Source organism: Fusobacteriaceae bacterium, from assembly GCA_031272775.1.
In the GTDB taxonomy this organism is placed as follows: Bacteria; Fusobacteriota; Fusobacteriia; order Fusobacteriales; family Fusobacteriaceae; genus JAISST01.
Map to the genome: position 1 here is coordinate 1 of JAISTB010000038.1, position 57,671 is coordinate 57,671.

Annotated in this window: 44 protein-coding genes and 5 tRNA genes (1 of these 49 running past the window's edge); 11 read left to right on the forward strand and 38 right to left on the reverse strand. The window is 56.2% G+C overall.

From position 1 onward, the window contains the following. Nucleotides 1-416 precede the first annotated feature (416 nt). The 3 genes from LBQ97_09065 to LBQ97_09075 all read right to left on the reverse strand — a co-directional run bounded on the left by LBQ97_09065 (nucleotide 417) and on the right by LBQ97_09075 (nucleotide 3,889). A complete protein-coding gene (locus LBQ97_09065; protein MDR1832858.1) occupies nucleotides 417-1,778 on the reverse strand; it encodes a sodium:solute symporter family protein in 1,362 nt (453 codons plus the stop codon). Nucleotides 1,779-1,866: 88 nt separating this feature from the next. Beyond that, nucleotides 1,867-2,823, reverse strand: a complete 957-nt coding sequence (gene bioB, locus LBQ97_09070) for a biotin synthase BioB (GenBank protein ID MDR1832859.1) — start codon at nucleotides 2,821-2,823, stop codon at nucleotides 1,867-1,869. A gap of 97 nt (nucleotides 2,824-2,920) precedes the next feature. Next, nucleotides 2,921-3,889: a biotin--[acetyl-CoA-carboxylase] ligase gene (locus LBQ97_09075; GenBank protein ID MDR1832860.1), complete on the reverse strand. Its 969-nt coding sequence runs from the start codon at nucleotides 3,887-3,889 to the stop codon at nucleotides 2,921-2,923. A 139-nt stretch (nucleotides 3,890-4,028) separates the two neighbouring features. On the opposite strand from LBQ97_09075, the gene LBQ97_09080 reads away from it, so the two are divergent. The 8 genes from LBQ97_09080 (at nucleotide 4,029) to LBQ97_09115 (ending at nucleotide 8,174) form a co-directional block, all read left to right on the forward strand. Then, nucleotides 4,029-4,838 carry a DUF368 domain-containing protein gene (locus LBQ97_09080; protein MDR1832861.1) on the forward strand — a complete coding sequence of 270 codons (810 nt, stop codon included), beginning with the start codon at nucleotides 4,029-4,031 and terminating at the stop codon, nucleotides 4,836-4,838. A 57-nt stretch (nucleotides 4,839-4,895) separates the two neighbouring features. Next, the gene (locus tag LBQ97_09085) at nucleotides 4,896-5,705 is read left to right on the forward strand and encodes a histidinol-phosphatase HisJ family protein (GenBank protein ID MDR1832862.1); all 810 of its coding nucleotides are present in this window, start codon (nucleotides 4,896-4,898) and stop codon (nucleotides 5,703-5,705) included. 116 nt (nucleotides 5,706-5,821) lie between these two features. Continuing rightward, nucleotides 5,822-5,911 (forward strand) — tRNA-Ser (locus LBQ97_09090). A gap of 5 nt (nucleotides 5,912-5,916) precedes the next feature. Beyond that, nucleotides 5,917-5,993: transfer RNA gene (locus tag LBQ97_09095), tRNA-Arg, on the forward strand. Between the two features lie 6 nt (nucleotides 5,994-5,999). Then, a tRNA-Arg gene (locus LBQ97_09100) sits at nucleotides 6,000-6,076 on the forward strand. Between the two features lie 45 nt (nucleotides 6,077-6,121). Continuing rightward, a complete protein-coding gene (locus tag LBQ97_09105; GenBank protein ID MDR1832863.1) occupies nucleotides 6,122-6,544 on the forward strand; it encodes a pyridoxamine 5'-phosphate oxidase family protein in 423 nt (140 codons plus the stop codon). Nucleotides 6,545-6,555: 11 nt separating this feature from the next. Further along, nucleotides 6,556-7,314, forward strand: coding sequence for an EFR1 family ferrodoxin (locus LBQ97_09110; protein ID MDR1832864.1), 759 nt, complete (start codon nucleotides 6,556-6,558; stop codon nucleotides 7,312-7,314). Nucleotides 7,315-7,394: 80 nt separating this feature from the next. Then, complete coding sequence (locus tag LBQ97_09115) at nucleotides 7,395-8,174, forward strand: ferredoxin (GenBank protein ID MDR1832865.1); 780 nt, start codon at nucleotides 7,395-7,397, stop codon at nucleotides 8,172-8,174. Nucleotides 8,175-8,219: 45 nt separating this feature from the next. Here LBQ97_09115 and LBQ97_09120 read toward each other — a convergent pair whose 3' ends face one another. From LBQ97_09120 to LBQ97_09145, 6 genes are all read right to left on the reverse strand, one after another. Then, on the reverse strand, nucleotides 8,220-9,644 hold the full coding sequence (locus LBQ97_09120) for an AAA family ATPase (protein ID MDR1832866.1): 1,425 nt from the start codon (nucleotides 9,642-9,644) through the stop codon (nucleotides 8,220-8,222). A gap of 260 nt (nucleotides 9,645-9,904) precedes the next feature. After that, complete coding sequence (locus LBQ97_09125; GenBank protein MDR1832867.1) at nucleotides 9,905-11,128, reverse strand: ATP-binding protein; 1,224 nt, start codon at nucleotides 11,126-11,128, stop codon at nucleotides 9,905-9,907. Between the two features lie 114 nt (nucleotides 11,129-11,242). Further along, on the reverse strand, nucleotides 11,243-11,794 hold the full coding sequence (thpR, locus tag LBQ97_09130) for an RNA 2',3'-cyclic phosphodiesterase (GenBank protein MDR1832868.1): 552 nt from the start codon (nucleotides 11,792-11,794) through the stop codon (nucleotides 11,243-11,245). 1 nt (nucleotide 11,795) lies between these two features. Then, complete coding sequence (gene lgt, locus LBQ97_09135; protein ID MDR1832869.1) at nucleotides 11,796-12,656, reverse strand: prolipoprotein diacylglyceryl transferase; 861 nt, start codon at nucleotides 12,654-12,656, stop codon at nucleotides 11,796-11,798. Between the two features lie 125 nt (nucleotides 12,657-12,781). Beyond that, nucleotides 12,782-12,858: transfer RNA gene (locus tag LBQ97_09140), tRNA-Arg, on the reverse strand. Nucleotides 12,859-12,941: 83 nt separating this feature from the next. Then, a complete protein-coding gene (locus tag LBQ97_09145; GenBank protein ID MDR1832870.1) occupies nucleotides 12,942-14,168 on the reverse strand; it encodes an FprA family A-type flavoprotein in 1,227 nt (408 codons plus the stop codon). 528 nt (nucleotides 14,169-14,696) lie between these two features. Here LBQ97_09145 and LBQ97_09150 point away from each other — a divergent pair. Both LBQ97_09150 and LBQ97_09155 read left to right on the forward strand, forming a co-directional pair. Beyond that, the gene (locus LBQ97_09150; GenBank protein MDR1832871.1) at nucleotides 14,697-15,365 is read left to right on the forward strand and encodes a DUF1275 domain-containing protein; all 669 of its coding nucleotides are present in this window, start codon (nucleotides 14,697-14,699) and stop codon (nucleotides 15,363-15,365) included. An 89-nt stretch (nucleotides 15,366-15,454) separates the two neighbouring features. Next, nucleotides 15,455-15,541, forward strand: a tRNA-Leu gene (locus LBQ97_09155). Between the two features lie 63 nt (nucleotides 15,542-15,604). On the opposite strand, the gene LBQ97_09160 is transcribed toward LBQ97_09155, so the two are convergent. The 3 genes from LBQ97_09160 to msrA all read right to left on the reverse strand — a co-directional run bounded on the left by LBQ97_09160 (nucleotide 15,605) and on the right by msrA (nucleotide 17,130). Further along, nucleotides 15,605-15,862 carry a hypothetical protein gene (locus LBQ97_09160; protein ID MDR1832872.1) on the reverse strand — a complete coding sequence of 86 codons (258 nt, stop codon included), beginning with the start codon at nucleotides 15,860-15,862 and terminating at the stop codon, nucleotides 15,605-15,607. Nucleotides 15,863-15,934: 72 nt separating this feature from the next. Next, complete coding sequence (locus LBQ97_09165) at nucleotides 15,935-16,603, reverse strand: hypothetical protein (GenBank protein ID MDR1832873.1); 669 nt, start codon at nucleotides 16,601-16,603, stop codon at nucleotides 15,935-15,937. A 35-nt stretch (nucleotides 16,604-16,638) separates the two neighbouring features. Continuing rightward, nucleotides 16,639-17,130, reverse strand: a complete 492-nt coding sequence (gene msrA / locus LBQ97_09170) for a peptide-methionine (S)-S-oxide reductase MsrA (GenBank protein MDR1832874.1) — start codon at nucleotides 17,128-17,130, stop codon at nucleotides 16,639-16,641. A 147-nt stretch (nucleotides 17,131-17,277) separates the two neighbouring features. Between msrA and ade the strand changes: the two genes are divergently transcribed. Then, on the forward strand, nucleotides 17,278-19,077 hold the full coding sequence (gene ade, locus LBQ97_09175; protein ID MDR1832875.1) for an adenine deaminase: 1,800 nt from the start codon (nucleotides 17,278-17,280) through the stop codon (nucleotides 19,075-19,077). On the opposite strand, the gene LBQ97_09180 is transcribed toward ade, so the two are convergent. From LBQ97_09180 to LBQ97_09305, 26 genes are all read right to left on the reverse strand, one after another. Beyond that, a complete protein-coding gene (locus tag LBQ97_09180) occupies nucleotides 19,055-19,582 on the reverse strand; it encodes a hypothetical protein (GenBank protein ID MDR1832876.1) in 528 nt (175 codons plus the stop codon). The two genes, ade and LBQ97_09180, sit on opposite strands and share 23 nt — an antisense overlap. 462 nt (nucleotides 19,583-20,044) lie before the next feature. Beyond that, nucleotides 20,045-20,674 (reverse strand): cytidylate kinase-like family protein, encoded by a 630-nt coding sequence (locus LBQ97_09185; GenBank protein MDR1832877.1) that lies wholly within the window; start codon nucleotides 20,672-20,674, stop codon nucleotides 20,045-20,047. 97 nt (nucleotides 20,675-20,771) lie between these two features. Then, the gene (locus tag LBQ97_09190; GenBank protein MDR1832878.1) at nucleotides 20,772-21,476 is read right to left on the reverse strand and encodes an ABC transporter ATP-binding protein; all 705 of its coding nucleotides are present in this window, start codon (nucleotides 21,474-21,476) and stop codon (nucleotides 20,772-20,774) included. 12 nt (nucleotides 21,477-21,488) lie between these two features. Continuing rightward, on the reverse strand, nucleotides 21,489-22,283 hold the full coding sequence (locus tag LBQ97_09195) for an ABC transporter ATP-binding protein (GenBank protein ID MDR1832879.1): 795 nt from the start codon (nucleotides 22,281-22,283) through the stop codon (nucleotides 21,489-21,491). Beyond that, nucleotides 22,283-23,326, reverse strand: coding sequence for a branched-chain amino acid ABC transporter permease (locus tag LBQ97_09200; protein MDR1832880.1), 1,044 nt, complete (start codon nucleotides 23,324-23,326; stop codon nucleotides 22,283-22,285). The genes LBQ97_09195 and LBQ97_09200 overlap by 1 nt, the downstream gene beginning before the upstream one ends. A gap of 2 nt (nucleotides 23,327-23,328) precedes the next feature. Next, nucleotides 23,329-24,231 (reverse strand): branched-chain amino acid ABC transporter permease, encoded by a 903-nt coding sequence (locus LBQ97_09205; GenBank protein ID MDR1832881.1) that lies wholly within the window; start codon nucleotides 24,229-24,231, stop codon nucleotides 23,329-23,331. Nucleotides 24,232-24,377: 146 nt separating this feature from the next. Beyond that, on the reverse strand, nucleotides 24,378-25,487 hold the full coding sequence (locus LBQ97_09210) for an ABC transporter substrate-binding protein (protein MDR1832882.1): 1,110 nt from the start codon (nucleotides 25,485-25,487) through the stop codon (nucleotides 24,378-24,380). 140 nt (nucleotides 25,488-25,627) lie between these two features. Continuing rightward, a complete protein-coding gene (locus LBQ97_09215; protein ID MDR1832883.1) occupies nucleotides 25,628-26,752 on the reverse strand; it encodes an ABC transporter substrate-binding protein in 1,125 nt (374 codons plus the stop codon). A 392-nt stretch (nucleotides 26,753-27,144) separates the two neighbouring features. Then, nucleotides 27,145-37,476, reverse strand: a complete 10,332-nt coding sequence (locus LBQ97_09220; protein MDR1832884.1) for a hypothetical protein — start codon at nucleotides 37,474-37,476, stop codon at nucleotides 27,145-27,147. A gap of 360 nt (nucleotides 37,477-37,836) precedes the next feature. Next, nucleotides 37,837-39,423, reverse strand: a complete 1,587-nt coding sequence (gene asnB / locus LBQ97_09225; protein ID MDR1832885.1) for an asparagine synthase B — start codon at nucleotides 39,421-39,423, stop codon at nucleotides 37,837-37,839. Nucleotides 39,424-39,603: 180 nt separating this feature from the next. After that, a complete protein-coding gene (locus LBQ97_09230; protein MDR1832886.1) occupies nucleotides 39,604-40,554 on the reverse strand; it encodes an AEC family transporter in 951 nt (316 codons plus the stop codon). Between the two features lie 23 nt (nucleotides 40,555-40,577). After that, entirely contained in the window at nucleotides 40,578-41,975 is a 1,398-nt protein-coding gene (locus tag LBQ97_09235; protein ID MDR1832887.1) for an amidohydrolase, read from the reverse strand. A gap of 101 nt (nucleotides 41,976-42,076) precedes the next feature. Then, nucleotides 42,077-43,048, reverse strand: a complete 972-nt coding sequence (locus LBQ97_09240) for an ATP-binding cassette domain-containing protein (GenBank protein ID MDR1832888.1) — start codon at nucleotides 43,046-43,048, stop codon at nucleotides 42,077-42,079. A gap of 1 nt (nucleotide 43,049) precedes the next feature. Beyond that, nucleotides 43,050-44,048: an ABC transporter ATP-binding protein gene (locus LBQ97_09245; protein MDR1832889.1), complete on the reverse strand. Its 999-nt coding sequence runs from the start codon at nucleotides 44,046-44,048 to the stop codon at nucleotides 43,050-43,052. Between the two features lie 17 nt (nucleotides 44,049-44,065). Further along, the gene (locus LBQ97_09250; GenBank protein MDR1832890.1) at nucleotides 44,066-44,962 is read right to left on the reverse strand and encodes an ABC transporter permease; all 897 of its coding nucleotides are present in this window, start codon (nucleotides 44,960-44,962) and stop codon (nucleotides 44,066-44,068) included. A gap of 15 nt (nucleotides 44,963-44,977) precedes the next feature. Next, complete coding sequence (locus tag LBQ97_09255) at nucleotides 44,978-45,904, reverse strand: ABC transporter permease (GenBank protein ID MDR1832891.1); 927 nt, start codon at nucleotides 45,902-45,904, stop codon at nucleotides 44,978-44,980. Between the two features lie 159 nt (nucleotides 45,905-46,063). After that, nucleotides 46,064-47,578, reverse strand: coding sequence for a glutathione ABC transporter substrate-binding protein (locus LBQ97_09260; protein MDR1832892.1), 1,515 nt, complete (start codon nucleotides 47,576-47,578; stop codon nucleotides 46,064-46,066). Between the two features lie 38 nt (nucleotides 47,579-47,616). Further along, nucleotides 47,617-48,705: a YibE/F family protein gene (locus tag LBQ97_09265; GenBank protein ID MDR1832893.1), complete on the reverse strand. Its 1,089-nt coding sequence runs from the start codon at nucleotides 48,703-48,705 to the stop codon at nucleotides 47,617-47,619. Nucleotides 48,706-48,792: 87 nt separating this feature from the next. Next, nucleotides 48,793-49,050 carry a 30S ribosomal protein S15 gene (gene rpsO / locus LBQ97_09270; GenBank protein MDR1832894.1) on the reverse strand — a complete coding sequence of 86 codons (258 nt, stop codon included), beginning with the start codon at nucleotides 49,048-49,050 and terminating at the stop codon, nucleotides 48,793-48,795. 174 nt (nucleotides 49,051-49,224) lie between these two features. After that, the gene (gene ftsH, locus LBQ97_09275) at nucleotides 49,225-51,267 is read right to left on the reverse strand and encodes an ATP-dependent zinc metalloprotease FtsH (protein MDR1832895.1); all 2,043 of its coding nucleotides are present in this window, start codon (nucleotides 51,265-51,267) and stop codon (nucleotides 49,225-49,227) included. Between the two features lie 15 nt (nucleotides 51,268-51,282). Beyond that, nucleotides 51,283-52,293, reverse strand: coding sequence for a tRNA lysidine(34) synthetase TilS (gene tilS / locus LBQ97_09280; GenBank protein ID MDR1832896.1), 1,011 nt, complete (start codon nucleotides 52,291-52,293; stop codon nucleotides 51,283-51,285). A gap of 76 nt (nucleotides 52,294-52,369) precedes the next feature. Beyond that, on the reverse strand, nucleotides 52,370-53,347 hold the full coding sequence (gene mltG, locus LBQ97_09285) for an endolytic transglycosylase MltG (protein ID MDR1832897.1): 978 nt from the start codon (nucleotides 53,345-53,347) through the stop codon (nucleotides 52,370-52,372). Between the two features lie 4 nt (nucleotides 53,348-53,351). Beyond that, nucleotides 53,352-54,953, reverse strand: coding sequence for a DEAD/DEAH box helicase (locus LBQ97_09290; GenBank protein ID MDR1832898.1), 1,602 nt, complete (start codon nucleotides 54,951-54,953; stop codon nucleotides 53,352-53,354). Nucleotides 54,954-54,991: 38 nt separating this feature from the next. Continuing rightward, nucleotides 54,992-56,431 carry a DUF3999 domain-containing protein gene (locus LBQ97_09295; GenBank protein ID MDR1832899.1) on the reverse strand — a complete coding sequence of 480 codons (1,440 nt, stop codon included), beginning with the start codon at nucleotides 56,429-56,431 and terminating at the stop codon, nucleotides 54,992-54,994. A 58-nt stretch (nucleotides 56,432-56,489) separates the two neighbouring features. Continuing rightward, a complete protein-coding gene (locus tag LBQ97_09300) occupies nucleotides 56,490-57,596 on the reverse strand; it encodes a tetratricopeptide repeat protein (protein ID MDR1832900.1) in 1,107 nt (368 codons plus the stop codon). Nucleotides 57,597-57,614: 18 nt separating this feature from the next. Then, nucleotides 57,615-57,671, reverse strand: the 3' portion of a protein-coding gene (locus LBQ97_09305) for a tetratricopeptide repeat protein (GenBank protein MDR1832901.1). It continues 1,962 nt past the right edge of the window; the window shows 57 of its 2,019 coding nt (coding positions 1,963-2,019); its start codon lies beyond the right edge, outside the window — the gene reads right to left on this strand; the stop codon is at nucleotides 57,615-57,617.

Consider the following 57,671-nt stretch of genomic DNA (forward strand, 5'->3'; position numbering starts at 1 on the left):
GGCGGTCAAATCTGACTCGGTGCGGCAGGGCTCAACAAAAAGCAAAAAGAGCCGTATGAAATCTGGCCGTGTTACCGGCCGGTTTTCTATATGGCTCCCATTATCCGCATGATAGCATAAAAAATGTGAATTGTAAATAGACGCAAAAAGAAATTTTTGACACGATGAGGCGGACAAGAGGTGCAAAAAATGAAACAGCGCGGGTTGCAATAAATTTTAAATTATTTTTGTATATGATTGGGCCGACGCCTGTATATGGGGGCGTGTCCGTTGCAAGAGACGCAAGGCATTGCGTCTCTACGGGGGGTATTCTGCATGTCGCCAATAAAAAAGGCGGAACCGAAATTCCGCCTGTAAAATCGCGTTCTATGCCTAACAAATCATGACTCTTTTCTTTCTGCCTTCAATATAGCATATTATTCATTGAAAAACAAGGTTGATTTTTTCCCCGCCAGCAAGATCCCCCCGTTCAGCAAAAAGGCCAGAATCATCACATAATTCCCACGGGTCCCGCCGTAGAGCTTCCCGCAAAGGGCGACGACGCCCCCGGTGAGAATGGCTGCCATCACGACTTTTTTCGACGGCCGGAGTCCCAGCATACCCGCCAGCGTCGGAATGATGAGCGCTCCCGAATAGACCGTGAAGGCCAAAAGCAGCGTCGGCAGGATGTCCTGTCTGTGGATGGCGATGACCATGGACGCGGCCCCGATTACGGCCATAAAGGCTCTCGTGGCGCTGATGCCCCGCCGGCTGTCGAGATCGTCGGTAAAGACCTGCGCAATCAGCGACGCCGCTGTGATCAGCGTCGTATCGGCCGAGGAGATCACCGCCGAAAGCAATCCCACGTAGAGTCCGAAGGCCACGAAACCCGGGAGTTTTTGCGAAGCGATCATGAAGAGCACGGATTCCTTTCCGATCGCTCCCTGACTGAAGGCCTGGGTCGCGTAGATCCCGATTTTTCCGAACATGAGCCCCAGGGGAACGAGAACCGCGATGCAGATCACGATGGCCCTCTTCATGGTCTTTTCGTCCTTGGCGCAAAAAAGCCGCGAATAGACGTCGGGACCCACAAAATATGTGCTCGAGTACGTGAGGAACAGGATCAGAAGATCAAGCCCCGTGAATTTCGCGTTGAAAAAGCCGGGCGCGGGCGTCGTAACAGGCGTCGTCCGGATAAAGGCCCAAGTCAGGACGAGGCCCGCGAGGATAAAGAGCAGTTGCCAGAAGTCGGTCTTGAGGACCGAAAGCTGGCCGCCGCAGAGCGTGTAGAGCGTGAAGACGGTTCCGGTAATGACGACCCCCGTCGCGAAGGAGATCCCCAGAAGGACGGTCAGAATCTTGGCCGCGCCCATGATCTGCGCCGCAACAACGCCGATCCAGGCGATGGAAATAATCAGAGACGAGAGTTTTTTGACCCCATCGCCGTAAAATCCGCCGAGAAGGCCCGGCAGATTGTAGCCTTGATAGTCCTTGAGGCAGCGGACGAGAAAAAACAGGACCACGAGACCCAGTGCCGCCGAAAGCATAAACCACGAACCCGCCCAGCCGATCCGATACGCGGAATCGACGGAGCCGATGATGGCGCTGCTCCCCAGCATGGTGGCCAAGAGACTTCCGCTCACCTGAGCGACGCCGGCTTTTTTCCCGGCCACGTAAAAGTCCCTGCCGTCTTTGACCTTGCGCCAGGACCGATAACCGACAAAGAGGGTGAAGACAAAATAGACCGTGATGAAAACAGATTTTAAATGGATTGCGCTGATTGTATTGCCGATTGACATGATTTTGTTGCTCCTTTACTGATAAGCAGTGATTCCATTGATGGGAATGAATACGTGATTTATTTATTGCATATTCATTTACCGGGTATTACACTAAGGTATATCCCAATTCCGCGAACAATTTGAGGTCATTGTCAATATTTGACCCCGTTGTTGTCAAGAAATCTCCGGTAATTGTCGCGTTGGATCCGGAGCGGAACACGGCCCGGTCGTCGCCCAGCATGGCCCGGCCCGCCGCCATTTTGATGAAGGCCCGGGGGTTAATGAAGCGAAAGATCGCGATGACCCTGAGGGCTTCGTCCAGTTCGATTTTTTCATTATTTTCACATGGCGTTCCGGGGATCGGATTCAGGAAATTGACCGGTATCGAGCGGATATCCAATTCCCGCAGGGCCAAGGCCAGATCAATCCGGTCTTCCATGGTCTCGCCGAGTCCGATGATGCCGCCGCTGCAAATCTCCATGCCCGCCGCTTTGGCCGCCTTGATGGCCGCGACTTTGTCCCGGAAGCTGTGCGTCGTGCAGATTTCCGGAAAATAGCGCTCCGAGGTCTCCAGATTGTTGTGGATACGGGTCACGCCGGCGTCTTTCAGCATCCGGTACTCCTCTTCGTTGAGGAGACCCAGGGACGAGCAGATCTGCTGCGGCAGGTTCTCCGCCCTCAGGGCCCTGACGCTCTCGCAGACTTGCTCCAATTCCCGGCGCGGGAGCTTCTTCCCCGCGGTCACGATGCAGTAGCGGGGGATTCCGCGGTCGGCGTTGTATTTGGCGTCTTCGACGATGACCTCCGTGCCGTAGAGCGGATGGCAGTCGATTTCGGCGTGATTGTGGGCCGATTGGGCGCAGTATTTGCAGTCTTCGGAGCATTTGCCGACCTTGCCGTCCAATATGGCGCAGACGTCAAAGGCATTTCCGCAAAAATGGGTCCGGATCTCGTCGGCTGCCGCGCACAATTCCTCGAGAGGGGCCTCCGCCAAATACAGGGCCTCTTCCCTCGTGACGGATTCGCCCCGAAGGACCTTTTCTTTCATTTCCTGGGTGTTCATCATTTCTCCTTTTTCAAATTGATCAATGTTTTGATGCAACCTGTACGGGCGCGCAATGCGTGCCCCTACGACCTTCTCCAACCTGCCTTTGTGCGAATCATGATTGAATTTTCACGCTGATTTCCCCCGAAAAGAGCGAAACTCGCTTCCCGTCGGGCAGCCGAACAATCAGCTCCCCGGCCTTGTCGATATCCTCGGCCGTCCCTTCATAGGGCACGTTTTCGAGGACGAAGCGGACCGTTTTCCCCAATACGAAGGACGCCGCCCTGTACTCGGCGATCAGCCCCGCGTCGTCGTCTTCGGCAAGGATCGCGAAGAATTCCTTCAAATACTCCCCCATAAGCTCGTTGCGGATGGCCGCCGGTTGGACGTCCTCAAAGATCGGGCCCGCGATGTCCCTGAGCTCCGGCGGAAAATCCCGCGCGGCGAAGTTGACGCCGGTTCCCACGATGACAGCCGAAATATTGCCCGTCTCGTAGTCGAGGACTCCTTCGGTCAGGATCCCCGCGATTTTTTTCCCGCGCAGATAGAGATCATTGACCCACTTGATGGCGACGTCGACGTTTGCCACCCGATCGATTGCTCTTTTGAGCGCGACCGCGTTCCTGATCGTCACAAGGGCCGTATTTTTGTCGTTTATCCCTTCACGCAGAATGACGCTCGTGTAGATGCTGCCCGGGGGCGACCAGAATTCCCGGGAAAAGCGCCCGTAACCGCCGGTTTGTCGGTTGGCAACAAGGACCGTTTTGTCTTTCGCGCCTTCAATGGCCATGATTTTCGCCGTTTTGTTCGTGGACGGAATGCTGTCGTAGCAGAAAATGTCAATGCCTTTGAGACTTTCGGGCAGCCGGTGGCGGATCCCCTCAGGCGTCAGGATGTCGGTTTTCCGGTAGCGATAGCCTTTGTTGCCGGCGCTCTCGATGACATGGCCCTCCGCCTTCAGCTTCCGGATGGCCTGCCAGACCGCTGTCCGGGAAAGGCCGAGATATCCCGCAATTTTCTCCCCCGAGGTCCCGGCGTCGCCGCTCTCTATCAGATAGCGCAGCACTTCGCTTTTCGTTTCCATTTGACCTCCGTTATCGTTAACATAAAATCAAATTTGCTTAACGACGATATTATATCTTATTTTTCTCTCTTGTGCAACGCTTTTTTTTATGATACAATATCATGGCGCGAATATCGCGCGCAAAGGGGGCAATTTCATTTTGAAAGAAACCGCGATTGATTTTCTCAAAGGCCTTGTGATCGGATCCATCAACGTGATTCCCGGCGTTTCCGGCGGTACCATGGCCGTGATCCTCGGAATCTTTGAAAAATTGACGGAATCCATCAGTTGCTTTGTCGGGGCCGCCCGGGCGAAGAAGCTGCAATACGTCAAATTTCTCGCCGCCGTGGGGATCGGCATGGCCATCGGCATCGTGACCTTTACGAATATCGTCCTTTATTTTCTGACCCGCTGGCCCAGGGCCACGGCCGTCGTTTTCATCCTGATGGTCCTCCCCAGTATTCCGCTGATCGTCAAGGGGCTCGACAAAAAAGATCCAAAAAATATCGGTTTTTTCGTTCTGGGACTGATTCTGACCGGCATATTCGTCTTTCTGGACGCGCGCTACGGCGCCGGAGAAGCGAGCGTCGGCGCGCCCGTCGCGGTGACCGCCGCGTATTGCGTCAAAATGCTGCTCTGCGGAGCGGTGGCCGCGGGAGCCATGATCATTCCGGGAATTTCGGGCTCGCTGATCCTGCTGATTCTCGGCGAATACCACCATATCATCGGCTTTGTCGGCGATCTGGCCAAACTTCCGGCGCTCCTCGGGGCCTTTCCGGGGCTATCGGCCTTTGCGCGGGAATTGCATCTGATTCCGGTGTTCTTTTTCGGGATCGGCGTATTGCTGGGCCTTGTCTTTGTGGCGAAGCTGCTGAATTTTCTGCTGCGGAAATACAAAGGACCGACGCTCTTTTTCATCACGGGCCTCGTGATCGTATCCCTGTACCAAATCTGGCTGAAGCTCAGCTGAAATCCATAAAAGGGCCGGAATATCCGGCATGAACCATTTTGAGGGGGAAAAACGAAGATGATTGATCGGGATTACCATATCCACACGGCCTATTCCAACGATTCGACGCAGGATATGGAGGAATCGGTCAAAAGCGCCATTGCCTTGGGTTTGCGGGAAATCGCTTTTACCGACCATTACGAACATGACGTGGAGACCTTTGACTACGAGGGGGATTACTGGCTGGACCGTCCCGCCTATATCGCGGGCGTACTGCGAATGCGGGAAAAATACGCCAGGGACATCCGTATCCTTTTGGGCGTTGAGATCGGCGCGCAACCGGGGCTGGCGGACTATTTCGCCGGAGAATTGGCCAATGACCCCTGGGATTTCATTATCGCCTCCTGTCATACGATCGACCGGATCGACCTCTTCTTCGGCAAGGTCCAGGAAGGGAAAACAAAAGACGAGATGCAGGACCTCTATTTCCGGAACCTGTTGGAACTCGTCAGCGGCTATGACTGCTTTTCGGTTTTCGGACACCTCGACTACGTGACCCGCTACGGAGGGGAGCGCTTTCGCGGGCTCAATTACGAGCGGCAGCGCGACGTCATCGACGAGATCCTGAAGATGCTTATCGCCAAGGGCAAGGGCATCGAGATCAACACCTCGGCCTTCCGCTACAACGAAGGCCGCTTTTATCCCCACCCCGACATCGTCCGGCGCTATTTCGAACTGGGCGGGGAAATCCTCACCGTAGGCAGCGACGCCCACAAGTGCGGGGATATCGCCCGGGATTTCGACAAGGTCGCGGATTTTCTCCGGAGCGTCGGAAAGCCCTATATCACCGTGTACGAAGGCATGAAACCGCGTTTCGTCAAGATTTGAGAGGCCCCCTTTCCCGCCGGAAAATCATGAAGCCGGAAAAAACGGAAGAGAAATTTTAAAAAAAGGGATTGACGGAAAGACGAAAATCTGTTATACTTTTTAAGCTGAATCAATACGGAAAGATGGTCGAGTGGTCGAAGGCACATGCTTGGAGAGCATGCGTACGGGAAACTGTACCGTGGGTTCGAATCCCACTCTTTCCGCCAAATATGCACCCATAGCTCAGATGGATAGAGTGCTGCTCTCCGAAGGCAGAGGCCGTGCGTTCGAACCGCACTGGGTGTACCATTTTTTGCGCCCATAGCTCAGATGGATAGAGCGTTGCCCTGCGGAGGCAAAGGTCGTGCGTTCGAGTCGCGCTGGGCGCGCCATTTTTTTAATTTCCGGGGGAAACGCGGAACCACAGGAGGCCACACATGAACGCAACCAACATTTACGTAGAAGTGCTGAACAACACCAACCTCATCGCGCTGGCGACCGCGGTGGACAATATCCCCAGCGTCAGGGTCGTCAATTTTTACTATAATCCGGAAAAACCGCACATCCTGTACTTCGTATCGGACCGGGCCGACCGGAAAGTCCTCGAGTTCGCGAAAAACAACGTGATCGCCTTTACGACAATCCCCGCGGAAGGCATTGCCCACGCCCGCTCCCTGAAAGCCGGCGTACAAAAAAGCGCCCTGACTTACGGGGAATTCGCCAAAGCCCTCGGAGAATCCACTCCCGGAGAGGAAGGATCCGCCGACGGAAACGGCGAATTGCTCGACGTCTATGAGATTCTCGTGTCGGAAGCGGAAGCCGTCACTGAAAATGGCGAAGTTGTGCGCATCCGCTTCTAAGGAGGCATACCATGATAGTATATTTTAGCGGTACCGGCAACAGCGAATTTGTGGCGAGACGCGTCGCAAAAATCGTCGGAGACGAGCTTATTTCCCTCAACGCGGCCATCAAAAACGGAATTCCCGGAAATTTCCACTCGGAAAAGCCCTGGGTCTTCGTCTGCCCTGTCTATGCCTGGCGTATGCCCAGGATCGTGGAGGATTTTATCGAAAAGTCCACATTTACAGGAAGCCGTGAGGCCTATGTCCTCATGACCTGCGGAGAATCGGCCGGGAGCGCCGGCGATCGGGCAAAGATCCTTCTCGAGTCAAAAGGTCTGACTTTTCTGGGTTTCTCAGCCTTGAAAATGCCCGAAAATTATATCGCCCTGTTCTCGGCCCCCGATCCGGAAGCCTGCCGGGAAATCATTGAAAAAGCGAAGCCGGACATGGACCGGTTGGCGACTCAAATAAAGAATCGCAGCCCCCTTCAGACAAAAACCGGCGGGGTTCTGACAAGACTGCTCGGCGCGATGATCAATCCCCTGTTTTACCGTTTTATCATCAGCGCCAAGGGCTTTCACGCAACGGACGCCTGCACATCCTGCGGGGCCTGCGTCGATCTCTGCCCGCTCAACAACATTGAGTTGCGGGATGGAAAGCCGGTCTGGGGAGACCATTGCACCCATTGCATGGCCTGCATCTGCCGCTGCCCCACGGAAGCGATCCAGTACAAGAAGCGCAGCGAAAAAAAGAGGCGATATTTTTTGAATCAGGAAGAAGAGGTCTGACATCCGCGCGTCGTATCCCGCGAGGATTCAGCATGAGCAGATACATGTGATTGACATCGTCACGTTTTACAGGAGGAAAAATGGAAGGAAAATTGCACGCCATGTATTTCAGCCCCACCCGCACGACGCAAAGGGTCATCGCGGCCCTGACGCCGGTTATCGGAGAAGGTCTCGGTCTTGCCCGCGAAGACATTGACCTCACGCGCCCCGCCGCCAGAGAAAAAGCTTACGCCTTCGGAAAAGAGGATTTGCTGATCTTCGGCTTCCCCGTATACGCCGGACGGATCCCCACCCTGCTGGAAAGTCTGTTTCCGAAGCTCTCGGGAAGCGAAACGCCCGCGGTCGTCATCGCAACCTACGGAAACCGCGATTACGACGACGCCCTTCTTGAGGCCAAAGATCTCCTGACGGCGAGAGGCTTTGTGGTCATCGCCGCCGGCGCCTTTATCGGGGAACATTCGTTTTCAAACATACTGGCGGCAGGAAGGCCCGACCGGGATGATCTGGACATCGCCGCGACCTTCGCCGGTAAGATCGTCGAAAAACGTCGCGGGGGAAGTCCGGCCGCCGTTTCCGTAAAGGGGAACTTTCCCTACAGAGACGGAATGGCCGCCATGCCCTTTTTGCCCAAAACAAAAGAGGCGTGCACAAAATGCCTCGCCTGTGTAAAAGGATGCCCCATGGGCGTTATCGATCCCGCCGATCCGGCTCAAGTCAGCCCGGGCTGCATTCTCTGCTGCGCCTGCGTGAAAATCTGTCCCGTCGGGGCCAAGTATTTTGACGCCGAGCCCCTGGCCAAAATGCGGGCCAGACTTGAGGGGAATTTTATGGCCCGAAAAGAGCCCGAGCTCTTTTTGTGACAAGCGCTCCACCCGACTCCGGATCATGGCGGATAAACTTGCCCCTCATCCGAACAAATCCTGCATCGTGACTTCCGACTGCGCGAGGTAGGCGTATTGGTTTCGCTTGACGCCATAAGTCGTCACAAACGTCATATGAAGGCCTTTCCGGGTTTTTGTCTCTTCGGCAAAAGCCCGGATTTTTGCTTCAAGACGTTCCGCGTAACTTTTGTCGATCGCAAATTCCCGAAGGGCGTACTTGATCTCACAGAGATTGATGATATGATCGGCCCGGTCGATCACGAGGTCGATCTGCGCGCCCGGGGCATAGTCGCCGTTACCGTTACTTCGCCAAGCTGACGTATTGGCGACGACGCCGGCGATGCCGAGGGCTTTCCGGATCTGCTCCTCATGGGCGAGACAAACCAGTTCAAAAGCATACCCGCGCCAGGCGTTTTGGCTGCCGGCGCTCAGGCTTTTCGCCCAAAACGCAGCGTCGTTGTTTCCGCCTTCCGCGAGAAAGCGGCGCCAAAACAGGGTGAAGGGATCCGTGAGCTGATAGAGCGCGCCCCTGCTTTTTTTGGCATAACCGTGGTACTTGCGGATAAAGCCGCTGGATTCCAGCTCATCGAGAACTTTTGTCAGCGTCCCGCCGTCGGGTAAATTCGCCACCGAAACGATCTCTTCCCTCGGGAGACCCGATAATTTTCCCGCAAGGGCCGTGACTATTTTCCGATGGTTTTCGTCATTTTTGAACAGTGTCTTATAGAGCACCTGATATTCGTCTTTCAAAGGGGCGTTCTCTCCGAAACAGAGAAAATCCACATTTTGCGCAAGCCCGTAGTCCGGGCGGAACTGATCGAGATAAAAGGGAATGCCGCCGAAAATCATATAGGCTTCGACGATCTGATAGCGGTTCAGCACAATGTGACGCGAGTGGAAAAATGCCTCGCATTCCGCCAGCGTAAAGGGCTTGAGGGCCATTCGCCGCGTCACGCGGTTGAAAAGTCCGCCGGTATTTTCAAACAGCTTTTTCACAATCCAGGACGTCGCCGACCCGCAGGCGATCAAAAACACGTCCGGCCGGGCCGAAGCGAAACTGTTCCAGAAATATTCCAGCGCGGACAAAAAGCCGGACGCGCGCGTATCCAACCACGGCATTTCATCGATAAAAATGACTTTGCGGCCCGGGGATTTGGCGGTTTTGATCAGCTGTTCCAACTGGAGGAAAGACTCCAGCCAGTCATTTTTTTGCGGGTAGGGTGTTTTACCGTATTTATTCAGGGCAATGTTGAACATTTGCAGCTGTTCCTCTTTGCTTCCGTCAAAACGGCCTGTGCAATAAAACGCAAAGCGGTTCCTGAAAAATTCCTTGATTAAAAATGTCTTGCCGACTCTTCTCCGGCCATAAACAGCTAAAAATTCGGGCTTTCCGGATTCCATATAGCTTGTAAGCGCCTTGATTTCCTGCTTTCTGCCGATTATCTCCATCGGGGGTCCTCCGAAAGCCAGCGCTAAGTGGTATAAAAAATATAGTTAGCGCTGAGTTCTCTGAATTGCTCTTACGGATATTATAGGGCAAAACGGCTTAAAAGTCAAGCAATATCAATGTTTTAGAAAAAATAAATCAAAAATAGATTTCAGCGCCAAGTCACTTTTTGAAGGTACTTGGCGCTGATTTTAAAAATGATATCATCTGTAGGGGACGCGACGTACAAGAAGGGTTTTTCGACCTCAAAGTCTGAAATTTTTCATTCCTGCAAAAAGTCAAGCAGATTCTTAACCTCTATGCCCTCATAGGAATTCACAAAACTCCGGTCCATGGTCAGGATGACTTTGCGGTAATTGTCCTTTGCGCTTTGGAGCGAAAAGATCTCCCGTTTTCTTGTGCCTTCGTCCCGGATACTTTCCGAAACCTGATAATAGATTTTCTCATCGGGTTTGACCGCTATAAAGTCTATCTCCGTCTCGCCGACCTTTCCGACGGACACGTCATATCCTCTTCGCCTCAATTCGAAATAGACGATGTTTTCCAGCAGATATCCCCGATTGACGTCCCGATATCCCAAAAGGATGTTTCGGATGCCGGTATCTACGATATAGTATTTATCCAGCGTTTTTAAATACTCCTTCCCCCGGATGTCATAGCGGGGAACGCCGTAAAAAATATAGGCGCTTTCCAGGGCTTCAATATAGGAAGAAATCGTCTTGCCCGCAGGAGGTTTTGTCTTTCCCCCGATCTGGAGTTCCTTTTCCCGAACAAAGGCGTTTCCAATGCTGTTGGGAGAGACAAGGCTCCCGATATTATCCGCGAGGAAGAGAACCAGTTTTTGCAGCAGGCGCTGATCACCGACGGCGTTCCGCTCCACGACGTCCCGCAAGACAATCGTGGAATAGATTCCTTCCAAAACGGGATTGATTTGATCCTGCGCAAAATTGTACTGAACAATCCCGGGCATACCGCCATACTTCAGATAGGATTCGAATTTTCGTTCCATCCCTGCGTCGGACTCAAAATCATTGAAATCCAGAAATTCTTTGAAGGAAAGCGGATACATTTTGATCTCCACACAGCGTCCGCCCAGCATTGTGGCAAAGTCCGAAGACAGCAGGCGGGAATTGGAACCGGTGATGTAAATATCCGCCGGGAAGTCCACCCGAAATGAATCTATGGCTCTGGCCCAATTCTCTACCATCTGGACTTCATCCAGAAGAATGTAATGCTTTTCCGTTCCCGATATCAAGGCGGAAACGGCGCGGTACAAATCCATGTAGTTTTGAATATGCGAAAAACGCAGAGACTCAAAATTCATCCGGATGATCCTTGTTTCGGGGACTCCGCTTGCGAGCAGATATTCGACAAACAATTCCAGCAACGAAGATTTGCCGCAGCGTCTGACGCCGGTGATGATTTTGATTTCTTCTTTATCCTTGAAGGATTTCAGGACGGAAAGATAAGCGTCTCTCGCTTTCATACAATCACCTCAACCTGAGTATACGCTTTTCAAGGGAGAAAGTCAAGAACTTTTCGACCTCAAAGTCAAAAACTTTTATTTTTTATAAATTTCTGACTTGGAAGCCAAAAACTTTTATTTTTTTGAAATTTCATACTTTGAAGTTGCAAAATTTTTATTATACATCGCCGTATACGTCAGCTTCCCCTGAATCCGTTCCGATTTCATCAACGCTACGCTAATGACGTCAAAGGTAAGCGCCGCGGGTTCCGGGGGGCTGTATCCCTGTCGCAAATTCACCCCGCGCCCCAATGTCACGTGGGGCCGAAATTCTCTGTCATCAACGCGAAAACCCGCTTCCCGCAGGCGCTCGCACAGATCCCGCTGCAATTGCGTCAGCGCGTCATTCTTCCCGACGCCGATCCAACGGACGTCGCCCCCTTCCCGGCGGAAGCGGCCGGTTTTTTCCAGCGTCAGGGAAAAAGGCGCGAATGCCAGACGCTTCAAGACCGATTTCACCAAAGCGGTCTCCCTGCTGTCGCATTCGCCGAGGAAAGCCAGCGTCAAGTGAAGATTATTCGCCGCGGAAAAAGTCCCGGAAATCGCATTGTCCCGGAGCTCCGTGATCAAGGTTCGCAGGCTTTCCCTGACGTCGGCGGGAAAATTGATCGCGATAAAAAGGCGCATGTCAGGCCTCCTTGCCACGGGCCAACATCAGCGCCGCGAAAACCATAATCAGCGCGCTGACCGCGTGGGGGGCGCGGAAGGGGCCGATCATCAGGTCCTCAACCCGGAAAAAGCTCACGATGATCCGGTTGACGCTGTAGAGGATCAGGTACCACCACCAGAGCCGGCCGGGCTTTTTTCCGCATTTTTTCCGCAACACAAACCAGATCAGGCAAAATCCCGCCAGATTCAGGACCGATTCGTAAAGCATGGCCGGATGCAGGGCCACGCCGGGAAATTCGGATCCCGCCGGGGATGAAGGCGGAAACACAAGCCCCCAGGGGACTTTCGGCGCGTATTGCAAACGTTCGGCGGCCGGCAGGGTCAGATAGCGCGCGTACCAATCCCCGAAGGCGGGTTTCAGCCGGAATATGACGGACCAGGGCGTCACGACAGGAACGCCGTGGACTTCCCCGTTCATAAAATTTCCGATGCGTCCGACGGCCTGTCCGAGGATGAAGGGCGCCGCCATCAGATCCCCGAAGGCCAAAAAGGGGATTTTTTTTATCCGCGAATACAGAAAAGCGCCAAAAAATCCGCAGATGATCCCACCGTGAATCGCGAGGCCCCCGTGCCAGACCGCCGGAATCTCAAGGGGATTCGCGAGATACCAGGGCAGGTGGAAGGCCACGTAATACAGACGCGCGCCGATGACGCCGGAGATCATGGCCACAAAGGCGAAGTTTTCGACGGCGGGCTGTGGGATCCCCTTCTCCCGGGCGTGGCGCTTGGCGACCGCCAGCCCGAGCAAAAAAGCCAGCGCAATGCAAATCCCGTAAAAACGGATATCCAAATTTCCGATGCGTATCAAGGTCGGATGCATTATTTCTCCTCTCCCCGATTCCGGACTCAGGCCGGGGTTTCCGTAGACTTATCTGTTCCCATTATACAACAAAAAAAGAAAAAGGGCAACAAAAAGCGGGGCTTTGCGACCCCGCGTGATTTTCTTGGCGCGCCCGGCAGGACTCGAACCCGCAACCCCTTGATCCGAAGTCAAGTGCTCTATCCAATTGAACTACAGACGCGTACAGTGATTACAGCGATTGCTATGATTACATGAGTAAACGATGACCTTATTCGTCATGGCTCAACCGTCAGGGGTTCCCCGTCAGGATTTCATTTGTGAGGTTTCGGTCCCGTTCAGGTGTTCGGCCATACTGATGGCGATTTGTTTCAGCTTCGCGATGTCCTCTTCCTTGGGGGAACCGTGAGCTTCGACCGGAGGCGCGACCAGGGTCAGTCCCGGCAGGCTGTCCACAAATTCCTGAATGGCGCGAACGCCGCCCCCCGACCACATCATGCTGCCGAAGATGCCGACGAAGCGATTCTTCAGGCCGTAATTCTTCAGCTTGTGCAGGATCGGCACGAGCTTTGGGTATGCGGTCGTGTTGTGGGCGCAGGAACCCAGGATCAAGCCCTGATATTTCCAGATCCGGCTCACGATATCGGTCGAGTCCACTTTGGACGAGTCATAAATCCGGATATCGGTAATGCCCGATTCCCGCAGTTGAGTCCCGATGACTTCCGCCATCTGGGCCGTATTGCCGTACATGCTGCCGTAGACGATGACGACGCCCTTCGTCTCGGGCTCGAATTTCGCCCATTTTTCATATATCCGCACGATCCCCGGCACGTCCCGCCGCCACAGAATCCCGTGGGCGGGGCAGATCATTTTGATGTCGAGGGCGCCGAGCTTTTTGATGGCCATGACGACTTGAGCGCCGTATTTGCCGACGATGTTTGAATAATATTTGCGCATCTCGCTCTTGTAAAACGTGAGGTCCACCTCATCGTCAAATATACCCCCGGAAAGGGCCCCGAAGCCGCCGAAGGCGTCGTTGGAAAAGAGAATCCCCGACGTCTTGTCGTAGGTGACCATGGATTCGGGCCAATGAACCATGGGGATCATGGCAAACGTCAGCTTGTGCTTGCCGAGGTCGATTTCGTCCCCTTCCTTGATCGTGATGAAATTTTCCTCGGGGAAGTTGTGGGCGAGCGCCTTCAGCATCGGGAGACTCTTGGCGTTTCCGATGATCTTCATGTCCGGGTAATAGCGGACGAGTTCCTTGAGTCCCGACGAATGGTCGGGCTCCACGTGATTCACCACGAAATAATCGGGCTTCCGGCCGCCCAAAGCCTCATGGAGCTTGTCCATGAACGTGATTGCCGTATTGATTTCCACCGCGTCGATGACGCAGATTTTCTCGTCTCTGATAATATAGGAATTGTAACTGACGCCGTTAGGTATCGGGATATAATTTTCAAAGCGTTCCTTCTGAAAATCATTGACGCCGATCCACGAAATATCGTCGCATATTTTAACCGATCGAAACATCCGGATCCTCCTTTTGTGATTCGCTGACTCTCCCATTATAGATGATTTTCCGAAAACTTGCAAGGAATATTTTCAAGGGCCTCCGATTCCGCGGAATTTCCCTTGATTTATGAGGATTTTTGTGATAGAATCAAACTGCGGTCCTTCCCCGCAAAAGAAAAACCCGGGGTAGCTAATCCCGGGTTTTACCCGCAATCTCAATGAGTAGCTAATTCATTTCCGATTGCTTAAAGGTTTTTTCCTTCAGTCAAGTAGCCAACTCTATCTGTCCGAAAAACCCTTTGTCATTTCCCGGCCTCCGGAGCCACCATCGGTCAGGAAATTATAATTTGTCTTGCGAGGAGCCACCTGCAAGAAAAATTCCGTTGCTTAGCAATATCACTATTGCTACAATTCATTTATAGCACATATTTTCCCGTTTGTAAAGTGTTTTTTCAAAAAAAAATTTATTGACGTTTTTATAAGCAGTGCAAAATCTACCTTGTGACAATAAATACTCTTGTTGGTTATTCATTATTGGGAGGGTCAATGTACAGCAAAATCCTGCTCTTGTGGATCTATTGTCTCGCCTTTACGGGGGGCATGGTCAATACGGTCTGCGTCGCGTATTTCGCGACGACAGTCTCGCATTTTACCGGCGTCGTTTCCCGCTTCGCCACTCATGTGGCGGCGCTTCGCTTCCGGGACATGGGGAGCGCCCTGGCGCTGATGGGGGCTTTTCTCCTGGGGGGCGCCGTCTCGGGCTTTATCGTCCACGAGCGGGAATTCAACCTCAAGAAGCGCTACGGCATTATCCTGCTCTTTACCGGAGCGGCCCTTGCCCTGGCAAACGCCCTGACGGCCGGCCGCGTCTATCCCTTTATGCTGTTTCTCGCGTTCCTGATGGGCCTTCAGAACGGGTTGCTCCTCCGCTACAACGGCGTCGTCGTCCGCACGACCCACATGTCGGGCAATCTGACGGATTTGGGCGTCTACCTCGGCTATTTCCTGAGGGACCCCGCGAACCGGAACCATCTCGAAAAAGCCTTGATTTCCCTGTTCTGCATTCTGTTTTTTGCGGGAGGCGGCGTCTTCGGCATGCTGCTGTATCCTGTCCTCGGGCGGCGTTTTTTCTATGTGACAGCGCTCTTTTACTGGCTGATCGCGGCTTTTTATTTCCGGATCCGTCATCTCCGGCTCCGCGGCTACATATTTTAGCGCGACAAACGCTTCGCCGAAATCTTTCCCGAAAAATTAAAATTTTCCATTGACATTTTGGAAAAAATGCGTTAGAATCTTACTGTTACGCCTAGGTGGTGAAATTGGTAGACGCACGGGACTCAAAATCCCGCGGTAGCAATACCATGGGGGTTCGAGTCCCCCCCCAGGCACCAAACGCATAAAATCACACGTTAAAACATCCGTCCCGCAGGACGGATGTTGCCTTTTTTTGCCGCTCACATGATTTCGTTGAAATTCAGCACATATTCGAATTTGTTCATGGTCTCGGCCAGAAGCTCCAGCTCCGCCTTCAACATGGACGTATCGTCTACTCCCAGCGCCTCGTCGCCTTCCCCGCTCAGATGGCTTTCGATAATCATCCTGCGGAAGGCCATGGAGCTCAGGCTGATGATAAAATCCTCCTTGGTAAAGGCGATGGATTCCTCAAATTCCACTTCTCTCAATTCGGGATTGCTCTGCTCGATTTTTTTCATTGATTCACCCCTATAGGTTTTGACTTTTCTGTATACTCCCAGTTTTGTCTGCTTTGTGATTTGCGTCGGGTCTCAGTCGCCGGTCCTGGCCGTGCCGAGACGCTGTTTCAGGTTTTTGATCAGGGCCTGGAGCTCTTCGTTTTCTTTTTTGAGCCGCTCCGTATCCTCATAGAGCTTCCGGCCGTCGGCCTTGAGGGCCTCGTTTTCCCGGGCCAGTTCGCCCAATCGCGATTCCGTTTCTTCCTTTTCCCGCCTGAGCGTCGTAATCGTCTGCTTTCCCGCTTCATTTTCGGCCCGCAGGGTCGCCGTTATTTTCTCCCCGTCGGCGCTTTCGGCGCTGAGCCGCTTGATATAATTCTGCAGTTCCTCGGTCTCGAAGCTCTTCTTTTGGGCGAAGGACTCAAAATCTTTCCGTTCGCTCTCTTTTTTCGCGACCTCCCTTTCCTTGGCGGCGACATTCGCCTTTGCCTCGGCGAGCCCGTCCCTGAGGCCGGCCAGTTCTCCCCGCAGTTTCTCCGCGTCTTCTTCGAGTGCGGCGATTTTGTCCTCAAGGCTCAGTTTCGTCTTGAACAGCTCGTCGTTATCGGCCGTCAACCGCTCCTGGTCCTGCATGGCGAGCTTCAGCGCCTTTTCCAATGAGGCGTTTTCCCTCGTCAGCGCGTCGTTTTCTTCCCAGACGCAACCCGAAAGGGTCAGCATCAGGATCGGGAGAAAAAATTTTGTCTTTTGGTTTATCTTCATCGTAAATCCCGTTCCGTAGCCCAAAGTCGGCAAGATCAGAATATTTTTTTGTAAAAATGGCAGTAGGGCGCGGTCCCCTTGTGTTCGTAATATTCCTGATGATAGTCTTCGGCGGGCCAGAATGTCTCCGCCGGTCTAAGGGCCGTCGCCACCTTGTAGCCTTTTTCCGTCAGGATGCCGGTGTATTTTTCGGCAATGGCTTTTTCTTCCGGACTCCCGTAAAAGATCGCCGAGAGGTATTGAGAGCCGATATCCGGACCCTGACCGTCGGTCTGGGTAAAGTCGTGGGTCTCAAAAAACAGCCGGACGAGAGCCTCATAGTCTGTCTTCCCGGGGTCGTACTCCGCCTCGACGCACTCGAGATGGCCTGTGGTTCCGGTCTTGACCTCGACGTAGGCCGGACGCTCCACGCGTCCTCCCATAAAGCCTACGGTGGTCGAGACGATCCCCGGCGCTTTCATGAAAAAGTATTCGGTCCCCCAGAAACAGCCTGAAGCAAAATACGCTTTTTTCGTTTTTTCAGACATTTCATCGCCTCCGCCTTATTTTTATATATTGTATCCGCATTTGTCTGAAAATGCAAGCAATAATCTTGAAATTTTTAAAAAATTTTTTTCCCATGGAGAAAAAAATACGCTATAATAGAAGAGGAACAAAATCTGAATAAGGAAGTGATGAAAATGCCCGCATTTTCCAAAAATACGCTCTGGGACGTCAGTCCCGCGCTATCTGCCGTGGCCCAGGGAACGATCCCCGCGGATCTCGTGATCCGGGACGCGAAACTCGTCAACGTCTGTACCCGTGAAATCCTCGAACACACCGACGTCGCCGTATCCCGGGGGAGGATCGCCCTGGTAGGCGACGCGGCCCACTGTATCGGAGAGAAAACCCTTGTGGTCGAGGCCCGGGGCAGATACCTCGTTCCGGGTTTTCTCGACGGCCACATCCACGTGGAGTCCTCCATGCTTTCGGTGGGCGAATACGCCGCGGCCGTCATTCCCCACGGGACGACGGGCATCTATATGGACCCCCATGAGATCTGCAATGTGCTGGGCGTCCCCGGCGTCGACTGCATGATCGCCGACGGCAAGCGGACGCCGCTGAAATCCATGGTCACCATGCCCTCCTGCGTCCCTGCCGTACCGGGCTTTGAGGACGCCGGCGCCGAGATCCGTTCCGGAGACGTCCGCGAGGCCATGAAATCCGAAGACATCGTCGGTCTCGGGGAAATGATGAATTTTCCCGGAATCCTGTTTTCGGACCCGGAGACCCACGCCATCGTCGGCGAAACCCTGAAAGCGGGCAAAATCGCTACGGGCCATTTTTCGATCCCCGACACGGGAAAAGGCCTCAACGCCTACGCGGCCGCCGGGATCCGCTGCTGTCACGAGTCGACCTCCGCCGCCGAAGCGCTGGCCAAGATGCGGCTCGGCATGTACGCCCAGATCCGGGAAGGCTCGGCCTGGCACGATCTCCATGACGTCTCCAAAGCCGTGACGGCCAATGAGATCGATACCCGCTTCGCCTGCCTCGTCAGCGACGATACCCACCCCAACACGCTGATCCGGGACGGTCACTTGGACCACATCCTGAGGCGGGCCGTGGCCGAAGGCATAGATCCCCTGACGGCCCTCCAGATGGTGACGATCAATACGGCCCAGTGCTTCAAAATGGATCATGAACTGGGATCCGTGACGCCCGGGAAATGCGCCGACCTCGTCCTCCTCAAAGACCTCAAAGACTTCGCGGCGGCGGAAGTCTGGATCGACGGGGAGCATGTGGCCTCGGAGGGAAAGATCCTCTATACGCCGGAACCCGCCGCTTTTCCGGATTTCGCGCTGCATACGATGCATGTCAAACAAACAATCACGGCCGATTCCTTCCGGATCGAAGCGCCGGGCCCGGATCGTGTCCGCGTCCGGGTCATCGAGGTCATCCCCGCCCGGGTGGGCACCTACGAGCGCGTCCTTGACGTCGCCCCCGTAAAGGGAAGGATCGAATCCGATCTCTCCCGGGATCTGCTCAAGGCCTTTGTCTTTGAGCGCCACCACGGGACCGGCAACTTCAGCTGCGGTCTCGTCAAAGGCTTCGGCATCAAAAAAGGCGCCATGGCTTCCACGGTAGCCCATGACGCCCACAATCTGCTGGTTCTCGGGACAAATGACGACGATATGGCATTGGCGGCCAATACGCTGATCGAAGCCGGAGGCGGCATGGTTGTCGTCGCCGACGGAAAAATCCTCGGCCTCGTGAAGCTCCCCATCGCGGGTCTTATGGGGGACAAGCCCGTGGCGCAAATGGCCCGGGACGTCGAAGCCCTCGAATCCGCCTGGGACGCCATCGGCTGCGCCATGCCCTCGCCTTTCATGACCATGGCGCTGATCCCTCTCGCCTGTCTGCCCGAGCTCCGGTTGACGGACAGGGGCCTTGTGGACTGTGTGAATTTCCGCTTTACGGATTTCTTTGTGAAATAAGATAGACGGCGATCTTTCGTCTGCGGGTCTCGCAAAGGTACACGCCCCCGCCGGGGGTGAACTGCCGGACCCGTATTTTAGCCTGCGACAGGCGGTCGCCCCAAAAGGCCGCCAGCGTCCCCATCAGCGCGCTTTCCACGTCGCGCTCGGCGGGCCCCGCCATCCGGAAAAATCGAAAGACCGCGTCACAGTATGCCCCGGGCGTTCCGGCCGTCACGATCAGGCCCAGCCCTTCGGGAAAAGCCCCGAGCATGGTCTCCGGATCAAAACGGGCCACGTCGTCCTCCGTAGCGAAGCGGATCAGGACGGCGCTTGAAAAGAGAACTTCCGCCCCTTCCCGGGTTGCCAACTCCAGGAGAGGGCCCCCAAGGGCATCGGCCACAGGCCTTTCCGCCGGAACTTCCCGCATAAAAAATTTCAATTCCCGAAGACGTTCCCGGCTTGCGTAAATCACGGGAGCGTCTTCGCCCATAGAGACTTTCCCTGCATGAATGATCTTTCTCATCCGCAATCCTCCTTACTTTTCCTCATCGCCGATCCTCATGATCATCCGCCGGGCGCTTCTGCCCTTCCTTTTTTACGATGTTTTTTTGTTTTTCGCCACAGCGCCGGACTGTGGATTTATCGCCTGCTTGCAAACCCGTGTGCGTTTGGGATTGCTGTTTGGCCTATTATACGACGCATTCCAAACTATGTAAAGAAAAATCTGAATTGTGGTGAAATTTATATCCAATGAACAAATCAATAACAAATTGTGAAAATATGGAAATTTTCACAGGAAATTTATAATCGTTTCAATTTTAAAAAATGTTCATCCCAGTTTTGGCTTTTTGGAAAAATTCCAAAACTTTTGTCGCTAATTGACTACAAACGACAATTTTATGTCTGAAGCTTGACCAAAAAGAAAACAGCGGTTTCATACGAACCGCTGCGCTCTTATTTTTTGCCGTCATTTTTGCGTCGGAATTTATTTTTCCTTCGTCAGAATTCCCACATAATCCGCCAGCAATTCCACCGCCTGATCCACGGTAATCTTGCTCGTGCTGATACAGAGGTCGTACTGACGGATATCGTGCCACTTCTCGCCCGTATGGTACTGGAAATAGCCCGCCCGCTGCTTGTCCGTCTTCTCGATCAGGCGCTCGATGTCCCGCAAAGGCAGGTCAAAGCGTTCCTGGATGGACTTGATCCGGTCCTCTTTCCTGGCCGTCACATAGACTTTCAAGAGCTTCAGTTTCGGCGTCATGTCATCCAAAACGAAACCGCCGCATTGCCCGATCATCACGTAGGATTCCTTTTCGGCCAGCTCCTTGACGACCTTGGCCTGATAGTTGAACAGGTTGTCGCCCGACAGGAAGCCGGTTCTCCCCGGAGGGATCACTTCTCCCGTGTAGATTTTCTTGGCGATGCCGAAGAGGAGCGGATTCTTCTGCTCGTATTTGGCGAAGAGCTCTTCGTTGATCCCGCTGGATTCCGAAGCGAGCTTCAGGATATCCTTGTCATAGTATTCGACGCCGAGACGCTCCGCCAGCAAACGTCCGATCTCCCGTCCTCTGCTCCCGTGCTCCCGGGATATGGTTACCACAAAATTGCTCAATGCTATCACCCCTTATGTTCGTGTTACTACAATTATAGCCCGCAACTCCCCCTCTTGTCAACGGGCGCCGCCCGAAAAATTCCTTGCCTCGCGCCTCCTACGCGCCCAGATAGGCTTTGCGCACCCTGTCGTCGTCCATGAGTTCCTTTGCCGAACCCGACATAGAGATATTGCCTGTCTCCAGCACATAGGCCCTGTCGGCTATGGAAAGCGCCATTTTGGCGTTCTGCTCCACCAGCAGGATCGTAATCCCCTTCTCGTGCAGCTGTTTGATGATGCTGAACACTTCCTTGACGAGGATCGGCGAGAGCCCCATGGAAGGTTCGTCCAACAACAGAATTTTCGGCTTTGACATCAATGCCCGGGAAATGGCCAGCATCTGCTGCTCTCCGCCGGAAAGCGTGCCGCCCACCTGCTTTACCCGCTCTTTCAGTCTCGGGAAACTCTTGAACACCTCTTCCATTTCGGCGCCGAGGTTGGCGTTGTCTTTACGCATATAGGCGCCCATTTCCAGATTTTCGAGAACCGTCATCCGCGCGAAGATATGACGCCCCTCGGGTACGTGGGCCATACCGATCGTGACGATTTTGTTCGGCGCGATTTTCCTCAAGTCCACGCCGTCGTAGGTAATCTCGCCCGAAGACGCCGCCTTCAGTCCCGTGATCGTATGCAGGATCGTCGTCTTTCCCGCGCCGTTCGCCCCGATCAGGGAAACGACCTCTCCGTCGTTGACTTCGAGGTCAATGCCGTGTATCGCGTGGATGGCCCCGTAATGTACGTGCATATTTTTTACCTGTAACATAGTCCTCCCCCCTTAGTCGTCCGCGCCCAGATAGGCCGCGATGACCTTCGGGTCCTTGGAAATCTGGTCCGGCGTGCCCGCCGCGATAATCCTGCCGTAATCCAGAACGACGATGCGTTCGCAGATGTTCATGACAAGGCTCATGTCGTGCTCGATCAACAGGATCGTGATCTTGAAGCGCTCGCGGATCAGGTTGATACATTCAAGCAATTCCTGCGTCTCCGTGGGGTTCATGCCCGCCGCGGGTTCGTCCAGCAGAAGGAGTTTCATGCCCGTGGCAAGAGCTCTGGCAATCTCCAGTTTCCGCTGCTGCCCGTAGGGCAGATTCTGCGCGATGTATTCGGCCTTGTCCTCCATATGGAAGATCTTCAGCAGATCCCGCGCTCTGGCGTCCATATCCGCTTCTTCCCGCAAGTAGAGCGGCGAGCGGAACACGGATCCGAAGAGCCGGTATTTGATGTCTTTACCGAAGGCGACTTTGATGTTGTCCAATACGGACAATTTTTTGAAGAGCCGGATGTTCTGAAAGGTCCTGGCCATGCCCGCCGCCACGCATTGATAGGGTTTCTTGCCGTTGAGGAGCTTGCCCTCGAAAAAGATCTTGCCCTCCGTGGGCATATACACGCCGGTCAGAAGATTGAAAACCGTCGTTTTTCCCGCGCCGTTGGGGCCGATGAGCCCCACAAGCTCGCCGGGATACAGTTCGATATTGAAATCGTCCACGGCCTTCAGCCCGCCGAAGGCGATGCCGAGATATTCCGTCTTCAAAACGGCTTCTTTGCTCACTGCCGCTGTCGCTTGCGCCATTACCGATCACCTTCCCCGGTCGTTTCCGCCGCGGCCTTGACCGCCGGCGCCTTTTTCCCGAAAAATTTCCTGAGCGTCTGTACGAGGGAGAATTCATAGCTCCCGAACACGCCGCCCGGTTTGTAGATCATGACGAAGACGAGGGCCACAGAGTAGGCCAACATTCTGTAAGTGGAGAAGGTCCGGAGCAGTTCCGGCAGCGCCGTCAGGAATACGGCCGCCACCACGGATCCGGTCAGCGATCCTCTGCCGCCCAAAACCACGATGATCATGTATTCGGTGGACTTGCTGAAATTGAAGGTCGAGGGCTGCAAGGTCACGATATAATGGGCGTAAATGGTCCCGCCGACGCCCGCGAAAAACGCGGATATCGTAAAGGCCAGCACCTTGTAATAGGTCGTATTGATGCCCGAGGCCCCCGAAGCCACCTCGTCCTCCCGGATGGACATAAAGGCCCTGCCGTATTTGGAATTGACCAGGGCGTAGATCACGGAAACCGAGGTCACCATGACCCAAAAGACCACGTAGAGGTTCGAAAGGCTGTCAATCCCGATGTAGGAACGGCCCTTACGCGTAATCTCCATATTCTGGATCACGACCCGGATGATTTCCCCGAAGCCCAGCGTGATGATGGCCAGATAGTCGCCTTTGAGTCTCAGCGCGGGTATCCCCACAAATACGCCAAATATGGCTGCCAGCACGCCCCCGCACAACATTCCGAACAAAAATCTTGTGATGTCGGCGCCCGCGGAGCCGGTCAATATGCCCGCGTCCCGCAGCGTGCAGGTGACGATGGCCGAAGTATAGGCCCCGATGGACATGAATCCCGCGTGTCCCAGCGTTACCTGGCCCAGGAATCCCGTCGCGAGGTTCAGAGACGTGGACATGACGATGGCGATGCAGGTCGTCATCATGATCCCCTGGATATAGGGGGAGAGCCTGCCGGTCTGCTTCAAGCCCACGATAATCGCAAAGATGGCCGCAACAGCCAGAAAATTAATTAAATGCCGCTTTGTATCGCTCATATTGTTTTCGATGACCATGGCTACACCTTCTCCCCGATATTCTTCCCCAGGATGCCCGCGGGCTTCACGAGCAGCACGACAATCAGGATCGCAAACACGAAGGCGTCGGCGTAGGAAGAAGAAATATAGGCTTTTGTCATTGTTTCCACAAATCCGATGACCATGCCGCCGAGCATGGCCCCGGGAATGATGCCGATACCGCCCAGTACCGCGGCGACATAGGCCTTAAGCCCCAGCATGGCCCCCATAAAGGGCTGCACCTGCGGATAGGCCGTGCAATACATCATGGACGCCACGGCGGCCAGCCCCGACCCCATGGCGAAGGTCAGCGTAATGCTGCGATTGAGATTTATTCCCATAAGAATAGAAGCCTGCCCGTCTTCCGATACGGCCCGCATGGCTTTCCCGGCTCTTGTGCGTCTGACGAAGAGCGTCAGGCAGATCATGACAAAAAGGCCGATGACAATGGTCAGCATGGAATTGCCGTTGACGGAAACCCCGCTGATTTTCACATTGGGCATTCTGAATATCCGCGGAACGCTGCGCGGAGATCCGCCGACAACGAGAAGCGCCATATTCTCCATAAAGAGACTCACGGAAATGGCCGTAATCAGCGCGGATACGGATGAACCGGACCTTCTCACCGGCTTGTAAGCGACTTGCTCTACGGTGACGCCCACACAGGAGCATATTGCTATGGCAATAAACACCGCGCACCAGACCGGGATTCCCATTTTTGCCATGACAGGCATCATGAACAGCATGGTGTAACCGCCGACCATAATGAAGTCCCCGTGGGCAAAATTGGTGAGCCGGATGATCCCGTACACCATGGTGTAGCCCAGAGCGACCAGCGCGTAAACACTTCCTATTTTCAGCGCGTTGATCAATTGCTGAAAAAATAATACCAGTTCCTTGTTCAAAATTTCCCCCCTTTTTCGATGTTGTTCTTTTGGGATGAGATGTATTTTTCACAGATGACTTTGTTCGGGTGTTAATGGGCAGAGACGCGCCGTATGCGGGTGGTCTATGCTTACCTGCGCGTCTCTCCCGGTGTTGCGTTATAAAATTACGGTTTTACCGTGACGATGTATTTTTCCTTGCCGTCTACGATACCGTTGACGACTACGTTTTTCTGGGGATTGCCGCCCTCGAGGGTGAAGGTTCCCGAGGTGCCCGAGAACTTCAGCGAGCGCAGGGCCGCCGCAACCTTTTCCCGATCGGTCGTCGAATTGGCTTCTTTCATGGCCTGGGCCGCGATAAACACGCAGTCGTATCCCAGGGCCGCCGAGCTGGTCAGTGTTTCGTTGCCGTACTTGCTCGTGAACTTCTTGACGAAAGCCTGAACGGCGGGTTCCGGATCATCCACGGAATAGTGCCCCGTCCAGTAGGTGTCTTTGAAGGCGTCGGCGTTGTCGCCGACCTTTCCGGCGATGTTGCTCCAGCCGTCCGCGCCCACAAGATATCCCGTAAAGCCGGCCTCTCTGGCCTGAACGACGATGAGCGCCGCCGTCCCGTAGTAGTAGGGGGCGAAAATCATCTCCGCGCCGCTTTCTTTGATTTTGGTCAATTGGGCCGAGTAGTCCACGTCGGTCATGGTCGTCGAGATTTCTTTGGCAACGAGCTCGATGCCGAAATCTTTGCAGGCGATGAGGAAGGACTCATACAATCCGAGGGAATATTCGTCGGCGCTGCAATAGAGCACGGCCGCCTTTTTGACTTTCAGCGTCTCCGCCGCGAATTTCGCCACGATCTTTCCCTGATAGGAGTCCACAAAGCAGGATCTGAACACGAAGGATTTTCCTTCCGTCAGCATATCCGCCGTTCCCGTAGGCGTCAGGATAGGCATTTTGTCCACGTCAGCCTTGGCCGCCATGCCCGCGGTCACCCCGGAGGTCAGGGAACCGAGAATAATCGGATAGCCTCTGCCCTTGAGGAGCTGATAGGTGTTGGCCCCTTCGATGGGGTCCCGCTTGTCGTCCTGAAAATCAAGCCTCAGTTTCTTGCCCAAAACGCCGCCCTGTTCATTGATTTCTTCCATGGCCATGGTCATGCCCTGGCTGACCTGCTGTCCGCTGAAAGCCAGATCGCCCGTAAGCGGCAGCGTGACTCCGATGACTACCTCATCGGATTTTGCCGCGCCCAGGACTGTGATGGAAAGACACGCAAGTAAACTCATTACAACGGACAAAAAGTACTTCTTCATATTCTGTAACCCCCTTATCCGGAAGCAAGTCTTCCGAATCATATGAATGATGGAATGGTTTTATGCCGTCACACCGCGGCCCCTCTCCCCCGAAAGGGGCCTGCGGGATGTGGTTATTCCACAGCGGCGATAAACTTGTTCACGCCGTCTTGCACGCCGATGATAACGCCGCCCTTTGTGGGGTTGCCGTTCTCAAAGGTGAAGGTGCCCGTAACGCCGGAGAACTTCATTTTCTTCATGGCTTCGTTCATTTTTTCCGTATCGTCGGAACCCGCTTCGCGGATGGCCTGAGCCAGAATATAGGCGGCGTCATAGGCGCAAGCGGAAAGAGCGTTCAGATTGGCCGTGCCGAATTTTGCCGTGAAAGCCGCTACGAATTTCTGTACGGCGGGATCCGGATTGTCATTGGCATAGTGGTTCGTGAACGCTACGTCATGGAAGGCTTCTTTGTTGTCGTCATTGATTCTTTCGGCCACGCCGTCAAATCCGTCGGGTCCGAGGATGGGTCCGTCAAATCCGGCCTGTCTCGCCTGGGTGATGATCAGGACAGCCTGGCCGTAATAGTAAACGGTGTAGAGCAGATCGGGATTGGCCGCGGCGATCTTGGACAGCTGGGCGGAAAATTCCACGTCGTCCATGGTGGCAGAAGTCTCTGAAGCGACGATCTTAATGCCGAGGGCTTCCGCTTCTTTCCGGAAGGATTCCGCGAGACCGAGGGAATATTCGTCGGCGCCGCAGTACAGGAGTCCGGCCGTCTTTACTTTCAGGATGTCTTTGGCGTAGGTGGCCGCGTATTTGCCCTGGCGGGAATCGATGAAGCAAGCGCGGTAGATGTAATTCTTGCCGACCGTCAGCATATCGGCCGTGCCGGTGGGCGTAATCACGATCATTTTGTCGGCGTCTGCCTTGGCCGCGATCCCGGCCGTAACGCCCGAGGTACAGGAACCGATAATGGCGGAAACGCCTCTTCCTTTCAAAATATTATACGTATTGGCGCCTTCGGTGGCGTCCCCTTTGTCATCGAGAAAATCAACCTTGATTTTCTTTCCCAGCACGCCGCCGGCGGCGTTGATTTCGTCAAACGCCAGCTGTACGCCCTGATTGATGGACTGACCGTACAAAGCGATATAACCCGTCGCGGGCGATGTCACACCGATATAGATTTCATCGGCCGCAAGCGCCATCGTCGCAAACAAACCAGTGATCAACGTTGCAACTAACAGAAATACCTTTTTCATATACAACCTCCTCCTTAGTATAATAAATTATCTTTTTGACAAAAATAATTTATTTAAGACAAAGTATACTAAATTTCAAACTGAATTGTCAACAACTTCAATTTTTTTCAATAAAAAAAGGTTATTTTGTACGAAAAATGGATAATTGTACGGAAATATATGAATTTGTTCCGTTTTTTTCGTACTTCCATAGTAAATTATTGGGACCGGATTACCATTTTTTTGTGATGACCGAATCGCGCCCTTCGGTGAACAAGGGCATTTTCGGGCGACAAAAAAACGGAATGTAAGATTTCGGAACATAAAAAGGGGGCGCGATTTTACGCGCCCTGCCTTTTCGTGTCCATTTCAAGCGAAAATTATCCCTGCCCGGTCACCGACCGACCGCGCCCTCAGTCGAACAAATGAGTGAACTGTACGCCGCAGGTCGTTCCGTCCCTGTCCCCCGACCGGTGGCTCCAGGTCAGCAAAAGGGCGTTGCCTCCGCGGGTTTCGTAGCGGAGGCCGAGTTCGGTCTCGAGAACGCCCCGCACCCGTTCGGGCGCTTCGAGATCATAGAAATCGCCTCCTCTGAGAATACGGGCGCGGACCGGCTCGTCGCTCCCCTTCCCCAATTCGTACCGGTAAGCGGCCACGCCGCCGATCACCCATTTCCCCCGCTTTGTGTACTTCGTCCACGAGAGATCGACGCCGGCCCCGGGCCGGACCGAGAAGATGTCGTCGGTCTCGGCGCCGAGGAAAATCCCGTCGCCCGTTTCCCGAATGTCTCCGATCCTGCCCCAGCCGAGATCGAGGTCGGCCGAGATCCCGGCCTTGAACCGGCTGTCGCCGGGGATCGGCAGCGCGTAGCGCAGGGAATTTTCCCAGAGCAGCAGACCCGTCCAATAATTGGCTTCATTGGTATAGACGCCGCTGCTCAAGTGAATCCGCCGTTTGGCTTCATGACGGCCCAGACTCGCCATGCCCGTACTGCGCCAGGACAGGCCGCCGGAATCCCCCAACGACCCGCCGTAGCCCAGGCCCAGATGGAGCGTCAGGGCCCGGTCCCGGGAGCCGCCGTCGTACTCGAAGACCGAGCGGGTAAAGCCGAAGAGGATTTCTTCGGTCCGGCCGAAGATCCGCCCGTCCGTTTCGTGAAGGACGAGCAGCCCCGTCGTATGCCAGTCACAGTTGACCAGACCCGGATTACTGTTTTGTTTTTTGCCTCCGCTTACGAGAGCCCCGATTTTCGTGCGCTCCCGGGCATAAATTTCGTTGTCCCTCAGTTTGTCCGCGGCCTTTCCGAGCGTCTCGCCCACGGTCCAGACCCGTTCCCGGAGATCGGCGTAAAAGTTTCCCCGGAGTTCCATGTCGAAGGTTGCCGCCAATTCTTCCTTGTCCGAGATCAAATCGAGGGCGTCGAACATCCTGAGTTCCGTTCCGGCGGCGGGCTCATAAATGGCGTCGAGTCCGTGCCCGAAGGCTTCGGCCTTCGTCCCCGCCGTGAGATCGGCATAGGGGATTTTCACGAGGATGATCCGGTAAATGTCGGGATTCGTCGGATCGGCCTGCAGTTCCGCGAGCCAGGTCACCGAGTGGGAGACGGCCTCGATGCTGCCGTTATTGGGCATGTTGACGGCCCCTTTGAGGTACTGGATAATCCGGACCGGCAGATTGTTGCCCTGGGTGGCGTTGGGGAGAACGATGAAGCGTCCCGCGGCGAATTCCCCGGCGCTGATGGTCCCGATGTGGCCGTCGGTCCCGCCGATCTTGAGGGTCCCGAAATCCAGAACTCCCGGCCCGAAGTCCATATAGCCGCCGTTCAAGAGCGTCGGCGCGTCGTAAACAACGTTTCCGACGCGGATCTCCGGTCCCTGGTCGCTGATGACAATACTCCCGACCCTGGCCGAGCCCGTATTGTTGTTGGCGACGCTGAGCCCGGCGTTTCTGACATGGATGGTCCCCGCGTTTTCGAGAACGCCGCCCTGCCCGAGGGAGATGCCGGCCGCCGCGCCGCCGTCAATCTCGATAACGCCATAATTGCGGACGATACCGCCTTTGGCGGCATAGATGCCTTCGGCTCCCTGACCGCTTACCGTGATCAGGCCCCCGGCCTCGTTAATGACAAGCGCGCCGCCGGTTCCGGCCATGCCCCTCGCTCCTTCGCCGTTGACGACGATGGTCCCGCTGTTGGAGAGGACGGCCCGGTTGCTTCCTTCCATGCCGTAGGCGTCCTTGCCCGAAACCGTGATCAGACCCCTGTTTTCCGCCCGGCCGGTCCCGTTGTTGGCCAGCATGGCGACGCCGTAGTCCCTAGGGACGTCGACGGTCCCGTGATTGATCAGCGTCCCGCCGCCCACGGGGTTTCCAGCCGCGTCGGCGGAACCTGTGGCCATGGCGGCGGAGATTTTCTCCGCGCCCTGACCGATCCGGGACGCGCCCACGGTGATTTTCGCGTAATTGACCGCCGTTCCATCCCGCGCGGCCATGCCGACGCTGTAATCCGAGAGGGCAAGATCCGTCCGCAACACGACGGTCCCGTTTTTCGTATACAGGTACGTGGATTCCTCCCCGGCTGTAAGCTTCGCCCCGGCGTCCACAAGGATATCCCCCGCTTCGCTGGCGACGCCGACGGACCGCGCGCCCACGGCGACGGTCCCGCCCAGGTGGCTGATCCCGGTCGTGCCCGCGCCGTAGAGACCCGAGGCTTTGTCGCCGCCCACGGCGACGTCTCCGCTGTTGACGATGCTTCCGTTTTCGACGTAAACTCCGTTTGACGTATCGTTCAGTTGTATCACGCCTCTGTTTTCCGCGTTGCCGCCGATGACATAGAGGCCCGTGTTGTCGCTTCCCGAACCCGAAAGGCTTCCGTTATTGAGAACGTTGCCGCTCCTCGCGTACATCCCGGCGCCGTGGGCGGCCAGGCGGATGGTTCCGTCGTTGACGAGGCCGGTCGCGCCGTCTCCGAACATGGCTACGGCCGAGGCCTTGCCGGTCCCGCCGCCCATGTCGATCAGACCCGCGGGCCCGTTGGAAAGCGCGGTGGCGTTTTTCCCGTAGAGGCCTACGGAAGACTCGCCCGAAAGAATGATCTTGCCGCTATTGGCGACGGATCCGCCGCCGGTCGAGAGGATGCCCTTGGCGCCGGCGTCGGCGGAGGACATGTGGCCTCCGTAGGAGATCCACCCCGTTCCGGCGGCGAGCACGCCCGTCGCGCCCGGACCCAGCGCAATGGAAATCGATGAGGCGACCGCCTTACCGTTTTCCGTAAAGATGGCCGTTCCGTCCTTTCCCGCGTCAATGCCGGAAAGATTCCGGATATTGGCGTAGTCGCCGTCATTTTTGAGGAAGAGACCCACGCCTTTTTCGCCTGCGGAAAGATAAGCCCCGCCGAAATCGACGACGGCGGCGGCCCCCGTCAGCACGAGCCCCGTCGTCTCCGCCGAAAGCGTGATCTTCCCGCCTGTCCAGCGGATATCGCCGCCTTCGCCGTAAAAGAGCACCGAGCCTCTGCCGAGGGTCGCGGGTCCGCTGACGTTGATCTCCGTCCGGCCCGCTCCCGTATCCTTGCCGGCATAGTAGGCGACGGATTCCGCCCCCACGGCAACGGACCCGGAAGAGTCGGCTTTGGACCCCTCGCCGGCGTAAATCGCGACGGATTTGTCGCCGCTCAGGGAAATCACGCCAAGGTTTACGAGAACCGAACCGTCGGCGCCGGACATTCCCCGCGCGCCGGTAACGGCGCTTTCCAAAAGACCCGAGGGATTGTTTGTGATCCGGGCGTGGTCGGCGGCCTGCAGGCCCCTGGTCCCCACGTTGAGCGTCGTGTCGTTGGTGATCCGGCCGGAAGCGCCGCTCACGGCCACATTGGCGTAGTTGATCGTAAAGGGATTCGACGCGCCGAAGTGCAGCGCCCCGTCTTCAAGGTAAGCGAAGACGCCGTCCGGCGTATTGCTCACGCTGCCGCCCGAAACGTCCAGAGTCGCCCCGGCTTTCACGTAAAAGCCGATGTTGTCCGCGCCGCCGATGGAAACCGTCGCGCCCGGCGTCAGCGTCAGTCTCGCCCCCGTATCGAGCAGGGCCCCGATGGCCCGTCCGAGGGGTGAAGCGGGGGCGCTTATGGAAAGGGCGCCGGCATAATCGACGGAAGCGCCTTTGGTCCCGTCGGTCGCGAGATAGATACCCACGGCGCCGGCCCCTTCGATGGAAATGCCGTTCCTCAACGTTCCGCTCAAGGGATGGGCCGCGTAGACGCCGATGGCGCGATCCGTTGCCGTGGCTTCCGCCCGGAGTCGGAGCAACCCTGTCCAGGACACGGGAGCGGTCGCCAGATACAACCCGACGCCGCCGTCCAGATCGAAATGATAGTCCTTATTCCCGCTGATATCGCCGTTTTTGACGTAAATCCCCGCCTTTCCGCCGCCGGGCCCGACAGGATCGCCTTCGATGGTCCCGGGATCCGAGAGCGTCGAGGTCCCTGTGGCCGCGGGATCGGATTTGTCGATAAATATTCCGATCGTATTGTTTCCCCGCAGCGTGAGCTTTCCCCGGTTTTCCGTGTGGGAACCGTTGTCTGTGAAAATGCCGATGCCGTCCTCAAGGATGTCCTGATCGGCCGTATTGATCAGCGACACGCCGTCGGCATAGAGGTGCACAAGATTCGTCCCGCCCGCTCCGTGGACTACGGAAACCCCGTTGGTCACAGGCGTCGTTCCTTTATAATAGATCCCGACGCCTTTGTCCCCGCCGATGCCCGCGTAGTCAAGACGGAAGGGGGCGTTTCCCGCGAAGCTCGTGTCTTCGGCATAAATCCCGACGCCCTTTGTCCCGACGCTCACGGATCCCGTAAAGCCCGAAAAATCAAGGGAACTCCCGAGGGCGTAGACGCCCACGCCGCCGCTTCCCAGCGTCAAACTCCCGGAAAGGAGCCGGCCGCTTGCCCTTTCGAGCCTGAGTCCCGTGCTCCCCGGGCCCGTCAGCGCAATCGACGCGCCGTCCAGCACAAGAATCGCGCCGTCTTTGGCAAAGGCGCCGGTCAGGCCCGACGCGCCGCCGGCCCCTGTTATGGATCCGCCCAGGAGTCTCGCCGCCGAGGCTTTGCCCGAGGCGTCTTTTCCCGCGGCGAAAAGCCCGATGGCGCCGGTTTCGATCACGCCGCCCTTTTGCAGCGCCTCGCCGCCGTCATTGGCGTAAACGCCGACCAAAGAACTTTTCACGCTGCCCGCGTTTTCGAGAAAGCCGCCCCGGGTGTAGGCGGCTACGTCCGCTCCCCCGGCGTCGATGACGCCCGCGGCCCCGTTGATGAGTTTCGCGCCCTGTTCGCTGTAGAGACCGATACCGGAGCTTTTGTCCACACGGACCGTCGCCGCGTTTGTGACCTCCGTCCCCGTTCCGTCGGCGATCAGAGCCACCGTATCGGCGCCGACAGCCTCCACGGCGCCGCTGTTGAGGGCCCGGCCCCCATTCCAGTACAGGCCGTAGGCCCCGTCGCCTTTGATCTCCACATGGCCGAGGTTTTCCGATTCGCCGCCCGTAAAGACCGCGCCGATGCCTTTGGCCTCAATGAGGATTTCGCCGTTGTTGATAAAGCGCAAGTCGCTTTTTTCATAAAGACCAACGATTTCGCCGCTCCCCGCGGCAATGACGATCTTTGCGTTATTTCCCGCCGAGTCTTTTCCGTAGAAAAGGCCCGCGGGCCGGACGGGATTACCCGCTTGATCCACGGCCGTCTTGCCTGACTTCAGCGTCAGCGTCCCCGAGGTATAGGCGGCCCCGCCCTCAAAATAGAGGCCGATGCCTGATTTGCCGCCCGCTTCCGAGGAAAGTTCGGCCGAAAAATCCCCGCTGACGAAGGAGGTCGACGCGCCCTTCAGGTAAATGCCCGCGCCGTTGGGGGAGACCTTCAGCGTCGCGGGCGTCGCGGCGTTGATGGAAAGCCCGTTACCCGCGCCGTATACGCCGACATTGAGATCGGCGTCGGCGAGAGAATCCGTCACGACGCCGATGTCGGCCCCGGCGAGCGTCAGGGTCCCCGCGCCGCCGCCCGACGCTTCGGCCGCGATCCCGATATTTTTGACGCCGCTCAGTCGCAGGGTCCCTCCGAAGGTGAGCGCGGAATTCTTTGCGTAAATCCCCGTATTGGCCCCTTCGGTGGCCGATCCGCCGAGGATGTAGCGGCCCGTCACTTTGTTGCCGGCGCTCGTCATCTCCTCAAGGGCCAGCCCGATCCGCCGGTCGTTCTCCGAAGCCGAGGGCGCAAGCGCCATGTCCGTTTCGCTCAGCAGCGTCAATTGCGGACGGTTTCCCTGATCTTTGGCGTAAAAACCGAGGGCTTTTTTGCCTTGAACGCTCATGGGGGCGCTTCCCTGTCGCAGTCTCAGAATCTTGCCGCCGGAGAGCGATCCGTTTTCGGTGTAGACGCCCACTGCCTTATCCCCGGCCGTAAGGATCAGATTGCCGTAAGTATCAATCGCCGCGTCTTTGGCATAGATACCTATCCCTCCCGCGCCTGTTGCTTGACCCGTTGTAATACGATTTGTATTGATTATGTCCGTTCCCCGGGAAATGATGCCGTAAAAACCGTCAGACGTCCCGGTAATCGCGCCGTTGTTTGTCACCGTGCCGCCGCCTTCCGCGTAAAGGCCCGAGACGGCCCCGCTCATGCCCGAAGGCGTGATGATTTCGAGGTTTGTATCGTTTGTCATATTTTCCCCGGGCGCGCCCTGCCATACCAGCGCCGTGGCCGAGCCGGAAACCGCTCCCTGATAGTTCATCCGAAGCGTTCCGGGACTCAGCGTTCCCGTTCCCTTCAGAAGAATCCCGATTCCGTTTTCTTCGGTCACGAGTTCATAAGCCTGGCTGCCGCCCAGAATCACGTCGCTGTTTTCCCCGTAGACGCCGATGCCGTCTTTCCCGGCGCGGATTTCGGCCTTTCCGTTATTGGTAAGCAGGATGACGCCGCCGTCGTCCGTCCCTTTGACAAAAATGCCCGCGCCTTTTTCGCCGACGGCAATGCGCCCGCTGTTCTCAACCCGGACCCGGGTTTTGGATCCCGCGGGACCTGTGTTGTTGTCGGCGTAAAGTCCGACGCCGCCTTGACCGGCCACCGTAATGCTTCCGTTATTGTGCAGGCTGATCAGATCCGTCGTCAGATCCCCGGCGTCGGTGCCGTACATCTCGGGCAAATCCGGCGTTCCCGCGGCCGTCACTTTCCGGGACATACCGGCCATGCCGATCCCGGTCCCGTTGACGACGATGGCGCCGTCGTTTTTCAATCGGCTGCCGTTGGCGCCCGCCGCCGCGATGGAACCGTCCACGATAATGTCGCCGCCGTTGAGAATGTGGCCGTAGCTCACGAAAAGCCCTATGGCGTTGCCGCCGGAGACGTTGACGCGCCCCCGGTTGTCAAAGCCGCTTTCGGCGTTCTTTCCGCCGACATTGGCGCTGTCGTTGGATCCCATGGAGAGCCCGAGACCCGTCTTCGATTCCACCGTGATTCCCGCTTCGATCGTCACCCGCTCTCTTTCCATGGTGATGTCGTTGAAGGGATCGCCGCCCTTGACCGTCCCCTGCGAATACGCGTCCAGGTCGACGTCCTTGCCGATATCGAGCGTTCCTCCCTCGAGATAACTGTAATACCATTTTCCGTTGGGATTGATGTTCCGTACCTGCGGCACTTGCTCGATCTGGTCGAGGTAATGCTGCTCGGCCGTTTTGCCGCCGCCCGTCGTCACGTCCCGCCAATCAATGGCCAGATCCCGGAACACGCCGAGGTTGACGCCGTGCTCCATGAGGATCACGTCCACATTGCCCATCCCATTGTAGCGCGCCCCGGATCCCAGAGCGGCGGCATAATCGGTCTTGTCTCCGTAAAAGGCGACGCCGTGATACAGTTGCAGCGTCGTGGAACCCGTAAAATTGATATTCGATTGCCTGTCGGCAAAAAAGGCCAGTTCCCCGGCGTGATCGCCAGGCTGATTTTCCCGGTGAATGATGGTTCCGCCGCCGAAGTCTATGCTCCCGCCGTTCAGCGCGTCAAGGGCCCCGTTTGTGCCCGTGCGGATCTCGTTGGCCGCGCCGTTCAGGAAGATTTTCGCTCCGAGGCCGTTGGCAAAGGCCCCGATGCCGTTTACGATCATATTGCCGGCAACGCTTACTTCTCCGCCCGCCCCGGCGAAAGCGCCGATATTGCTGAATTTATCGGAAAGTTGAGCGACAATGCCGTCTTCGGCCGCGATGTTCCCCGTGATTTCCACGAGGCCGCCGCTCCGGGCGTAGGCGACGATGGAATTCCTCCCCCAGGCTGTCGTATCAGCCGTGACCGTAATTTTGCCGTCGTTCTCGGCAAACCAGGCGATACCGTTTTTGCTGACCATATCGAGGTCCTGGGCCACTTTGATCTCCGTGGGGGAACCGTTGGGAACGCCCTTCAAGCCCGTTCCCGTATCGGTCCAGGTCCCTTCGGCGTAAGCCACAATGGTATTCTCCCCGGTTTGGGCCTCGGGCGTGGCGCTTCCCTGCGCCCCGTCGCTGAAACGCTGCTGGATTTTGTTTTGGATATCGACAACGGTCCCGTTTTTCACGAGAAACATGAAGCCGTTGCGGGATTTTTCCCCGAACGTGATCTTGAAGCGATCAAAAATCAAGTCGTGAACGGGATCCCGGTCATAAAAGGAGTAGTTTGACAGGGAAGCCCTGCTGACGCCGATCCTTTGGCCCGATACGGCGTAGACGCCGACGCTGCCGTCCGTGAGACCCGCCGTGTATCCCGGTTCGTTCAAATCCCCCCGGACCGGATCGGGCGCGCCTGTTCCGATTTCAAAAAACAGCTCAAAATAACCCTGGTGAACACCCACATCCCAGCTCCGGCCCGGCAATTTTTCGCTGAAAAAGATCCCGACGTTCTCGTCGCCGTTCAGCCGCATGGGTTTCGCGGGATCCAGCTTCACATAGGGAATATAGGCCTCCAGGATCCCTTCTCCGTCGTTGCCGCCCTTGGCGTAGTCTTTGAACTGGGAGGCGATGTATTTGGATTTGTCGGGGACCCAGGTCAGGAAGGAAAAGCCGATGTTGGACGCGCCGTCCAGAACGATGGAGCCGGTGTTTTCGAGACGCAAGCCCCCCGCGAAATTCCTTACCGCAAAGACGCTGTTGCCCCGGGTCTGCACATTGATGTCGGCGCTTCCGGCAAATTTCGTTGAAAACTGCCCGCCGTTGTAGCCGCCCGCGTCCTGGCCGGGATCGCTCCCCTTCAAATGAAAAATCGTGTTTTGGTCGTCCCGCACAAGGATCGCGACGTTCTGCATGGTCGTCTGGCCCCCGCGGAAGGATTCGGCGTTGATAAAGGCCGCCTTGCCGTAGAGGTTGGCCGTGACGTTTTCCAGATGAACGTCGCCCACGAGATGAAAGGCTTCGGTCCCTTCGGCGGTTCCCTGTCCGGCCATGCCTTTCACATGGAACTCGCCGCCTTTGATGATATTGCCCCGTGTCTTGGTCCAGCGTCCGTTGTAGGAATTGATGATGCTCTGATGCCGCCGGTCGAAGGTCCTGTCCCCGCTCAAGCCCGACTTGGGATGGTAGGTCGTGTCTTCGGCCGCGCCCTTGTATCCGGCGCTGTCCTCTTCTTGATTGGTGAAGGGATTGTAGCCCGACCAGAAAATGCCCGCCGTGACATCGATATTTTCCCCGAGAGGATTCGTGCGAACGGGATCATTGAGATTCTTGTTGGCCGCCGTCTGGCCCGACGTGAGCCAGCCCCAACTGAAATCCGAAAAGGGATCGGCGTCGGGGGTCACGGGATTGACCTGCCGGCTGGGATCGGCGGGATTGGGTTCCGCGATGGTCTCGGGCGTCGAGACCTTGACCGCGACGGTCGGAACCTGCGGCGTCACAGAAAATTGCGGCGTCGCCGGATTCACGCCGATCGTCACGGGGCGAACGGAAATATTGGGTTCCGCCGCCGTCACGGGGGCCGCGGCCGGAGGCGTCAGTCCGGGCGGAGGCGCAACGGAAGGAGTTTTGATGACCGGCGTGCGCACCGCGATATTCCCGACGGCGACCCCCAGAGGTTGCGGCGGCGCGACCACGGGCGCGAAAGGCGCGGCGGGCAGCGTAAACGTCAGTTTCGGCGCGCTCCCGACCTCCGCTTCGGGTATCCGTAGCGCCGGCAAAATCATCAGTTTTGTGTTGTAATCATAGGTGTTGGTATTGCCCTGCCAGGCGGGAGACCCCGTGATCCAGCCCGTGGTCCGGTTGCCGCAGATCCCGTCGGCGCCGGGGTAACGGGAGCGCGTATAGTCCATGGCCCGGACGAGATCCCCCGTTCCGGAAACGCCGGCGGCAACTTCATTGAATTGCCGTCTCTTCTGATCAATGGCGGTCAGTCCGTGATCCGTATCGACCCAGTTTTTTTCCCGAGCCTTGCCGTAGTGCCAGTCCGTGATCAGGCTCACGGAGGTAAGCGGCCCCCGCGGCTTTCCGTACCAATCGGCCTCGCGGATCAGTCTTTCCCGCTTTTCCCGGATTTCGGCGAGGCGCTTCTCGTTTTCGTCCAGCAGCGTCCGGATTTCCTTGCGCAAAATCGCGATCCGCTCGGCGATGGTTTCCTTTTCTCCCTCGATATCCTCATTTGCCGCCACTTGTCCCGTAATCAAAAATGAAATCAGCAGAGCCGCTGTAAATCCGATCTTTTTCTTTTTCAGAAAAGATTTGAGCGCTTTTTCAAGTAAGGCTTTTCTGTTCTGCATCGTGTTCCCTCCTCTGTTTCGTGTGTTGCCGCAAGTCCTGCCGGGATCTCCTGTCCGGGACAACAAAAACAAAAAACCCCGACACGCCTTCCGCGTGTACCAAATTTCATAGGCCCTATATTTATTATATACCATTTATAACAGGTATATAATTGTTTTTGATTATACTCTATTTTTGTATAGTTTGCAAGTATTTTCTATCTTTTTTATATATTTTAATATGTCTGAAACACGCGGCAAATGGACATATGCTTTGCAAAAATATGGCAATGCCGGGAAAATTCGGCGGGAAATAAAAAAAAGCCCGCCTACGCGGCGGGGCTTTCCTTGTTTTGTTTGTATCCGACGGCGGGGCGTATATTACACGCCGCTGTCTCCGTAATTGGCCAGAACCCGGGCGCTGGGATCGTTGACGTCGCAACCGACCCATTCTTTGTTGGGCATCCAGAAATCTTTGATCCAGCCCGCGTTGCCGCCGTAGTATTCCTCGAAAATGTCCCGGTACAGCAGGGATTCCTTTGTGAAGGGCGTGCGGTAGGGGTATTTGTCCGCCGCTTTGGCGACGTCGTCTTCCGTGTAGAGGCCTTCGGCGTATTCCTTGAGGTAGTCGACCATGGAGTGACCCACGGCGTCGGAAAAGGCCGCTTTTTCCCGGAAAAGGATGCTCTCGGGCAGGTAATCGGTCCCCTCGAAGGCGTGGCGCAGCAGGTATTTTCCCTTGCCGTAGATGTTCATTTTTTTGGCGGGGTCAAGGCTCATGGCGTACTGGACGAAGTCGAGGTCCGCGAAGGGCACCCGGCCTTCGAGGGAGTGGGCCGAGATGCACCTGTCCGCCCGCAGCACGTCGTACATATAAAGTTCCCTGAGCCTTTTCTGGGCTTCCCGCTGAAAGGCGTCGGGGTTGGGCGCGAAATCCGTATATTTGTACCCGAAGATCTCGTCGCTGACTTCTCCGGTCAGGATCACTTTGAGTTTCGTGTTCTGGTGAATGTATTTGCACAGGAGATACATGCCGATGCTGGCCCGGATCGTCGTGATGTCCCAGGTCTCCAGATGATAAATGACTTCCCGGAGCGCTCCGATCACGTCGTCTTTGGTCATGATGACTTCCGTATGGTAGCTCCCGATGTGGTCGGCCACCTGTTTCGCGTATTTGAGGTCGATGGGGTCCTTGTCCATGCCGATGGCGAATGTCGGGATAGGCCGTTTCAGCAGTTTCGCGGCGATGGCGCACACGAGGGAGGAATCGAGTCCGCCCGAAAGCAGATAACCCACCGGGGCGTCGGATTGCAGGCGCTTTTCAACGGCCCGCTCCAATTTTTCCCGGATCTTCCGGCCGATGGTATTGAGGTCGTCGTCCCTGACCATGTCCACGTTGCCGATGTCGTGGTACTGGATAAATTTCCCGTTCACATAATAATGGCCCGGCGGGAAGGGCTGCACGTCGTCGCAGATGTCAATGAGTCCCTTGGCTTCGCTGGAAAAACAAATCTCCTTGTTTTGCTTGCTGTAGCCGTAAAACATGGGCCGGATCCCCATGGGGTCCCGGGCCGCCATCATCTGCCTGCTGTTGCCGTCATACATGACAAAGACAAATTCGGCGTCCAGGAATTTGCAGGCCGTCTCGATGCCGTATTTCAAGTACATGGGGATCAGGACCTCACAGTCGCTCCCGGACTTGAACTCATATTCCTGGGACAGCAGTTTTTTCAGCGTGGGGTAATTGTAGATTTCCCCGTTACAGACAACAACGCAATTGTTGTGGACAAAGGGCTGATTGCCCCGGGCGGAAAGGTCCATGATCGAGAGTCGATTAAATCCCCAGGTCATGCCGTCTTTGATACTGGCATCCTGGTTGTCGGGCCCCCTGTGCACCGTCTTGTCCAAAGAGTCTGTAAAGGTTTTAATGGAATACTCATCGCTTCCCACTACTAGAAATCCACACATAAAAATCCTCCTGTCATTAATTTAGACCAAAAATCCGTCTTTTCTCATCCAAAAAAAACCATAATAGAACAATTATAAAAGATTTTCCCGAAAAAATCAAACACTATTTGATTTCAGGGCGCTTTTGCGGTGAAAACGTCATTTATCGTACGATTTGTCTGATAAGTTGACAAAAATCCGTCAAATATAGCCGAAATTCTTCAGGATCAGCACCCAAAGGAAAGTGGTCAGAATACTGAAGACCGACGTCGTCACGACGATCTCCCCGGCCAGATCCCCGTCGGCCCCCATGTCTTTGGCCATATTGAAGGACGAAACGGCCGTGGGCGTGGCCGAGACGCCGAAGAGGGCGATCAGAGCCTGATCCCGGTAGCCCAGGCGAATGCCCGCCGTAATTACCGCTAGCGGGATCACGATCAGCCGCAGGACGTTGAGGGCAAGGAGCAGCCGGAGGTTTTTCAAAATACTCCGGAAGGTCAGCGTCGCGCCCAGGATCACGAAAGCCAGCGGCGTCGCCGCCTTCGACATGGTCGCGACGGGATCCTCGATCATTTTCGGAAGCCTGATCCCGTACTTGAGCTTCAGGATCAAAAAGAAAAGCCCGAAAAGCCCGCCCACGATCAGCGGATTTTTGACAATGCCTTTGGCGATCTGTCCCGTATGGATCTTGCCGCCGCGGTAAATCTCGAAGACAATGACGGAAATCACATTGAAGGCCGGGACGATAATGCTGAGAAGAATCACGATCTCTCCGACGTTGCCGTCGCCGTAGAGGGACTGGGCCACCGAGAGACCGAAAATCAGAAGATTCGTCCGATAGGTCCCCTGCATCAGCACCGAAACCTGCCGGGGATCTTTGGTCATTTTCCGAAAAATCAGCCACGAAACAAGAATTTCCATGGCGATAATGAAAAAAGACAGAAAAATCAGGGACCCCCGCCCGTGGGAGGAGGGGGTCAGACAATAGACGTTATAGAAAATCAGAAGGGACATAAAGCCCCGAAACTGGACCTTGTTCATTTCCGTCAGGCTCTTGTCGCCGATGAGTCCGCATCTTTTGCTGACGTAGCCCACGGTCATCATAAAGACCAGCGGAATTACAAGGTTCAGGGACAGCACAATATTTTTCATTCGTCTTCACTCCGATGGAGGACCTAAAGCGCAATGGGGTCCTTGCCGTATTTCATGGGAGACACATAGGGCTCCCGGGTTTTCTCAAACTCCGCCCGGATCCTCGCCAGCAGTTCCGGATCCTCAAGGATGTCGACGGCGGTTTGGCCCATGACGCGGGCCGCGTATTCCATGCCCTTGATGGCAACTGAACTTTTGCCCTGGGCCACGATCTGCCACGAATGGCCCGGAGAGCCGATGGCGTAGCAGGCCACGCGGATCTGCCCCGTGGGGATGATCTTGCTGACGTCGCCGACGTCGGTGGAGCCGGGTTGCAGACGACTTCGCGCCGGATCATAGGGGAGCACGCCCCTGAAGGCGGCGCTGTCCCGGATCATGGCCTTGAACTCGTCCCAGCGTTCGCCCGCGGGTTCGGCCATCCAGCCGTACTCGGACTCAATCTCGCTTTCGGAGAGCGTGTCCTTGAAGGATTGCAGATATTTGAGCTCTTCGTCGTTGTAGGTGGCGTCGTCAAATTTGAGCATGTTTTTGTACAATTGCTTTTCCAGTTCCCGGTTGCTGCGGTACTCGCTGGTGCCCTTCTCAAAGAGCAGCTTTACCGTAGTTCCGGTCATAAGCGCCGCCCCTCTGGCCACATTGCAGACCCGCTCGAAGATTTCATCGACCTGGGAGAGCTTCGGCGCCCGGACGAGGTAGAGGACCTCGGCCTCAGGCTGGACCACGTTGGGGGAAATGCCGCCGGTATTGGTGATCGCGTAATGGAGCCTGGCCTCGGGGATAATGTGCTCCCTGAGGTAGTTGCAGCCCACGTCCATCAGTTCCACGGCGTCAAGGGCCGAACGCCCCAGATGGGGACTGCCGGCCGCGTGGGAACCTTTGCCCTCAAAGCGGAAGGCCGCCTGGTAATTGGCCAGCGTCGACATGTAGTAAATGCCGTTGTCGGCGAAGGGATGCCAGGTAATCGCGACGTCCACATCTTTGAATTCGCCGTTTTTGATCATCCAGGCCTTGCCCGAACCGCCTTCCTCGCCGGGGCAGCCGTAAAAGATCACGGTCCCGGGCTTGCCGCTTTTTTCGAGATGTTCCTTGACATATTGGGCGGCCAGCAGAGAGCCCGCGCCCAGCAAATGGTGACCGCAACCGTGGCCGTTCATTTCCTGGGGGCCCTTTTCCTTCCGGGGGACGTCCTCTTTCTGGGAAAGTCCCGCCAGGGAATCGTATTCGCCCAAAATGGCGATCACGGGATGGCCGCTGCCGTAGCTGGCCTTGATAGCGGTCTCGAGGCCGCCCGCGCCGCGCTCCACGGTAAAGCCCGCGGCCTCGGCGTATCGGGCCAGCTCCTCGGCGGATTTGTGCTCCTTGAAGCGGATTTCCGCGTAATCCCAGATGTTCTTCGCGACTTCCGCGATGGTTTTCGACATGATGCAGCTCCTTTCATGATGTTCCAGATTGTGTATTAAATTAGTGCGTTTTGTTTGAAATTAACACAGCCGCGCCGTCGTAATTCGGGCAGCCGCCGCTTTTATTTGGTAAAACCGAGTTCTTCGGCCTTGCAGCAGGCGTAAAAATGGTTGGCCTCGGATTCCTGCAGGGTCTGATTCGTCCGGAAGCAGCGGTCGTCGGCATAGATGCAGCGCTTGGCGAAACGGCAGCCCACGCCCGGATTGATGGGCGAGGTGATTTCTCCCTCAAGCTTGATCCGCTCCATTTTCTTGCGGGCCGAAGGGGCCGGAATGGCCGAAAGCAACGCCTTCGTATAGGGATGGATGGGCTTTCTGAACAACTGGTTCGAAGGCGCCTTTTCCACGAGCTGGCCGAGGTACATGACCGCGATATCGTCGGAAAAATGCTTGACGACCGACAAGTCGTGGGTGATGAACATATAGGTGAGCCCCAGCCTGTCCTGCAAATCCTGCATGAGGTTGAGGACCTGGGCCTGGATCGACACGTCGAGGGCCGATACGGGCTCGTCGCAGACGATGAACTTGGGACCGAGGGCAAGGGCCCGGGCGATCCCGATCCGCTGCCGTCTGCCGCCGTCCAGCTCATGGGGATAGGTGTTCACAAGCCTCTCGGCCAGGCCCACGAGATCCATGAGGTTCCGGACTTTGTTGTTCAGTTCCTGCCGGCTGGCGCATTTTTTGTGGATGATCAGCGGCTCCGCGATCGTTTCGCTGATGGTCATCCGGGGATTCAGGGACGCGAAGGGATCCTGGAAGATGATCTGCATTTTCTGCCGCAGCAGGCGCATTTCGTCTTTTTTGTAATTGAGGATGTTTTCCCCCTCAAAAATGACTTCCCCCGCTGTGGGTTCCTGCAGGCGCAGGATCACGCGACCCGTGGTGGTCTTGCCGCAGCCCGATTCCCCCACGACGCCGAGGGTCTTGCCCTCGTCGATCGAAAAATAGACGTCGTCCACGGCGTGCAGGAGTCCCTTGGGCGTATTGAAATATTTTTTGAGTCCTCTGACTTCGAGCAAACGTTTTCCTTCCATATCAGTCCAGCGCCTCCTTTACGGCTTTGATGGTCCCGTCGGCCAAAAAGCACTTCGTCATATGGTTGTTTCCGAGATCCGTGACGGGCGGCGTTTTCTCCCGGCAGATGTCCTGCGCATAGGGACAGCGCGGGTTGAATTTGCATCCCGACGGCAGCTTCGTCGGATCGGGCATGAGGCCGTTGATGGGCTTCAAGCGCTGCACTTCGCTTTCCATATTGGGGATGGAGCCGAAGAGTCCTATGGTGTAGGGGTGCTTCGTGTCTTCGTAGACGTCAAAGAGCGTCCCCGATTCCACGATTTCACCGGCGTACATGATGGCGACCCGGTCGCAGACCTGGGCCACAACGCCCAGATCATGGGTAATCAGGATCATGGCCGTGCTGAATTTCTGTTTGAGTTCGCCCATGAGATCGAGGACCTGGGCCTGGATCGTCACGTCGAGGGCCGTCGTGGGCTCGTCGGCAATCAGCAGCTTGGGATTGCAAGCCAGCGCTATGGCGATAACGACCCGCTGTTTCATTCCCCCCGAAAACTGGTGGGGATATTCGATGGAACGGGCGGCGGGAATCCCTACGAGTTCAAGCATTTCCTCGGCTTTGGCCATGGCGTCGTGGGCGTTCAGGCCCTCGTGGATCGCGATGACTTCGGCGATCTGTTCGCCTACGGTCATCACGGGATTCAGGGACGTCATGGGGTCCTGGAAAATCATTGAGATATGATTTCCCCGGATGTTCCGCATTTCCTCCTCGGGCAGCTCCAGGAGGTTTTTCCCCTGAAAGGTGATGTCGCCGCTCCGGATGACGCCGGGCGGATTCGGGATAAGCCTGAGGATCCCCAGGGCCGTGGTCGTTTTGCCCGCGCCGGTCTCGCCGACGAGACCGAGGGTCTCCCCTTCGTCGAGCTTGATGGAAATGGCGTTTACCGCGTGGACCGTTTCATCTTCGGTCACGTATTCAATCACAAGATCTTTAATGTTCAACAATTCTTTCGACATGATATTCTATCCTCCCCCGCCTATTGTTTCAGTCTCGGGTCGAGGGCGTCCCGGAGGCCGTCGCCCAGCAGATTCAGCGCAAATATGGTCAGCATAATGGAAACGCCCGGAAACGTTGTCACCCACCAGGCCGAACGCAGGTACTGACGTCCGCCCGAGAGCATGTTGCCCCATTCGGGGGCCGGCGGCTGGATGCCGAGGCCGATAAACGACAGGCCCGCCGTGGACAGAATGGCCGAGGCGACGCCCAGCGTTCCCCGCACGATAATGGGCGCGAGGCAGTTGGGGATGATGTGCCGGTAAATGATCCGGGTGTTGCTGGCCCCGATGGCCCGGGCCGCTTCGATGAACTCCTGATCCCGGATCGTCAGGACCGAGGCCCGCACAATACGGGCAAACTGGGGCACCGAGGAAATGGCGATGGCCACCATGAGGTTGATCATGTTGGGTCCCAGGGCCGATACGATGGCAATGGCCAGCAAAATGCTCGGGATCGCCAGGAAGATATCCATGATCCGCATGATGACGTTGTCGAGGACGCCGCCGAAATAGCCGGCGATGGCGCCCAGGGCGCCTCCCGCGAGGATGGACATCGTCACGGACACAAAGCCCACTTTGAGCGATACCCTGGCGCCGTGAATGAGCCGCGCGAAGATATCGCGGCCGAATTCGTCGGTCCCGCACCAATGCGCCATGGAAGGCGAAGCGAGACGACCGGGCAGGTTCTGCTTGATCACGACCTTGTCATAGTCGTGGATTACGTTGGCAAAGATCGCGAGGAGCAGGAGCACCGTCAGGATGCCCAGCCCCACGAGGGCCATTTTGTTTTTCTTGAGCCGCCGCCAGACTTCGCCCCACTGGCTTCGTTTCTTGGAAGCGGCCACTTCGGTGATTTCTTTGTTTTCGATATTTTCCATGTGTGTTCGCCTCCTTTAGCGGTATTGGGACTTGATCCGCGGATCGATGTATGCGTACAGAATATCGACGATCAGATTGACGAAACTGAACGTCGAAGCCAGAAAGACCACCGAGGCCAATACGGTCGGCGTGTCTTTTTGCCGGATGGCGTCAACCATCATACGGCCTACGCCCGGCCAGGAATAGACGGATTCCGTGAGAACCGCTCCGCCCAGAAGGCCGCCGAATTGCAAGCCCACAACGGTCACAATGGGAATCAGCGCGTTTTTCAGCGCGTGCTTGCGGATTACGATGTTTTCTTTGACGCCCTTGGCCCGGGCCGTCCGGATGTAGTCCTGCCGGATGACCTCAAGCATGGACGAACGGGTCATTCGGGTGATGATGGCCGCCGTCATGGTCCCCAGCGTAATGGATGGCAAGATAAGGCTTTTCAACGTTTCGTTGCCTCCCGACGGCAAAAGCATCAGCTTTACGGCGAAGAGCAGAATCAGCATGAGCCCCTGCCAGAATACGGGCATGGATACGCCGACCAGCGCCAGGATCATGCTGACGTTATCCAACAGCGAATATTGCCGCGTGGCGGAAAGAATCCCCACGGGAATGGCGATGCCCACGGCGACGAACATGGCGGAAAGCGCCAGTTCCAGCGTAGCCGGAAAACGGGCGAAGATTTCCTTGAACACTTCCCGGCCCGTCGTATAGGACGTGCCGAAATCCCCGTGTATGGCGTTCCAGACGAAACGCAGGTACTGCACGAGGAAGGGCTTGTCCAGGCCCATTTTCACCCGGAGTTGCTCAATGGCTTCCCGCGGCGCGTTCTCCCCCAAAATCAGCTGAGCCGGATCCCCGGGCGTCAGCGACATGATGGTGAACACCAGCAGGGAAACGCCGAGCAAAACCGGAATCAGAAGCAGCAGTCTTCGGACAATGTACTTGTACATAGTGTTTTTCCCCCTTTATGGTTTGAGTATATGAAGGCCCGGGCTTGTGTGTCCTCCCGTCCCATTCGTACGATGTCGGTATCATTTACCTATGTTATAATATTATGTTGATCGCGATATTCAGAATTTTCGCGTAGAATCTCTTTTGTGATTTTTCCTTTATTGCGCCAGAGACACGCCGTAGAGCCGGTGGCTGCCCGTGGCCCGGAGCGTAAAGCCCTTGACGGTTTTCAGTGCCGCCGCGCTGGTGTTGCCGTAGGCGATCGGGTAAACGGGAACCTCTTCCTGGATGATGTCCTGCACTTTGGCGTAAAGGGCCGCCCGTTTGTCTTCGTCGGTCTCGGTCTTGGCCTCATCCAGAAGGCTGTCGACCACGGGGTTGGAATAGAAGGAGCGGTTGCCCGCGCCGCCCATGTTGTCCGTATGGACAAGAGGCGCCAGGCCGTAATCGGCGTCGGCTGTCACGGTCCCCCAGCCGAGGATATACATCTCGTGCTCGCCCCGTCCCGTCAGATCAAGAAACGCGCCCCAGTCGACGACTTCGATGCTCATGTCGACGCCGATGTCCTTGAGCTGGGCCTGCATAATGACCGCGATGTCTCTGCGCTGCTGGTTGTCGTTTGTCCAGAGGCTGACTTTGAGCCCATCGGGATAACCGGCTTCGGCCAAAAGGGCTTTGCCCTTTTCCACATCCCGGTTCCAGGCTTTGGCGGTCTTGCTGTAGCCGAAGACATTGGGAGGAATCAGGGAATTGGCCTTGACGGCGCCGGCCTTGAAGACCGCGTCGATCATGGGGTCAATATCGATGGCGGAACAGATGGCCTGCCGCACCCGCAAATCATCGAGGGGGGCCTTTCTGGCGTTGAAGCCCACATAGGTCGTCGAAAGCGAAGGGCCCTCGTAGTAGTCGATCTTGGGATTGGCCATGAGCCGCTCTTTGTCCGTGACGTCGATGCCGTAGGCAATGCCGATCTCCCCGGCTTCAAGGGCGATGGCCCGGGCCGCGTTTTCGGGGATATTGCGGAAAATCAGCTGTTTTACGGCGGGCGGACCCGCGAAATAGTTTTCGTTGGCCGAGAGAACGATCCGGTCTCCGCTCTGCCAGGATTCAAATTTGAAGGGACCCGTCCCCACGGGATGCTCGCCGTAGGCGGCGCCCGCGGCCTTGACGGCCTTTTCGCTCAGGATGCTCACGGCGTTGTGGGAGAGATGGCTCAGGATCCCCGCAAAGGGCTTTTCGGTCCGGATCACGACCGTATAGTCGTCGGGGGTCTCGATCTCCGAGACGGTCTCCACAATAAAGTTCACCTGGGGCGATTCCATGGCCCGTTCCAGCGTAAATTTGACGTCGGAGGCCTTCAGTTCCTCGCCGTTATGGAATTTGACGCCCCGCCGGAGCTTGAAGACCGTGGTCCTCGCGTCGGGGCGGGTCCAAGATTCCGCCAGCGAAGGCGTAATGTTCTTGTCGTTGTCCTGCTCAACAAGCGTGTTGTAGATCTGGATGGCCACGGCGGCCGAAGGCTGGTCATTTGTGGCGTGGGGATCCAGGGATTTGGCGTCGGCGCCCTGGGCCACGACGAGGGTCGGGCCCGCGGCTTTCTCTTCACCGCAACCATGGAAAAAAATCATTCCGAGTAAAAGGATTCCGGCAATTTTGCACAGTTTACGCATCATTTTTGTCTCCTTTCAAATGGGTTACTCACGGGGAATACTCAGGATTTGCCATGCTTTCCGTAAAAACGGGAAGCGACCCAGGCCGTGATCGGAACGGCCACGAGAATGCCTATGCTGCCGCACATGGCTCGCAGGAAATCGACGACGATATTTTCAAAATTGAGCAGACGGATCATCGGGAACTGGTCTTTTTGCAGAGCGACGAGGATGTTGGTCAAAAGCGAGCTCCCCACGTAGGCGAGAATCAGGGTGTTGATCATGGTCCCGATCATGTCGGAGCCGATATTCATGCCCGATCGAAAGATTTCCCCCGACGTGATGTCGCTTTTCTTTTCCCTGAGCTCGTTGAGCGCCGAGGAAATGGACATGCCCACGTCCATGACCGCGCCCATGGAGCCGATGATGACCCCCGCCGAGATGATTTCCCGGAGGTTGACGTTCTGAAGCATGCCCGCGTAATTGAGCGTTTCCGTCGTCACAAAGCCCGTGAGACGCATTTTGTACACAAAAATCAGAGAAAGCGCGCCCGCGGCGATTACGCCGCCCACGGCGCCCATAATGGCCACGAGGCCCTTGGCGTTGAAACCCGTCATCAGGTAGATCGTCACGACCGAGGCGAATACGGCCGTCAGGACCGCCCCCGCGATCGGCGAATTGCCCTTGATGATAAAGGGCACAAACCAGCCGTAAATAAAGGCAATCACGAAGAGCAGGGCCAAAAGTCCCCGGAGTCCCCGGGCTTTGGAAAACAAAAGGGCGAGACAGATGAAAATCCCCGCCATGGCGTAAAGATAGATTCTTTTATCTGTATCGACAATGTAGTAATGCTCCGTTTCCTCTTCCGTATCGTAGAAGATGACGACGGGGTCCCCTTCCCGGATCGAAACGTTGTAGGCGTTTTCCCGGTACAGGGGAAATTCGACGGGCACTTCCTCATTTCTGCGCTCGCCTTCAAGGATCAGGACCCGCATGGGCCAGATTTCCCTGATTTCTCCACTTTCCGACTCGTCGGGCAGAAGGGGCTTCTCGATCCTGACGACCTTGCCCTTGAGATATTCCTCCCGGGCGTCAAGGGTCAGCGCGAAGAGCGCAAAGGCAATCAGAAGCGCCAAACAGCATTTTTTCATTGCAGCCTCCGGCTACCTGGAATTATGATAAAAAATGGACCTATGGATGAAAGTCTTCTGTCCGATGCTTCCCATAGGTCTATTTCGTTATTTTCTTATTCCCAGTTTCGCGATCAGGCTTCTGTAGCCGTCAAGATCCTTTTTCGTCAGATAGCTCAGCAGACGTTTCCGCTGTCCTACCATTTTCAACAATCCCAATCTGGAATGGAAATCTTTTTGATGGGTCCGCAGGTGGTCCGTCAGGTGGTTGATCCGCTCCGTCAGGATCGCGATCTGCACCTCCGTGGAACCCGTGTCTCCCTCGAATTTTCCGTATTCTTTGATAATTTCCGCTTTGTTGCGCATAGCCATACCGCTTTTCCTCCTTAAATCTCTTGATTGGATTGATCTGAGCCAGGTAACAGGAGGCTAACCCTGTAACATCGCTCAAATTACCTGTTTAGTATAGCACATTTCCCGGAATTTTGCAAGTCCGAATTTTGGACAAACAACCCCCGGCGCTGCGCGCCACCCCTAATATTATGCTTTCATCAACGCTTCGAATTCTTCCCGGTCAATCGTGTCTTTCTCGACGAGGGCGTCGGCCACGCGCCGTAATTTTTCGAGGTTGGCCTTTAATATCTCCACGGTGGCCGCGTAGTTTTCATGGATGATCCTGAAGATCTCGGCGTCCACTTCCTTGCCGGTGACGTCGCTGTAATTGCGGGACTGGAACATGTCGCCCTCGTGGGTCGCGTCAAGCAACACGGGCCCGAACTTGGACACCATGCCGAACTTGGTGACCATGGCGTGGGCGATGGCCGTGGCCCGTTCGATGTCGTTGCTGGCCCCGGTCGAAATATCGCTGAATTCGATTTCCTCGGCGGCCCGTCCGCCGTAGAGGATCTTGATGTCGTTCAAAAAGTCGCTCTTGAATTTGTGGGTGCGCTCGATCTCGCTGTCGGGAAGGGACAGCGTATAGCCGCCGGCCCAGCCTCTGGGCACGATGGTCACCTTGTAGACCGGATCCACGTCTTTCAAATTCCAGGTCACGACCGCGTGGCCCGCCTCATGGAAGGCCGTGATCCGCTTATCCCGCTCGCTGATGACCCGGGATTTCTTTTCCGGGCCCATGGAAACCTTTTCCGTGGCTTCCTGGATGTCTGCCATCAGGATTTCCTTGCGGCCCGCCCTGGCGGCCAGTATGGCCGCTTCATTGAGAATATTGGCCAAATCCGCCCCCACGAGGCCGTAGGTCTGCTTGGCGATATCCTTCAGATTGACGTCCTTGCCGAGGGTCTTCCCGGCCAGATGAACCTTGAGGATCGCTTCCCGCCCGTTGATGTCGGGGATGTCCACATAGACGCGCCGGTCGAAGCGGCCCGGTCTCAACAAGGCCCGGTCCAGGACGTCGGGCCGGTTTGTGGCCGCGATCACGATAATCGTCTCTTCGTTGCCGAAGCCGTCCATTTCCACGAGAAGCTGGTTCAGGGTCTGCTCCCGCTCGTCGTTGCCGCCGCCGGAACCCGTGCCGCGCTTTCTGCCCACGGCGTCGATTTCGTCGATAAATACGATACAAGGGGCGTTTTTCCGCGCTTTGTTGAAGAGATCCCGCACCCGGGACGCGCCGACGCCCACGAACATTTCCACGAACTCGGAGCCGGACATACTGAAAAAGGGCACTTTGGCCTCGCCGGCCACGGCCTTGGCCAAAAGCGTCTTACCGGTGCCGGGCGCGCCCAAAAGCAGCACTCCCTTGGGGATCTTCGCGCCGACTTTCTTGAATTTTTCAGGCTCCCGCAGAAATTCCACGACTTCTTCCAATTCGGCCTTGGCTTCCACGATGCCGGCTACGTCTTTGAACGTGACCTTGGAGAGGCTCTCGCCTTCCTTGGCTTTGGATTTTCCCATGTTGAAGATCTGGGGGCCGCCGCCGTTGCCCTTGTTCATCCGGTTCAGCATGAAGACCCAGATCCCGATCAAAATCAGGAAGGGGAACCAGGAAGTCACCATGTTGACCAGCATATTGGGAGGATCGGGGGCCACGGAACTGACCTTGATGTTCTTGGCCTCGAGGGCCGTCAAAAGTTTCTGATCGTCGCCCAGCCGGAACGTCAAAAGCCGCGTCCGGTAGGCGTTTGTGTCATCTCTGAAATAGCCCGTAACCGAGCCGTCTTTTTCCTCGACCCGGTCGATTTTCCCGATGCGGATCAGATTGTTGAAATCCGTATAGGAAACGTCGATGGTCGGCGTCTTCCGGCTGTCTTTGCGGATCGCGGGCACCGTCATCACGAGAGCGATAATGAAAGCAAGCAAAACGAGCCCCTTGAAGTTGAACTTCTTGAAGCCGAAGGGATTTTTGTTCTTGTCGTCGCCGTCCTCCCGGATCTTCCGGCGGATTTCCTCCTGCCGTTCACGCTGCTTTTCCTTGAGCAGTTCTTCGGGGGTTTTGAGCTTTTCTTCGTCATTTTCTTCGGGCTTTTCGCTTTCCGTTTCTTCCGTCGGCTTCGGATCTTCCGGCTTCAAATCGGGATCTTTATCGTCACGCAATGATTTGTTTTCATCCTGATTGTTCTTATCCAACGAATTCCTCCTTTTTTATTCTGAAAACGCCTTCGGGGGCGTATTTTCTTCCTCATTTTTTGTTTTCGGGCCGCAAAGCGTCAGCCGATCCTTCGTTTTCCGGACGCTGTAACCGCCGCCCAGCGTGATTTCCTTTGCGCCGCCGGCAGTGACGATCCGGGCCAGCGCCTCGAGCTTGGAGCGGTCAAGGCCGTTTCTGCCCAAAGGGGCCGGGATCCGGAGAAGCCAGTCCCGCAGGATCTTTCGCAGGCGCAGGGGTTCACGCAAAGCCAGCTCTTTGAGGGCGCTCAAGGAAAGGGCGCGGTTATTGTCGGGCTCCGCGAAATACGCTTCGGCGTCGACCGCCGTCATCCGGTTGATCGCGCGGATTTCCGGCAGAAGGGCCGCGATTTTTTCTTTGAAGCGCGGGTTGTAGGTCCGTTCAATGCCCGGAATCAATTCCAGGCGAATTCGGTTTCTCGTATATCCGGGATCGTTGTTGCTGCGGTCTTCGCGCCACGATAAGCCGTGTTCCCGCAGCCAGGCGCAAATGTCTCTTTTCCAGCGCCAGGCCAAGGGCCTTAAGATTTCCCCGCTTTCGGGGATCCCTTCCAGTCCTTCGAGGGAAGTCCCCCGGATCAGCCGGAACAAAAAAGTCTCGACCTGATCATCCAGATTGTGGGCCAGGACCAGTTTCGTCGCGCCCAGCGTTTCCATGACCTCGCGGAATACCGCGTACCGCGCTTGACGGCCCGCCGTCTCGGGGGAAATTTTTCGTTCTTCCGCCAAGGCCCCCACGTCCACGCGTCTGGTGATCATCTGAAAATCGTGATCGGCCGCGTAACGCAAGCAAAAAGCCTCGTCGCCGTCCGATTCCTCCCCCCGCAAGAGATGATTCACATGAACGAGGGTCGGCGAAAAATCCAGTTCATCCCGAAGGGTCCGCAGCAATTCCGCCAGCATGACGGAGTCGGCGCCCCCGGAAAATCCGACGACGACCTGCTCTCCCGCCTTGATGTCCCGGCGCAGGTTTTGCAATTCCGGCACAAAATCCAATCGGACGCCTCCCTTCGCTAAACCTTACACATTATAGCGCATTTTTCTGATTTTTTCAATGAAGATTTTATTTTTTCGACGAGTTGGCTTTCCGCTGCTCATTCTGGAAGCGGATGTGCTCCCGGTAGGTTTTGCTGAAAAAATGTCCGCCGTCTCCCCTGGCCACAAAGAACAGAAATTCCGTGTCGGCCGGATGAAAGGCCGCGTCCACCGAAGCCGCGTCGGGATTGCAGATGGGCGCCGGGGGCAGTCCCTCGTATTTGTAGGTGTTGTAGGGGGAATCGACCTCAAGGTCTTTATAGAGGATCCGCTTTTTCTCATAGCCGAAGACGAAATTGACCGTCGCGTCGGAGGCCAGCTTCATGCCCTTTTTGATCCGGTTGTAAAAAACCGAGGCCATGAGCTTCTTCTCGTCGGCGACCCTGGCCTCCCGTTCGAGGATCGAAGCCAGGATCAATTTCCGGTAAAAATCCTCTTTGTCGGGATAGTTTTCGGGCGGGAAACGCTTTAAAAATTCCCGCAGCAGCGTATCAATAATGATCTCTTCCGTCGCTTTTTCCGTGAGATAGTACGTCTCGGGGTAAAAATAGCCTTCGAAATTCCCACCGGGCGTCAGGTAGGGAAAGCTTTCCCCGCGTTTCGAAAGGACTTCCGCAAAGCGCGCCCGGTCGATGCGCCCGTCGGCCTCCAGCTGTTTCACGACTTCGGCGACGGTGCGGCCCTCGGGGATCGTCAGGCGAAAGATCCTGTCCATGCCTTTTTCCAGCATGTCGATGATGTCGATCACGCTCTTTTCGCCGCTGATCTCGTACCAGCCGGCCTTGATGCCCTTGCCGCCGTTCCGCAGGGCTTTGAGGTACAGCCGGAAGGGCAGACTCCGGGCGAAGGGAAGCGGCGCCAGGGAGCGGATCAGAGGCGCGTCGCCGCGGATCTCCAGAACCGTCGAGTAGGGTTTTTTCTCCGTCAGCGCGAGATAGCACCAGCCGCCGGCGCACAGGACGGCCGCAACAATCGCTATAAACAGGGAACGAAGGACCTTTTTCACGGGTTTACCTCTTTGTTTTCGTTTTGACCTTGTCTTTTGCCTTGGAAATCAGGGGCTTGTGCCCCCGGCTCTTCTTTTTGAAGACGTCGAGGATGGCTTCCGCTTCCATAAAGGGGGCCGTCACAAAGGAAAATCCCTCGTAGATTTCCACGTTCCGGATGGCCTTGGGAGCCACGCCCGATTTTTCCGTGATGAAGTCGATGAGCTTCCGGGGCGTCATGTCCTGCTTGCGGCCTACGCCCACAAACAGCCTTACTTTGCCGCTTTCATCCAAGTGGATGGAATTTGTATTGATTTCCGCGTAGCTGTTTTCGTCGAGGACGTCCTCGTAAGAATTTTTGAGCAGCGCCGCCACGATTTCCCTGGCGTCATGGTCCCGCAAAAGCTCTTCGGCGATTTTTTCATAGTTTTCGGGTACGCCAACGTCGAGAATGCCGTTGATGTCATCGATCAGCCGCGCCTTCTTGACCTCGATAATGTCCCGGGCGCCGGGGATGGTCTCGCGGCGAATCTCGGTCTTCACGATCCGCTGGATCTGCAAAAGCCTGCGGTATTCCTGGGGCGTGATGAAGGTTATGGCCAGGCCTTCCTTGCCGGCCCTGCCCGTCCGTCCGATCCGGTGCACGTAGGATTCGGCTTCCTGAGGGATCGAATAGTTGATCACGTGGGAGAGCTCGTTGATGTCGAGACCTCTGGCCGCCACGTCGGTCGCCACGAGGATGTTGATCTTTCTATTTTTGAAGCGCCGCAGCGTGTGTTCCCGACTCGTCTGGGTGATGTCGCCGTGGAGCGCCTCGGCCCCGTAAGAGCGGTCGTTCAGTTTCCCGGCCAGCTCGTTGACGTCGTTTTTCGTTCGGCAGAACACGAGGCCGTAAAAATCTTCGGCCAGGTCGATGATCCGGCAGAGGGCCTCGAATTTGTCCCGCTCGTGGACCTCGAAGTAAATCTGGTCGGCGAGGTCCGTCGTCAGTTCCTTGGACTTGACCGCCAGTTTTTCGTAATCGCCCATGTAATTTTCGGCGATTTTGAGGATTTCCGGGGGCATGGTGGCCGAAAAGCACAGAATCCGCTTGTCGGGATTCGTTCTGCCCATAATGAGCTCGATGTCCTCGATAAAGCCCATGTTCAGCATTTCGTCGGCCTCGTCGAGGATGAAGAATTTCAGATGATCCAGCTTGAGGATCCGCCGGTTCATGAGGTCGATGACCCGACCGGGCGTACCCACGACGATATCGACGCCGCTTTTGAGCTGGCGAATCTGATACTCAATGGATTGTCCGCCGTAGACCGGCGCGACCCTGATCCGGCGGCTCGGCGAGAGGCTGTTGGTCTCTTCGGCCACTTGCAGGGCCAGCTCCCGGGTCGGGGCCAGCACGATGGCCTGTATATGTCCGTCGGGGATCAGGCGCTCGAGGATCGGGAGCGCGTAGGCCGCCGTCTTCCCGGTGCCGGTCTGGGCCTGTCCCACGATATCTTTGTCTCCGTTCAGCAAGGCCGGTATGGTCAGCTTTTGGATCGGGGTAGGGACCTCGTATCCTTTTTTCGACAATGTTTTTAATATTTTTTCTCCCAGTCCCAATTCTTTGAATTCCGTTAATGTTTCCATGTTCACTTCCTTTTTTGGATTTTTGTTGCGATAAAAATTTATTCAGGCATTTCCTGCATGTCGGGCATATCGTCGTCGGAGGGGCGTATGTCATACGCCCGTACATGATCCGGGGCAGGGTTTGGGGCCGATTCGGGCATCGCCCCGTTGTCGGGACGCCGCGCGAGAAGCAGACGAAGCAGCAGGATCACGAAGCCCAGCAGGAGCAGGATGACGGTCCCGACGATTATCATATCAAGAATTTCCCCGCGTTCGGCGCCGGAGGCCCTGTCCGGCATGGACGCCGGTTCCTGGCGTTCGCCGTAGACGAGGTTGATGTTTTCCCGAGCCGGATCAACTCCCGCCTGTTCCCTGCGCTTTTCCGCCCGCAGGGCGGCCCGTTCTTTTTCTTCCGCTTCCAGTTGTTCTATGGTTTTGATCGGCAGATAGTCCCCGTTGCCGTAATAGAGCCGATATAGGGTCTCGGCGGACCGTTTTTTGAAGACGAGGCGGTGGGGGTAAAAATGCCCGCGGACCGCGATAATTTTCGCCTTGCCGAAATTGCCGTTCCGATTGCTCAGTTTCAAATGCAGGCTGTCCCTCGGATCGCTCCGCTCGAGGGGGATATCCGTCTCTTCCCGGCCGCCGCTCCGGTAGACTCTCCCCGTCCCGAGGGGATTTTTGGGCGTCGCCCGGGATTCGGAACCGTCCCAGAGCACATAGTCGCTGTCGAGGGTCGTATAGGTAAAAAGTCTCAAATTGTCGAGAGGAACCCGCTGTGTCCAGATCCTGAGCAGCGTCACATTGGGGTCGGCGTCGTACGCGCCGTAGGTCACGTCTCCGATCGGGAGAAACACATAGTCTTCGGGGGCGTCCCGGACGAGTTCCTCCTCGAGATAAAGCCGCGCCTGCCGCAGATAGCTGCGGGGGCCCCGCCCGGCCTCCTCCGGGATCAAAAGCTTGTACCAGAGGCTCGTATCGGCTTCCAGCAAAAAGGTCAGCGTATTGTCTTTAAGGGAAAATCCGGGACTTTCGACGCTTCTCCAAGTCTTGCCGTCGGGGCTCGCGAGGATTTTCACGGCTTCCCCGGGGAAGGGCCCGTCGGTCCGGGGAATATCCCGAAGCTTCAATTGCAGCCGGTTGCCATAGGGGACAAGACCGGATTTTTCCTCGGCGAAGCGGATGACGATTTCCCTGCCGCCTTCGGGCAGACGCTCATCCTGCCTGATTTCCCCGGCAAATTCGCCCGATATGACCCGGCGGGTCTCTTCCCGGTACGGCTCCAGAATATAGGGAACCTCGCGGTTTTTCCCGTCCACTAGGACAAGGTCCCGGAAATCCGGCTCCGCGCGCATATAGACGTCGGCGGGCAGGGGGATTTCCTGTACCGACCCGTTCCCCTTCAGTATTATATCACGATAATATCCGAATGAAAACAGTCTGCAAGCGCAGAAAATCAAAAAAAACAGGTTGAACGCGAGTCCTCTCATCATTTCCATTCCGTAAAACCGTGATTTGTCCCTGCTGTCCGCAAAAAATACGTATCCCGAAAAATTTTTAGAGTTTGTTCATAATTGACTCAATTTGTTCTATTTCATTACGAACATCTTCGGCTTTTGTATCGAGCAGAGACTTCCCTTCCTCGAGCCAGGGCTGAGCCTCGGCTTTCCTGCCCTGCTCCGCGTAGATCCGGGCCGTCTGCAGCTGGGTCCAGCCGCTATAAGCGCCGGTCTTCCGGATTTTCTCATAGCAGTCCAGCGCCTTGTCGTAGTCTTTGTTGTTGCGATAGGCGACCCCGAGGTTGTACACGGCCCAGGCGTCGTCGGGCGAGAGGGCCGAGGCCTTCAGATAGTTGTCGATGGCGTTTTCGTATTCGCCCAATTTGTCGTAACTCCAAGCGATCTTGGAGTAGATCCAGGCGTCGTCGCGGCCTTTTTCGGCGGCCAGCCGGAAATAATCGAGGGCCTGCCGGTAGTCGCCGACGATGCCGTAATCCCAGCCGATTTCCGAATAGAGCCAGGGGTCGTCGCGCCCCGCCGATTCGGCCCGGGTCAGATAGCCGAGGGCCTCCCAGTGGCGATCGAGATTGCCCAGAATCTTTCCGGCCTGGGACAGCAGCCAGGCGTTGCTGACGTCGCCGATCAGGGCTTTTTTCGTGTAGTCGAGGGCCGTCTCGAAATCTTTTTTGATCCCCTCCGTCTCCAGGCGCAGGGCTTCGGCGTCCCGGGGGGCGGAAAATTTGTCCCGGAGACGCAGGTCGGCCCGGAGTTCCCAGGCGGAGCCCAACTGGGCATAGAGCCAGCTGTCGGGCTTTTCCAGAACCGCCGCGTTTTCAAACCACGCGATGGCTTCCACGGGCTTCATGCGGTTAAAGGCCACGAAGCCCAGGGCCTTATTGATCCAGGCGTCGTTTCGTCCGTTCCCGTGGACGAGGCGCAGGGTCTCTTCGGCCCCCGCGAAGTCCTTTCGTTTGACGAGGGCCGCCGCTTTGATCAGAAGCTCCTGTTCCTTCCGGTTTTCGGCGGCGGGTTGTTTTTCCCCCTTTGCCGCCTGTTCCCTGACCTTCGTGTAGCCGGTCATGATGCTGTCGTCATAGCGGCGGAAGGCCGGCGCTTTTACGGCCGGCAGCAGAAAAATCACACATGCTGTCAATACCTGCTTCATTCCACTCACTCCTTACGTTCAGGATAAAAAGCGCTGGGGCGCGTGCAACAGCGCCTGTACCGCTTCGATTTTTTC

What these genes read in the sequence shown, in the direction of transcription:
- LBQ97_09065 (MDR1832858.1), bottom strand. Translation starts at nt 1,778, where the DNA reads ATGTCAATCGGCAATACAATCAGCGCAATCCATTTAAAATCTGTTTTC.
- bioB (MDR1832859.1), bottom strand. Translation starts at nt 2,823, where the DNA reads ATGAACACCCAGGAAATGAAAGAAAAGGTCCTTCGGGGCGAATCCGTC.
- LBQ97_09075 (MDR1832860.1), bottom strand. Translation starts at nt 3,889, where the DNA reads ATGGAAACGAAAAGCGAAGTGCTGCGCTATCTGATAGAGAGCGGCGAC.
- LBQ97_09085 (MDR1832862.1), top strand. Translation starts at nt 4,896, where the DNA reads ATGATTGATCGGGATTACCATATCCACACGGCCTATTCCAACGATTCG.
- LBQ97_09105 (MDR1832863.1), top strand. Translation starts at nt 6,122, where the DNA reads ATGAACGCAACCAACATTTACGTAGAAGTGCTGAACAACACCAACCTC.
- LBQ97_09110 (MDR1832864.1), top strand. Translation starts at nt 6,556, where the DNA reads ATGATAGTATATTTTAGCGGTACCGGCAACAGCGAATTTGTGGCGAGA.
- LBQ97_09115 (MDR1832865.1), top strand. Translation starts at nt 7,395, where the DNA reads ATGGAAGGAAAATTGCACGCCATGTATTTCAGCCCCACCCGCACGACG.
- LBQ97_09120 (MDR1832866.1), bottom strand. Translation starts at nt 9,644, where the DNA reads ATGGAGATAATCGGCAGAAAGCAGGAAATCAAGGCGCTTACAAGCTAT.
- LBQ97_09125 (MDR1832867.1), bottom strand. Translation starts at nt 11,128, where the DNA reads ATGAAAGCGAGAGACGCTTATCTTTCCGTCCTGAAATCCTTCAAGGAT.
- thpR (MDR1832868.1), bottom strand. Translation starts at nt 11,794, where the DNA reads ATGCGCCTTTTTATCGCGATCAATTTTCCCGCCGACGTCAGGGAAAGC.
- lgt (MDR1832869.1), bottom strand. Translation starts at nt 12,656, where the DNA reads ATGCATCCGACCTTGATACGCATCGGAAATTTGGATATCCGTTTTTAC.
- LBQ97_09145 (MDR1832870.1), bottom strand. Translation starts at nt 14,168, where the DNA reads ATGTTTCGATCGGTTAAAATATGCGACGATATTTCGTGGATCGGCGTC.
- LBQ97_09150 (MDR1832871.1), top strand. Translation starts at nt 14,697, where the DNA reads ATGTACAGCAAAATCCTGCTCTTGTGGATCTATTGTCTCGCCTTTACG.
- LBQ97_09160 (MDR1832872.1), bottom strand. Translation starts at nt 15,862, where the DNA reads ATGAAAAAAATCGAGCAGAGCAATCCCGAATTGAGAGAAGTGGAATTT.
- LBQ97_09165 (MDR1832873.1), bottom strand. Translation starts at nt 16,603, where the DNA reads ATGAAGATAAACCAAAAGACAAAATTTTTTCTCCCGATCCTGATGCTG.
- msrA (MDR1832874.1), bottom strand. Translation starts at nt 17,130, where the DNA reads ATGTCTGAAAAAACGAAAAAAGCGTATTTTGCTTCAGGCTGTTTCTGG.
- ade (MDR1832875.1), top strand. Translation starts at nt 17,278, where the DNA reads ATGAAAATGCCCGCATTTTCCAAAAATACGCTCTGGGACGTCAGTCCC.
- LBQ97_09180 (MDR1832876.1), bottom strand. Translation starts at nt 19,582, where the DNA reads ATGAGAAAGATCATTCATGCAGGGAAAGTCTCTATGGGCGAAGACGCT.
- LBQ97_09190 (MDR1832878.1), bottom strand. Translation starts at nt 21,476, where the DNA reads ATGTTACAGGTAAAAAATATGCACGTACATTACGGGGCCATCCACGCG.
- LBQ97_09195 (MDR1832879.1), bottom strand. Translation starts at nt 22,283, where the DNA reads ATGGCGCAAGCGACAGCGGCAGTGAGCAAAGAAGCCGTTTTGAAGACG.
- LBQ97_09200 (MDR1832880.1), bottom strand. Translation starts at nt 23,326, where the DNA reads ATGGTCATCGAAAACAATATGAGCGATACAAAGCGGCATTTAATTAAT.
- LBQ97_09210 (MDR1832882.1), bottom strand. Translation starts at nt 25,487, where the DNA reads ATGAGTTTACTTGCGTGTCTTTCCATCACAGTCCTGGGCGCGGCAAAA.
- LBQ97_09215 (MDR1832883.1), bottom strand. Translation starts at nt 26,752, where the DNA reads ATGAAAAAGGTATTTCTGTTAGTTGCAACGTTGATCACTGGTTTGTTT.
- LBQ97_09220 (MDR1832884.1), bottom strand. Translation starts at nt 37,476, where the DNA reads ATGCAGAACAGAAAAGCCTTACTTGAAAAAGCGCTCAAATCTTTTCTG.
- asnB (MDR1832885.1), bottom strand. Translation starts at nt 39,423, where the DNA reads ATGTGTGGATTTCTAGTAGTGGGAAGCGATGAGTATTCCATTAAAACC.
- LBQ97_09230 (MDR1832886.1), bottom strand. Translation starts at nt 40,554, where the DNA reads ATGAAAAATATTGTGCTGTCCCTGAACCTTGTAATTCCGCTGGTCTTT.
- LBQ97_09235 (MDR1832887.1), bottom strand. Translation starts at nt 41,975, where the DNA reads ATGTCGAAAACCATCGCGGAAGTCGCGAAGAACATCTGGGATTACGCG.
- LBQ97_09240 (MDR1832888.1), bottom strand. Translation starts at nt 43,048, where the DNA reads ATGGAAGGAAAACGTTTGCTCGAAGTCAGAGGACTCAAAAAATATTTC.
- LBQ97_09250 (MDR1832890.1), bottom strand. Translation starts at nt 44,962, where the DNA reads ATGGAAAATATCGAAAACAAAGAAATCACCGAAGTGGCCGCTTCCAAG.
- LBQ97_09255 (MDR1832891.1), bottom strand. Translation starts at nt 45,904, where the DNA reads ATGTACAAGTACATTGTCCGAAGACTGCTGCTTCTGATTCCGGTTTTG.
- LBQ97_09260 (MDR1832892.1), bottom strand. Translation starts at nt 47,578, where the DNA reads ATGATGCGTAAACTGTGCAAAATTGCCGGAATCCTTTTACTCGGAATG.
- LBQ97_09265 (MDR1832893.1), bottom strand. Translation starts at nt 48,705, where the DNA reads ATGAAAAAATGCTGTTTGGCGCTTCTGATTGCCTTTGCGCTCTTCGCG.
- rpsO (MDR1832894.1), bottom strand. Translation starts at nt 49,050, where the DNA reads ATGCGCAACAAAGCGGAAATTATCAAAGAATACGGAAAATTCGAGGGA.
- LBQ97_09290 (MDR1832898.1), bottom strand. Translation starts at nt 54,953, where the DNA reads ATGGAAACATTAACGGAATTCAAAGAATTGGGACTGGGAGAAAAAATA.
- LBQ97_09295 (MDR1832899.1), bottom strand. Translation starts at nt 56,431, where the DNA reads ATGGAAATGATGAGAGGACTCGCGTTCAACCTGTTTTTTTTGATTTTC.
- LBQ97_09300 (MDR1832900.1), bottom strand. Translation starts at nt 57,596, where the DNA reads ATGAAGCAGGTATTGACAGCATGTGTGATTTTTCTGCTGCCGGCCGTA.